Annotated in this window: 55 protein-coding genes (2 of these 55 cut by a window edge); 30 read left to right on the top strand and 25 right to left on the bottom strand. The window is 74.1% G+C overall.

Going from position 1 to position 54,108, the window contains the following annotated elements; all coding sequences use genetic code 11:
• The 4 genes from MET2598_RS0112130 to MET2598_RS0112115 form a co-directional block, all read left to right on the top strand.
• On the top strand, positions 1-970 hold the 3' portion of the coding sequence (locus MET2598_RS0112130; RefSeq protein ID WP_236728712.1) for a GNAT family N-acetyltransferase. Its footprint begins 89 nt before the window's first position; the window shows 970 of its 1,059 coding nt (coding positions 90-1,059); its start codon lies off the left edge, out of view; the stop codon is at positions 968-970.
• 8 nt (positions 971-978) lie between these two features.
• A complete protein-coding gene (locus MET2598_RS0112125; RefSeq protein WP_236728711.1) occupies positions 979-2,802 on the top strand; it encodes an IucA/IucC family protein in 1,824 nt (607 codons plus the stop codon).
• The gene (locus tag MET2598_RS0112120) at positions 2,799-4,127 is read left to right on the top strand and encodes a lysine N(6)-hydroxylase/L-ornithine N(5)-oxygenase family protein (protein ID WP_018261004.1); all 1,329 of its coding nucleotides are present in this window, start codon (positions 2,799-2,801) and stop codon (positions 4,125-4,127) included. Before MET2598_RS0112125 ends, MET2598_RS0112120 begins: the two co-directional genes overlap by 4 nt.
• A gap of 97 nt (positions 4,128-4,224) precedes the next feature.
• Positions 4,225-4,848 (top strand): glutathione S-transferase family protein, encoded by a 624-nt coding sequence (locus MET2598_RS0112115; protein ID WP_018261003.1) that lies wholly within the window; start codon positions 4,225-4,227, stop codon positions 4,846-4,848.
• Between the two features lie 144 nt (positions 4,849-4,992).
• Here MET2598_RS0112115 and MET2598_RS0112110 read toward each other — a convergent pair whose 3' ends face one another.
• Both MET2598_RS0112110 and ilvD read right to left on the bottom strand, forming a co-directional pair.
• Positions 4,993-5,859 carry a tetratricopeptide repeat protein gene (locus tag MET2598_RS0112110; RefSeq protein WP_050777585.1) on the bottom strand — a complete coding sequence of 289 codons (867 nt, stop codon included), beginning with the start codon at positions 5,857-5,859 and terminating at the stop codon, positions 4,993-4,995.
• Positions 5,852-7,585 (bottom strand): dihydroxy-acid dehydratase, encoded by a 1,734-nt coding sequence (gene ilvD, locus MET2598_RS0112105; RefSeq protein WP_012334770.1) that lies wholly within the window; start codon positions 7,583-7,585, stop codon positions 5,852-5,854. Before ilvD ends, MET2598_RS0112110 begins: the two co-directional genes overlap by 8 nt.
• A 522-nt stretch (positions 7,586-8,107) precedes the next feature.
• On the opposite strand from ilvD, the gene MET2598_RS0112100 reads away from it, so the two are divergent.
• The 5 genes from MET2598_RS0112100 to MET2598_RS0112080 all read left to right on the top strand — a co-directional run bounded on the left by MET2598_RS0112100 (position 8,108) and on the right by MET2598_RS0112080 (position 12,414).
• The gene (locus MET2598_RS0112100; protein ID WP_018261002.1) at positions 8,108-8,854 is read left to right on the top strand and encodes a DUF1223 domain-containing protein; all 747 of its coding nucleotides are present in this window, start codon (positions 8,108-8,110) and stop codon (positions 8,852-8,854) included.
• Between the two features lie 59 nt (positions 8,855-8,913).
• Positions 8,914-9,612: an NrsF family protein gene (locus tag MET2598_RS0112095; protein ID WP_012334768.1), complete on the top strand. Its 699-nt coding sequence runs from the start codon at positions 8,914-8,916 to the stop codon at positions 9,610-9,612.
• Positions 9,613-9,621: 9 nt separating this feature from the next.
• Positions 9,622-10,191 carry a sigma-70 family RNA polymerase sigma factor gene (locus MET2598_RS0112090; protein ID WP_012334767.1) on the top strand — a complete coding sequence of 190 codons (570 nt, stop codon included), beginning with the start codon at positions 9,622-9,624 and terminating at the stop codon, positions 10,189-10,191.
• Positions 10,184-10,861 (top strand): NrsF family protein, encoded by a 678-nt coding sequence (locus tag MET2598_RS0112085; protein WP_018261001.1) that lies wholly within the window; start codon positions 10,184-10,186, stop codon positions 10,859-10,861. Before MET2598_RS0112090 ends, MET2598_RS0112085 begins: the two co-directional genes overlap by 8 nt.
• Positions 10,862-11,040: 179 nt before the next feature.
• Entirely contained in the window at positions 11,041-12,414 is a 1,374-nt protein-coding gene (locus MET2598_RS0112080; RefSeq protein WP_018261000.1) for a glycosyltransferase, read from the top strand.
• A gap of 72 nt (positions 12,415-12,486) precedes the next feature.
• On the opposite strand, the gene MET2598_RS0112075 is transcribed toward MET2598_RS0112080, so the two are convergent.
• Positions 12,487-14,460 (bottom strand): potassium transporter Kup, encoded by a 1,974-nt coding sequence (locus MET2598_RS0112075; protein WP_012334764.1) that lies wholly within the window; start codon positions 14,458-14,460, stop codon positions 12,487-12,489.
• Between the two features lie 193 nt (positions 14,461-14,653).
• Positions 14,654-15,940 carry a flavodoxin-dependent (E)-4-hydroxy-3-methylbut-2-enyl-diphosphate synthase gene (ispG, locus tag MET2598_RS0112070; protein WP_026190681.1) on the bottom strand — a complete coding sequence of 429 codons (1,287 nt, stop codon included), beginning with the start codon at positions 15,938-15,940 and terminating at the stop codon, positions 14,654-14,656.
• 261 nt (positions 15,941-16,201) lie between these two features.
• On the opposite strand from ispG, the gene MET2598_RS0112065 reads away from it, so the two are divergent.
• On the top strand, positions 16,202-17,344 hold the full coding sequence (locus MET2598_RS0112065; RefSeq protein ID WP_036270760.1) for a patatin-like phospholipase family protein: 1,143 nt from the start codon (positions 16,202-16,204) through the stop codon (positions 17,342-17,344).
• 259 nt (positions 17,345-17,603) lie between these two features.
• Here MET2598_RS0112065 and MET2598_RS0112060 read toward each other — a convergent pair whose 3' ends face one another.
• Entirely contained in the window at positions 17,604-18,263 is a 660-nt protein-coding gene (locus tag MET2598_RS0112060) for a class I SAM-dependent methyltransferase (protein ID WP_018260997.1), read from the bottom strand.
• A 35-nt stretch (positions 18,264-18,298) separates the two neighbouring features.
• A complete protein-coding gene (locus tag MET2598_RS0112055; RefSeq protein ID WP_018260996.1) occupies positions 18,299-19,438 on the bottom strand; it encodes a glycosyltransferase in 1,140 nt (379 codons plus the stop codon).
• 227 nt (positions 19,439-19,665) lie between these two features.
• Between MET2598_RS0112055 and MET2598_RS0112050 the strand changes: the two genes are divergently transcribed.
• Positions 19,666-20,835, top strand: coding sequence for a DNA topoisomerase IB (locus tag MET2598_RS0112050; RefSeq protein WP_012334759.1), 1,170 nt, complete (start codon positions 19,666-19,668; stop codon positions 20,833-20,835).
• 34 nt (positions 20,836-20,869) lie between these two features.
• On the opposite strand, the gene MET2598_RS0112045 is transcribed toward MET2598_RS0112050, so the two are convergent.
• The 7 genes from MET2598_RS0112045 to MET2598_RS0112015 all read right to left on the bottom strand — a co-directional run bounded on the left by MET2598_RS0112045 (position 20,870) and on the right by MET2598_RS0112015 (position 28,294).
• A complete protein-coding gene (locus MET2598_RS0112045; RefSeq protein ID WP_018260995.1) occupies positions 20,870-21,562 on the bottom strand; it encodes a response regulator transcription factor in 693 nt (230 codons plus the stop codon).
• Between the two features lie 303 nt (positions 21,563-21,865).
• Positions 21,866-22,768 carry a GGDEF domain-containing protein gene (locus MET2598_RS0112040; RefSeq protein ID WP_012334757.1) on the bottom strand — a complete coding sequence of 301 codons (903 nt, stop codon included), beginning with the start codon at positions 22,766-22,768 and terminating at the stop codon, positions 21,866-21,868.
• A gap of 146 nt (positions 22,769-22,914) precedes the next feature.
• Complete coding sequence (locus MET2598_RS0112035) at positions 22,915-24,024, bottom strand: asparaginase (protein WP_018260994.1); 1,110 nt, start codon at positions 24,022-24,024, stop codon at positions 22,915-22,917.
• 124 nt (positions 24,025-24,148) lie between these two features.
• On the bottom strand, positions 24,149-25,456 hold the full coding sequence (locus MET2598_RS0112030; RefSeq protein WP_018260993.1) for an amidase: 1,308 nt from the start codon (positions 25,454-25,456) through the stop codon (positions 24,149-24,151).
• Positions 25,453-26,265 carry a hypothetical protein gene (locus MET2598_RS0112025; protein ID WP_012334754.1) on the bottom strand — a complete coding sequence of 271 codons (813 nt, stop codon included), beginning with the start codon at positions 26,263-26,265 and terminating at the stop codon, positions 25,453-25,455. The genes MET2598_RS0112030 and MET2598_RS0112025 overlap by 4 nt, the downstream gene beginning before the upstream one ends.
• A 20-nt stretch (positions 26,266-26,285) precedes the next feature.
• Positions 26,286-26,966 carry a DUF2848 domain-containing protein gene (locus MET2598_RS0112020; protein WP_018260992.1) on the bottom strand — a complete coding sequence of 227 codons (681 nt, stop codon included), beginning with the start codon at positions 26,964-26,966 and terminating at the stop codon, positions 26,286-26,288.
• Positions 26,967-26,977: 11 nt separating this feature from the next.
• A complete protein-coding gene (locus MET2598_RS0112015; protein WP_012334752.1) occupies positions 26,978-28,294 on the bottom strand; it encodes an MFS transporter in 1,317 nt (438 codons plus the stop codon).
• A gap of 129 nt (positions 28,295-28,423) precedes the next feature.
• Here MET2598_RS0112015 and MET2598_RS0112010 point away from each other — a divergent pair, with 129 nt between their 5' ends.
• From MET2598_RS0112010 to MET2598_RS0111995, 4 genes are all read left to right on the top strand, one after another.
• Complete coding sequence (locus tag MET2598_RS0112010; protein WP_012334751.1) at positions 28,424-29,074, top strand: GntR family transcriptional regulator; 651 nt, start codon at positions 28,424-28,426, stop codon at positions 29,072-29,074.
• A gap of 232 nt (positions 29,075-29,306) precedes the next feature.
• Positions 29,307-29,795 carry a dUTP diphosphatase gene (gene dut / locus MET2598_RS0112005; protein WP_012334750.1) on the top strand — a complete coding sequence of 163 codons (489 nt, stop codon included), beginning with the start codon at positions 29,307-29,309 and terminating at the stop codon, positions 29,793-29,795.
• A 7-nt stretch (positions 29,796-29,802) separates the two neighbouring features.
• On the top strand, positions 29,803-30,291 hold the full coding sequence (locus MET2598_RS0112000) for an RrF2 family transcriptional regulator (RefSeq protein ID WP_012334749.1): 489 nt from the start codon (positions 29,803-29,805) through the stop codon (positions 30,289-30,291).
• A gap of 97 nt (positions 30,292-30,388) precedes the next feature.
• A complete protein-coding gene (locus MET2598_RS0111995; RefSeq protein WP_018260991.1) occupies positions 30,389-31,435 on the top strand; it encodes an HD-GYP domain-containing protein in 1,047 nt (348 codons plus the stop codon).
• 216 nt (positions 31,436-31,651) lie between these two features.
• Here the strand turns inward: MET2598_RS0111995 and MET2598_RS0111990 are convergent, their stop codons facing one another.
• Both MET2598_RS0111990 and MET2598_RS0111985 read right to left on the bottom strand, forming a co-directional pair.
• Positions 31,652-32,782 (bottom strand): M20 family metallopeptidase, encoded by a 1,131-nt coding sequence (locus MET2598_RS0111990; protein ID WP_012334747.1) that lies wholly within the window; start codon positions 32,780-32,782, stop codon positions 31,652-31,654.
• A 95-nt stretch (positions 32,783-32,877) separates the two neighbouring features.
• On the bottom strand, positions 32,878-34,485 hold the full coding sequence (locus MET2598_RS0111985; RefSeq protein WP_157182136.1) for an SUMF1/EgtB/PvdO family nonheme iron enzyme: 1,608 nt from the start codon (positions 34,483-34,485) through the stop codon (positions 32,878-32,880).
• A 215-nt stretch (positions 34,486-34,700) separates the two neighbouring features.
• Here MET2598_RS0111985 and MET2598_RS0111980 point away from each other — a divergent pair, with 215 nt between their 5' ends.
• The 3 genes from MET2598_RS0111980 (at position 34,701) to MET2598_RS0111965 (ending at position 37,530) form a co-directional block, all read left to right on the top strand.
• A complete protein-coding gene (locus MET2598_RS0111980) occupies positions 34,701-35,585 on the top strand; it encodes a DUF4399 domain-containing protein (RefSeq protein WP_012334745.1) in 885 nt (294 codons plus the stop codon).
• A gap of 78 nt (positions 35,586-35,663) precedes the next feature.
• Entirely contained in the window at positions 35,664-35,789 is a 126-nt protein-coding gene (locus tag MET2598_RS43375; protein WP_018260989.1) for a hypothetical protein, read from the top strand.
• 301 nt (positions 35,790-36,090) lie between these two features.
• A complete protein-coding gene (locus MET2598_RS0111965) occupies positions 36,091-37,530 on the top strand; it encodes a caspase family protein (RefSeq protein WP_026190679.1) in 1,440 nt (479 codons plus the stop codon).
• Positions 37,531-37,776: 246 nt separating this feature from the next.
• Here the strand turns inward: MET2598_RS0111965 and MET2598_RS0111960 are convergent, their stop codons facing one another.
• On the bottom strand, positions 37,777-38,415 hold the full coding sequence (locus tag MET2598_RS0111960; protein ID WP_018260988.1) for a hypothetical protein: 639 nt from the start codon (positions 38,413-38,415) through the stop codon (positions 37,777-37,779).
• A gap of 234 nt (positions 38,416-38,649) precedes the next feature.
• On the opposite strand from MET2598_RS0111960, the gene argC reads away from it, so the two are divergent.
• Together argC and MET2598_RS0111950 are read left to right on the top strand one after the other, a co-directional pair.
• Positions 38,650-39,597, top strand: coding sequence for an N-acetyl-gamma-glutamyl-phosphate reductase (gene argC / locus MET2598_RS0111955; protein ID WP_018260987.1), 948 nt, complete (start codon positions 38,650-38,652; stop codon positions 39,595-39,597).
• An 8-nt stretch (positions 39,598-39,605) separates the two neighbouring features.
• Complete coding sequence (locus tag MET2598_RS0111950) at positions 39,606-40,076, top strand: nuclear transport factor 2 family protein (RefSeq protein ID WP_012334741.1); 471 nt, start codon at positions 39,606-39,608, stop codon at positions 40,074-40,076.
• A 20-nt stretch (positions 40,077-40,096) separates the two neighbouring features.
• Here the strand turns inward: MET2598_RS0111950 and MET2598_RS0111945 are convergent, their stop codons facing one another.
• Positions 40,097-40,369, bottom strand: a complete 273-nt coding sequence (locus MET2598_RS0111945) for a hypothetical protein (protein WP_018260986.1) — start codon at positions 40,367-40,369, stop codon at positions 40,097-40,099.
• Between the two features lie 150 nt (positions 40,370-40,519).
• On the opposite strand from MET2598_RS0111945, the gene MET2598_RS0111940 reads away from it, so the two are divergent.
• The 3 genes from MET2598_RS0111940 to ssuD all read left to right on the top strand — a co-directional run bounded on the left by MET2598_RS0111940 (position 40,520) and on the right by ssuD (position 43,216).
• Positions 40,520-41,023, top strand: coding sequence for a glutathione peroxidase (locus MET2598_RS0111940; RefSeq protein WP_026190678.1), 504 nt, complete (start codon positions 40,520-40,522; stop codon positions 41,021-41,023).
• Between the two features lie 346 nt (positions 41,024-41,369).
• The gene (locus MET2598_RS0111935; protein WP_018260984.1) at positions 41,370-41,642 is read left to right on the top strand and encodes a hypothetical protein; all 273 of its coding nucleotides are present in this window, start codon (positions 41,370-41,372) and stop codon (positions 41,640-41,642) included.
• 356 nt (positions 41,643-41,998) lie between these two features.
• On the top strand, positions 41,999-43,216 hold the full coding sequence (gene ssuD, locus MET2598_RS0111925) for an FMNH2-dependent alkanesulfonate monooxygenase (RefSeq protein ID WP_012334736.1): 1,218 nt from the start codon (positions 41,999-42,001) through the stop codon (positions 43,214-43,216).
• A 15-nt stretch (positions 43,217-43,231) separates the two neighbouring features.
• Here ssuD and MET2598_RS0111920 read toward each other — a convergent pair whose 3' ends face one another.
• From MET2598_RS0111920 to MET2598_RS0111885, 8 genes are all read right to left on the bottom strand, one after another.
• The gene (locus tag MET2598_RS0111920; RefSeq protein ID WP_018260983.1) at positions 43,232-43,489 is read right to left on the bottom strand and encodes a hypothetical protein; all 258 of its coding nucleotides are present in this window, start codon (positions 43,487-43,489) and stop codon (positions 43,232-43,234) included.
• 75 nt (positions 43,490-43,564) lie between these two features.
• A complete protein-coding gene (locus MET2598_RS0111915) occupies positions 43,565-44,500 on the bottom strand; it encodes a YncE family protein (protein ID WP_018260982.1) in 936 nt (311 codons plus the stop codon).
• Positions 44,497-45,036, bottom strand: coding sequence for an SRPBCC family protein (locus MET2598_RS0111910; protein WP_012334733.1), 540 nt, complete (start codon positions 45,034-45,036; stop codon positions 44,497-44,499). The genes MET2598_RS0111915 and MET2598_RS0111910 overlap by 4 nt, the downstream gene beginning before the upstream one ends.
• Before the next feature lie 13 nt (positions 45,037-45,049).
• The gene (locus MET2598_RS0111905) at positions 45,050-45,646 is read right to left on the bottom strand and encodes a DUF447 domain-containing protein (RefSeq protein WP_012334732.1); all 597 of its coding nucleotides are present in this window, start codon (positions 45,644-45,646) and stop codon (positions 45,050-45,052) included.
• 3 nt (positions 45,647-45,649) lie between these two features.
• Positions 45,650-47,065 carry a DUF6513 domain-containing protein gene (locus MET2598_RS0111900; protein WP_018260981.1) on the bottom strand — a complete coding sequence of 472 codons (1,416 nt, stop codon included), beginning with the start codon at positions 47,063-47,065 and terminating at the stop codon, positions 45,650-45,652.
• A 51-nt stretch (positions 47,066-47,116) separates the two neighbouring features.
• Positions 47,117-47,689 carry a uridylate kinase gene (locus MET2598_RS0111895; RefSeq protein ID WP_012334730.1) on the bottom strand — a complete coding sequence of 191 codons (573 nt, stop codon included), beginning with the start codon at positions 47,687-47,689 and terminating at the stop codon, positions 47,117-47,119.
• 10 nt (positions 47,690-47,699) lie between these two features.
• A complete protein-coding gene (locus tag MET2598_RS0111890) occupies positions 47,700-48,404 on the bottom strand; it encodes a (5-formylfuran-3-yl)methyl phosphate synthase (RefSeq protein WP_026190677.1) in 705 nt (234 codons plus the stop codon).
• Between the two features lie 3 nt (positions 48,405-48,407).
• Positions 48,408-48,920: a DUF3280 domain-containing protein gene (locus MET2598_RS0111885; protein WP_012334728.1), complete on the bottom strand. Its 513-nt coding sequence runs from the start codon at positions 48,918-48,920 to the stop codon at positions 48,408-48,410.
• 169 nt (positions 48,921-49,089) lie between these two features.
• Here MET2598_RS0111885 and MET2598_RS0111880 point away from each other — a divergent pair, with 169 nt between their 5' ends.
• From MET2598_RS0111880 to MET2598_RS0111850, 7 genes are all read left to right on the top strand, one after another.
• Positions 49,090-50,361, top strand: coding sequence for an ABC transporter substrate-binding protein (locus MET2598_RS0111880; RefSeq protein WP_018260979.1), 1,272 nt, complete (start codon positions 49,090-49,092; stop codon positions 50,359-50,361).
• A gap of 102 nt (positions 50,362-50,463) precedes the next feature.
• Complete coding sequence (locus MET2598_RS0111875) at positions 50,464-51,450, top strand: YVTN family beta-propeller repeat protein (RefSeq protein ID WP_018260978.1); 987 nt, start codon at positions 50,464-50,466, stop codon at positions 51,448-51,450.
• Positions 51,451-51,570: 120 nt separating this feature from the next.
• On the top strand, positions 51,571-52,050 hold the full coding sequence (locus MET2598_RS0111870) for a hypothetical protein (protein WP_018260977.1): 480 nt from the start codon (positions 51,571-51,573) through the stop codon (positions 52,048-52,050).
• 65 nt (positions 52,051-52,115) lie between these two features.
• Positions 52,116-52,379, top strand: coding sequence for a hypothetical protein (locus MET2598_RS0111865; RefSeq protein ID WP_012334724.1), 264 nt, complete (start codon positions 52,116-52,118; stop codon positions 52,377-52,379).
• Positions 52,376-53,137: an ABC transporter ATP-binding protein gene (locus MET2598_RS0111860; RefSeq protein ID WP_012334723.1), complete on the top strand. Its 762-nt coding sequence runs from the start codon at positions 52,376-52,378 to the stop codon at positions 53,135-53,137. The genes MET2598_RS0111865 and MET2598_RS0111860 overlap by 4 nt, the downstream gene beginning before the upstream one ends.
• Positions 53,134-54,006 (top strand): ABC transporter permease, encoded by an 873-nt coding sequence (locus MET2598_RS0111855; RefSeq protein ID WP_012334722.1) that lies wholly within the window; start codon positions 53,134-53,136, stop codon positions 54,004-54,006. Before MET2598_RS0111860 ends, MET2598_RS0111855 begins: the two co-directional genes overlap by 4 nt.
• Before the next feature lie 23 nt (positions 54,007-54,029).
• Positions 54,030-54,108 carry the start of a hypothetical protein gene (locus MET2598_RS0111850; protein ID WP_018260976.1) on the top strand. The gene runs 530 nt beyond the window's last position, so only the first 79 of its 609 coding nucleotides appear in the window; its start codon is at positions 54,030-54,032; its stop codon lies off the right edge, out of view.

The following is a 54,108-nucleotide window of genomic DNA, read 5'->3' as shown; positions in this document are numbered from 1 at the left end:
GATCGCGGTCCTGTGCGAGCCGAGCGACGCGAATGCCGCGCGGCTCACGGCGCGGCGGGAGGGCGCGCCCCTCGGCGGGGCGGAGCTGCGCCCCGACGGGAGCGACACGGCCCGCCTCGTCCTCGACGCCCCGCTCGGGACCCACCCGGACGACGCGGACCTCGTGGCGGTGCTCGCCGAGGCGGCCTTCCAGCGCTGCCCCGGGGCGGTGCGCCTGCGCGTCGCCGACGGCCCCGCGCTGCTCGGGCTCGCGACCGACCGCCGCGAGGGCGAGGCGCTCGTTGACCGCGCGGCCTTCCACCAGCTGCCGCTCCTCTGGGGCCGGCCCGCCGCGACGGCCTACCCGCTCCTGCGCGCGGCCCCCGGATCGGCGCAGGGGCGCCCGCTGCGGCCCCCGCGGCCGACCGGCACCTTCTACCGGCGCTGGCTGCCGCGCCTCGGGACGACGCTGTCGCTGCGGGCGATCGACCGCCGTCGCGACCTCGCCCTCTTCCACGGCTGGATGAACCAGGAGCGGGTCGCCCATTACTGGGACCTCGCCGGGAGCGAGGCCGCGCTCGATCGCTACCTCGCCGAGCAGGAGGCCGACCCGCACCTCTACGGCGTGATCGGGGCGTTCGACGACGAGCCGGTCGCCTATTTCGAGGTCTACTGGGCGAAGGAGGATCGCCTCGGGCCCCACTACGACGCGGAGGATTTCGACCGCGGCTGGCACGGCCTCGTGGGCGATCCCCGCCACCTCGGCCGGCCGCGCACGCAGGCGTGGTTCACCGCCGTCACCCACTGCCTGTTCCTCGACGAGCCGCGCACGCGCCGGATCATGGGCGAGCCCCGGGCCACCCACCGCAAGATGCTGAGCTACTGCGCCACCACGGCCTACGCGGTGCTGAAGGAGTTCGACTTCCCGCACAAGCGCGCGGCGCTGGTCTGCTGCGAGCGCGAGCGGTTCTTCCGCGAGGTGCCGCTGTGAGCGCGGGCGTGCCGCGCCCGCCGGAGGGGCAGCGCGGGCCCGGCCTCGGCCCGCTGCCGGGCGGCGCCGCGCTGTGGCTGCGCCTCAACCGCGCGGTGATCGCCAAGGCGATCAGCGAACTCGCCTTCGAGGAGGCGCTCGCGCCGGAGCCGACCGACGCGGCGGGCACGCGCTGGGCGCTGCGCCTGCCGGGCGGCGTCGCCTACCGCTTCACCGCCGCGCGCCGGATCTGGGGCAACCTCGCGATCGACCCGGAGAGCCTCCTGCGCGAGGAGGGCGGGCGGCCGGTCCCGGCCGGGGACGCGCCGGGATTCTTGGTCGACGCGCGCGAGCCGCTCGGCATCGCGCCCGACACCCTCTGCACCTACGTGCAGGAACTGTACAGCACGCTCGCGGCCGACGCTCGGATCGCCGCCGCGGGCGAGGGGGCCGACCTCCTCGCCCTGCCCGAGCGGATGGTGCAGCAAGTCCTCGACGGGCACCCGAAGGCCCCGGCGAGCAAGGGCCGGATCGGCTGGGGCTTGGCGGATTTCGAGGCCTACGCGCCGGAATTCCGGGCGGGCGTGCGGCTCGTCTGGGCCGCCGCCGACCGCGCGGCCTGCCGCCTGACGCTGGAGCCGGGCCTCGACGAGGCGGCGCTCGTCGCCGACGCCCTCGACCCCGCCGAGCGGGCGCGCCTCGCGCAGGCCTGCCGGACGCGAGGGCTCGGGCTCGACCGGTTCCTGCTCCTGCCGATCCATCCCTGGCAGTGGGACCGGGTGATCGCGTTCCAGTTCGCGGGCGAGATCGCGGCGGGGCGCCTCGTTCCCCTGGGGGTCTTCGGCAGCCCCTTCCTGCCGCAGCAATCGCTGCGCACCCTGGCCGGCAGCGACCCGGCCGCGCGCCTCGACGTGAAGCTCGCGCTGACGGTGCTCAACACCTCGGCGTGGCGCGGCGTGCCCGGCAAGTACATGGCGATCGGCCCGGCCCTCTCGGGCTGGCTCGCCGAGCGGGCGGCGCGCGACCCGGCGCTCGCCGGCACGATCGTCCTGCGCGAGCGCGCCGGCGCCTTCTACCCGCACCCCGTCCACGAGCGGGTGGCGGACGCGCCCTATCAGCACCGGGAGATGCTCGGCGCGATCTGGCGCGACGCCGTCGCGGCGCGGCTCGGCGCGGGCGAGCAGGCGCTGATGATGGGCGCGCTGACCAAGCGGGGCGCGGACGGACGGCCGCTCGTGAGCGCGCTCGTCGCCAGGTCCGGCCTCGGGGCGGAGGCGTGGCTGGAGCGCCTGTTCGCGCGCGTCGCGGTGCCGCTCTACCACTTCCTGTGCCGCTACGGCGTCGGCTTCGTCGCGCACGGCCAGAACGTGACCCTGGTGCTGCGGGACGCGGTGCCCTGCGGGGTCGCGCTCAAGGATTTCCAGGGCGATTGCGACCTCGTCGACCAGGATTTCCCGGAGGTGGGGGACCTGCCCGAGGGCGTGCGCGAGACGCTGCTGCGCCGGCCCGCCGCGCACCTCCTGCAGCACCTCCAGACGGGGCACTTCGCGAGCGTGCTGCGCTTCGTCTCGGACGCGCTCGCCCAGCACGACGGTCTCCCGGAGATCCGGTTCTACGCGGCGCTCGCCCGGGTGCTGCGCCGCTACCAGGCGGCCCATCCCGACCTCGCCGGACGCTTCGCCCTCTTCGACCTCTTCGCGCCGACGGTGCCGCGCGTGTGCATCAACCGCGTGCGCCTCGCCCTCGGCTACGGCGCGTCGAGCCAGCGTCCCGTCCCGCGGACGGGCAGCCCCCTCCTCAACCCCCTCCACCGGGCCGAGCAGGCCGCAGCCGCAGGAGCGCGCGCACAGTGACCGGATCTCCGCTGGATCTCGCCGGCATCGGCATCGGTCCCTTCAACCTCAGTCTCGCGGCCCAGGCCGACGCGGTCGGCGACCTCGACGCGCGCTTCTTCGAGCGCGAGCCGGCCTTCGACTGGCACCCCGGCATGATGCTGCCGGGGGTGAGCCTGCAGACCTCCTTCTTGAAGGACCTCGTCACGGCGACGAACCCGACGAGCCCGTGGAGCTTCATGGCCTACCTCGTGGCGCAGAAGCGCTTCTACGAGTTCCTGAACGCCGATTTCGCCGAGGTTCCGCGCCGGGAATTCGCCCGGTACCTCGCCTGGGTGGCGGCGCGGCTGCCGTCCCTGCGCTTCGGCACGGCGGTGCGCGAGGTGACCTTCGCGCAGGACAGCTTCGTGCTCGCCTGCGACGGTCCGCGGGCCGGCGGGCCCGTGCGCGCGCGCAACCTCGCGCTCGGCGTCGGCCTGCGTCCGGCGGTTCCGGACTTCGCCGCGAAGCTGCCGGAGCCGCAATGGTTCCACGCCTCGAAGGCCGCCTTCGCCCTCGATCGCACGGCCGGCCGGCGCGTCGCGGTGGTGGGCGGCGGCCAGAGCGGGGCGGAGGTCGTCCTCGACCTTCTCGGGCGGGGCCGCGACGCGCCCGCGCGGGTGGACTGGATCAGCCGGCGCCCGAACTTCCTCCCCCTCGACGCGACCCCCTTCACCAACGAAGTGTTCACCCCGCACTACGTGGAGCGCTTCCGCGACCTGCCGGAGCCGCGGCGGCGGGCCATCGTGGCCCGCCAGAAGCTCGCCGGGGACGGCATCTCGGCCGAGACCCTGCGGGCGCTCTACCGCCGGCTCTACGCCCTGCGGCACCTGGAGCCGGAGGGGCCCGCGGTCGGCCTCCTGCCGCACCGCGACGTGCGCGACGCGGACGCGACCGGGGGCGTCCCGCGGCTCGTGATGCGCAACGGCTTCGACGGGGGGATCGAGGTGCTTCGCACGGAGGTGGTCATCCTCGCGACCGGCTACCGCTACGCCCTGCCCGACTGCCTCGCCCCGATCCGGCACCGGCTCGCCCTCGACGCGGACGGGCGCCCGCAGCCCTCCGCGGATTTCGCGATCCGCTGGGACGGGCCCGACCATTGCCGGATCTTCGCGCTCAATGCCGGGCTGACGAGCCACGGGATCGCCGAGCCGCAGCTGAGCCTGATGGCGTGGCGCAGCGCGGTGATCGTCAACGCGCTCGCGGGGCGCCCCTGCTTCGACCTCGCTCAAGGCCCATCGCCCGTCGCGTGGTCCGGCCCGCCCGAGCGGGCCTGGCGCGTCGACGCGTCCTGCGCGGAGGAGTGAGGCCGGTCGCGGCCGCGACGGCGCGCCATCGGCCTCGTCGCTCGCCTTCGGGCCGGGTCACCTGATAGTCTCCCGGCTCCCCAGAGGGAGGAAGGCCGTGAAGCTCTACGGCAGCAGCGTGTCGCCCTTCGTGCGCAAGGTGCTGGTCGGGCTGTTCGAGAAGGGGCTCGATTTCGAGCACGTCCCGCTCCGCTTCCACGATCCTGACACGGAGTTCCGGGCGTCGAGCCCGCTCGGCAAGATCCCGGCCCTGTGCGACGGGGATTTCCGCATCGCCGATTCCTCCGCGATCCTGCACTACCTCGACGCGGCCTATCCGGGGCCGGCGCTGCTCCCGGCGGAGCCGCGGGCGCGTGGCCGGGCGGTCTGGTTCGACAAGTTCGCCGACACGGAGCTGATGGGGCCGCTGCTGCGCCCCTTCGTGCACCGCGTGCTGCGGCCCAAGGTGCTGAAGCTGCCGGGCGACGAGGCGGTCGCCCGCCGGGCGATCGACGAGGAGCAGCCGCGGCTGTTCGGCTACCTGGAGACGCAGATCTCCGGGCCCTTCCTCGTCGGCGACGCGTTCAGCCTCGCCGACATCGCGGTCGCCACCGGCTTCGTGAACCTGCGCCTCGCCGGTGAGGAGGTGGATGCGGAGCGCTTCCCCCGCCTCGCCGGCTGGCTCGCCGGGATCCTGGAGCGGCGCGCGTTCACGGCCGCGGTCGCGGCGCGCAACGGCTAGAGCATTTTCCGACGACGCGGATGCCGGTTCGTCGAGGACGATGCGGCACGATCACGGACCGAGAGCAGCGTCCGGTTGCACCGTGATCGGGCGCTTCTCTCGTGCGGCGCGACCGGGCGGGAGATGCGGAGCCGGGCGGCCGCCTCAGCGCGCCCGCGCGCTGCGGCGGTAGAACCCGTCCACCTGCGCCTGCGCCTCGGCCCGGTCGCGCTCGCTCGCCGAGGCGAGCGCCTGCTCCTGCAGGGTCACGATCCACTGATCCTTGGGGCCCTCGACGGCGTCGCGGGCGAGCGTCAGCCAGGCGAGCCCGCGCGCCCGCTGCACCGGCACGCCCTGGCCGTTCATCAGCATCTGGCCGAGGAGGGCTTGCGCGGCCGGGTGGCCCTTCTCGGCCGCGAGGTTGAACCAGCGCGCCGCCTGCCGCGTGTCCTGCGCCACGCCCGTTCCGTCGAGGTAGAGCCGGGCGAGATTGTACTGCGCGTTCGGGTCCCCGTAATACGAGGCCGCGTAGTTGAACATCTCGTAGGCGCGCTCGACGTTCGGCTGGACGTAGGAGCCCTTGATCCCGTCCAGGAAGTAGCGGCCGAGCGCCGTGAAGGCGCTCGCCACCACGGTGGCGTTGGCGGAATCGGGCCCGTCATCGGCGTTCTCGTCGGCGATCTTCGAGAAGAACTCGAAGGCCTTGAGATCGTCGTGGGGGACGCCGTCGCCCTCCGCGTACATGCGGCCGAGCTTCCACAGGGCGAGGGCGTGGCCCTGGCCCGCCGCGTATTCGAGGGCGCGCGCCGCGCCCTCCTTGTCGCCGGCATTGTAGTCGCGCACGCCCGAGCGCACGGCCTCGCGCACGTTGCGGTAGCCGCCCGCCGGCACGGGGGTGCGCGCGGCGGCGTCGAGCGCCGCCGCGGAATCTCCGGCCCCGACGCTGGCCCCGATCAGCGCGGCTGCGATCAGCACGGCGCCCAGGGTCCGGCGGCCGGGTCCCGATCCGGACCGAGCGCCGCCCTCACACATCCGCATAGGCGAGCGTCTCCTGGGCACCGCCCGGATGCGTCACCGCGCCGTTCACCGCCGGGCCGACGGTCTGCGCGTATTTCCAGAGATAGCCAGAGGTCGCCTCGTTGCCGCGCGGGGCCCAGGCCTTGCGCCGCTCGGCCAGTTCCTCGTCCGAGAGGTCGACCGTGAGCGTGCCCTGGATCGCGTCGAGGCGGATGATGTCGCCGTCCTTGAGCAGCCCGATCGGGCCGCCCACCGCCGCCTCCGGGCCGACATGGCCGACGCAGAAGCCGCGGGTCGCGCCGGAGAAGCGACCGTCGGTGATGAGCGCGACCTTGTCGCCCATGCCCTGGCCGTAGAGGGCGGCCGTGGTCGCCAGCATCTCGCGCATGCCGGGGCCGCCCTTCGGACCCTCGTAGCGGATGACGAGAACGTCGCCCTCCTTGTACTGGCGGTTCTGCACCGCCTCGAAGCAGGCCTCCTCGGTGTCGAAGACCCTGGCGGGACCGGCGAAGACCTGGCGGTCCGGCGCCATGCCGGCCACCTTCACGATCGCGCCCTCGGGGGCGAGGTTGCCCTTCAGGCCGACCACGCCGCCGGTCGGGGTGATCGGGGTGTTGGCCGGGCGCACCACGTCCTGCTGGTCGTTCCAGGCGACCTTGGCGAGGTTCTCGGCGATGGTGCGGCCCGTCACGGTCATGCAGTCGCCGTGCAGGAAGCCGTGGTCGAGGAGGGTCTTCATCAGCAGCGGGATGCCGCCGACCTCGAACAGGTCCTTGGCGACGTAGCGCCCGCCCGGCTTCAGGTCCGCGACGTAGGGGGTGCGCTTGAAGATCTCGGCGACGTCGAACAGGTCGAAGGAGATGCCCGCCTCGTGCGCGATCGCCGGCAGGTGCAGCGCCGCGTTGGTCGAGCCGCCGGAGGCCGCCACCACGGTGGCGGCGTTCTCCAGCGCCCGGCGGGTGACGATGTCGCGCGGGCGGATGTTCCTGGCGAGCAGGTCCATCACCATCTCGCCGGCCGCGGCGCAGAACTTGTCGCGGATCTCGTAGGGCGCCGGCGCGCCGGCCGAGTAGGGCAGCGCGAGGCCGATCGCCTCGGAGACGGTCGCCATGGTGTTGGCGGTGAACTGCGCCCCGCAGGCCCCGGCCGAGGGGCAGGCGACCTGCTCCAGCTCGTCGAGATCCTCGTCGCTCATCGCGCCGACCGAGTGCTTGCCCACCGCCTCGAACAGGTCCTGGACGGTGACGGGCCGGCCCCGGAAGGTGCCGGGCAGGATCGAGCCGCCATAGATGAAGATCGACGGCACGTTGAGGCGCACCATCGCCATCATCATGCCGGGCAGGGACTTGTCGCAGCCGGCGAGGCCCACGAGGGCGTCGTAGGCGTGGCCGCGCATGGTCAGCTCGACCGAATCCGCGATGACCTCGCGGGAGGGCAGGGAGGCGCGCATGCCCCGGTGGCCCATGGCGATGCCGTCCGTCACCGTGATGGTGCAGAATTCGCGCGGCGTGCCGGCGGCGGCGGCCACGCCCTTCTTCACCGCCTGCGCTTGGCGCATCAGGGCGATGTTGCAGGGCGCGGCCTCGTTCCAGCACGAGGCGACGCCGACCAGGGGCTGGTGGATCTGCTCGCGCGTGAGCCCCATCGCGTAGAGGTAGGAGCGGTGCGGCGCCCGCGCCGGTCCCTCGGTGACGTGGCGGCTGGGGAGCCTCGACTTGTCGATGGTGTGACGCGCGTCCATGGCCTGTCCCGTACTCACTGATTGCCGGATCGGTCGGTTTGCCCCGAGCCCTGATCCTCCCGCCATGCGTCCTTTTGGAGGCCGCATGACGGCGCTGAACGACACCCCTGACGGTAACTCCGCCAGCGTCGCCTGCGATCCCCCGGGGCACCCGGTTCGCCGCAGTAAATCGTTGTGGGGACAGCCGTTTAACGTGGCCGTTGAGGTGCCGTCGGTTTATGGCGGGATCGGGGCGGCAGGGGGGGCGGTTGAGGGCAATCCTGGGATGCTTTCGCGGTGTTGCGACCCCGCCACAGCGAAGCTTGCGGAGCCGGCGCAGCGGACTGGTCGAGGGGGTGGGACATGCTCAACGGGGACGCTGAAGACCTGCCCGTCGCCGGGCTGCCCATCGTCCCGCGAGATCCGCGGACGGATCCTTCTCGCCGTCGCCCCGGCGGCGCACCCCGGTCCCGGGCGCGGGACCGTAACCGGGACGGGCGCGCGGGCGAATCCGGCGCGTCACCCAAGCGCAGGCCCGCCCCGATGCGTCGATTCCTCGCCCTCCTGGCTCTCCTCGCCGTCGTGCCCGCCCGCGCCGCCGAGCGGCCGGTCGTGCTCGAACTCTTCACCTCGCAGGGCTGCTCCTCCTGCCCGCCGGCCGACGCCTTCGTGACCGACCTCGCCCGCGAGCGTCCCGACCTGCTCCCGCTCACTTTCCACGTCACCTCCTGGAACGGCCTCGGCTGGCACGATCCGCTCTCGCTGCCGGAGGCGACCGCGCGGCAGGCCGGCGACGCGGCGCGGTTCGACGGCGTCTCCTTCACCCCGCAACTCGTGATCGACGGGCGGGAGAGCGTCGTCGGATCGGACAGGGAGGCCGCCGGGCGCGCGATCGCCCGGGCGCGAGCCGCGCGGGAAAAGGCCGCCCCGGCAGGGGCCGCCCCGGCAGAGGCAGATCCAGAAGGGGCCGACCGGCAGGCCGGCCCGGCCCTGACCCTGAGGCGCGGCCCGGACGGGATCGCCGTCGCGGTCGGGGCGGGGCCGGGCGAGGGCCGGCTCATCCTCGTCGGCTTCGATCGCGCGCACAGGACCCCGGTCCGGCGCGGCGAGAATGCCGGCCGCACCCTGACCGAGTCGAACGTCGCCCGGGCGATCCGGGATCTCGGGTCCTGGCGCGGCGCCCCGCTGCGCTTGGTCCATCCGGCGCCCGCGGGCGAGGACGCGGCCATCCTCCTGCAGGCGCCGGACGGGCGGATCCTCGCCGCCGCGCGGCTCGCGCCCATCTCATGACGCGGCGGGGCGCCCCGCTCGCGCGGGCCGTCCCGCCCGCCAAAAGGGAGAGTTCGGCGATGGCACAGGACCGGCGCCACCGCGCCACGATCGAGGGCTTGGCGCGGCGCCTCGAGCCGATGCGCCGCCTCGCCCCGCCCGGGCGGCGCATCGCGGCCTGGGGCGCGGTCGTGCTCGCGATGGCGGCGGGCCTCGCGGCGGTCTCCGACCTCGGCGACCTCGCCGCGCGGGTCGCCGCCATGCCGGAGATCGGCGTGATGCTCGCCTGCTCGGCCGCGACCGCCGCGGGGGCGGCCGCGGCGGCGGTGCTGACCGGGTTGCCGGACCGCGGCCGGGGCTGGACCGCGCTGGCGCTGGCGCCGGCCGCGATCTGGCTCGGGGCGGGGCTCGCCGCGTCCCTGAGCGGCCGCGAGATGGAGCACCACCCGGCGACCCCGGCCGAGACGGCCGCGAGCCTCCTGTTCATCGTCGGCGTCGCGGTCCCGGTCGCGCTGCTCCTCGGCGAGGTCGTGCGGCGCGGCCACCCCTTGCGCCCGCGCCTCACGGGCGCCCTGATCGGCCTCGCGGCGGCGGCCACCGCCGCGACCCTGGTCGCCCTGTTCCATCCCTACCGGCCGTCCGGGCGCGACGTCGCCGCGCAGGTGGCCGCCATCGCCGCCATGGTCGGGGCGGGGTCGGGCCTCGGGCGGGCGCTGCTCGTCGATCCTCGCCCCGGCGAGCCGATGCCGCCCGCCCCTGGCCGGTCCGGGATCGGGTGAGGCGCGGCCATGGACCTCGAGACCAGGCTCTCGGCCGCGATGGCGGCGGCGCAGGGGGGCGACGCCGCCGCCTACCGGGTGCTCCTGCGCGACTGCGTGCCGGTCATCGCCGCGGCCGCGCGGGGCCAGGGCGTGCGCGGGGACGCGGTGGACGACGTGGTCCAGGACGCGCTCCTCACGGTGCACCGGGCCCGCGCCACCTACGATCCGGCCCGGCCCTTCCTGCCCTGGCTGCGCGCCATCGCCCAGCGCCGCGCCATCGACCTCGTGCGTCGGACGGGCCGCCGCCCGCAGGAGGTGCACGACCCGCTCGCCTACGAGGCCGAGAGCGACGGGGGACCGCTCCCCGGCGAGGCCATCGAGCGCCGCCAGCGCGAGGCGCGCCTCGCCCGCGCGGTCGCGGCGCTGCCGGAGGGCCAGCGACAGGCCGTCGAGCAGCTCTCCCTGCGCGAACGCTCCCTCGCCGAGGCCGCGGCCGCGACCGGCCGCAGCAAGGGGGCGCTCAAGGTGAACCTCCACCGGGCGCTGAAATCCTTGCGCGCCGCGCTCGCGCCCGACAGGGAGGACGGCCATGTCTGACGCCCCTGCCCACGAGATCCTGGTCGAGGCGCTCGCCCGCGACCTCAGGCCCGTCCGCCCGCTGCCCAGCCCGCTCCGCCGGGGTCTCGCCTGGTGCGCCGCCGCGCTCGGCCTCGCCCTGCTGACGCTGCCCTTCGTCGACGTGCAGGCCCTGCGGCTGCGCATGGGCGTGCCGGACCTCGCCCTCGCCGCCCTCGGCGCCGTGCTCACCGCCGCGGCCGCGGCGTTCGCCGCCTTCTGCACCAGCGTGCCCGGCCGCTCGCCGCGCTGGGCGCTGCTGCCCCTGCCGCCCGCCGCGCTCTGGCTCGCGGCGAGCGGCCTCGGCTGCCTGCGGGCCTGGATCGCCCCCGGGACGGACCTGCCGGATGCCGGGGAGATGCGCGGCTGCGCGGTCTTCCTAGTCGCGGTCTCGCTGCCGCTCTCCCTCCTCCTCGCGGCGATGCTGCGCCGGGCCTGCCCGCTGCGGCCGGTCCTCACTGCTGCCCTGGCGGGGCTCGCGGCGGCGGCGGCGGCGGCCGCGATCCTGGTCCTGTTCCACCCGCACGACGCGACCGGGACGGACCTCGCCGTGCACGCCGCCACGGTCGCGGTGGTGATCGGCGCGAACGCACTGGCGGGCGGGCGCCTGCTCGGCGGCGGGCGGGCGCCGCCGCCGCACGGCGGGGGCTAGAGCAGCACCCGATCACGTTGCAATCGGGTACTGCTCTAGGTCTTTGATCTTGCCGCATTTTCTGCGACGAACCGGCATCCACTTCGTCGGAAAATGCCCTAGGCGGAACGGAGACCTGCGCACCCGGCGCGGGCCCCGCGATGGGGTGCCCCAGCGATCCGGGAGATCGGGAGACGGCGATGAAACTCATCCTGGCGGCGACGCCCCTGACCGGACACGTCAACCCCCTGCTCGCGGTGGCGCGGATCGCGGCCGCCCGCGGGGACGAGGTGGTGGTGCTCACCTCCGCGGCGATGCGGGGGAGGGTGGAGGCGGCGGGTTTCCGCTGCGTGTCCTACGCGGACGACCACGCGCCCGAGTACCGCGAGACCTCGCTGCCGCCCGGGCCGGAGCGCGGCCGGCGGGAATTCGAGCGGCGCTTCATCGACAGCATGCCGGGCCAGGCCGAGGCCCTGCGCGCGCTGATCGCGGCCGAGCGGCCGGACGCGGTGGTGGCCGGGAGCCTGTTCCTCGGCGTGCTGCCGCTCCTCCTCGACCGCCGGGAGCGGCCGCCGGTGGTGACCTGCAACATCAGCTTCCTGTTCCTCGACCGACCGGACGGCGCGCCGCTCGGCCCCGGCCTGCCCCCGGCGCGGGACGAGGCCGAGCGGGCGCGCTACGCGGCGATCCGGGCGCAGGTCGACCGCGCCTTCACGGGCCCGGTCCGCGCCGCGGCGGACGCGGCGCTCGCCCGGATGGGACTGCCGGGGCTGCCGGCCTCGCTGACCCACTCGATCCTCACCCTGCCGGACGCGGTCATCCAGCTGACGATCCCGGATTTCGAGTACGATTTCGCGCCGCTGCCGCCCTCGATCCGCTTCGTCGGCGCGCTGCCCCCGCCGCCGGTCTCCGGGCCTCGTCCGGCCTGGTGGTCCGACCTCGACGGCGCCTCGCGCGTCGTCCTGGTGACGCAGGGCACCCTCGCCAACGAGGATTTCGGCGAGCTGGTCGAGCCGACGCTGCGCGCCCTCGCCGACCGGGACGACGTGCTCGTGGTGGCGACGACCGGCGGGCGGCCCCTGGACGCGATCCGGGTCCCGCTGCCGGCCAATGCGCGGGCGGCGACCTTCCTGCCCTTCGCCGAGCTGATGCCGCGGGTCGATGCCCTCGTCACCAATGGCGGCTACGGCACGGTGCTGGCGGCCCTGCAGGCGGGGGTGCCGATCGTCTCGGCCGGGCTCACCGAGGACAAGGCCGAGGTCGGGGCGCGCGTCGGCTGGTCGGGGGCCGGGATCTTCCTGCGCGAGGAGGGCCCAAGTCCCGCTTCGGGCCCAAGTCCCGCTTCGAGCCCAAGTCCCGCTTCGAGCCCAAGTCCCGCTTCGGGCCCAAGTCCCGCTTCGAGCCAAAGTCCCGCTTCGGGCCAGGAGCCCGCTGCCCTGCGCCGGGCCGTCGACGCGGTGCTCGACGCGCCCGCCTACCGGGCGCGGGCGCGCGCCCTGGCGGCCTGCTTCGCCCGGTACGACACCGGGCGCGAGATCCTGGCGGTGCTCGACGGCGTCGCGGCGGGTGGGTGAGCCCGCCCCGGGCCTGCGCCGACCGGTGCCCGCAACGCCCCCGAGGACGGGCGGGGGGCGGCGCGCCTCGCCCTACACCGTGACCTGCGTGCCGACTTCGACCACGCGCCCGGTCGGGATCTGGAAGAAGTCGGTCGCGTCGTTGGCGTTGCGGGCGAGGGCGATGAAGATGCGGTCCTGCCAGAGCGGCATGCCGGATTGCGCGGCCGGCCGGATCGAGCGGCGGGACAGGAAGAACGACGTCGCCATGATGTCGAACTTGAAGCCCTGCTTGCGCAGCAGCGCCAGCCCTTTCGGGATGTTCGGCGATTCCATGTAGCCGAACTTCATCACCACCCGCCAGAAATGCGGGCCCATCGGCTCGATGCGGATCCGGTCGGCATCGGCGAGGCGCGGCAGGTCGATCGTCTTCACGGTGAGCACGACGTTCTTCTCGTGCAGCACCTTGTTGTGCTTGAGGTTGTGCAGCAAAGCCGCCGGGGCGGTCTCGGGGTCGCTGGTCAGGAACACCGCCGTGCCCTTGACGTGGTGGGGCGGGCTCTTCTCCAGCATGCTGACCAGCTCGACCAATGGCACATCGGTCTTGCGGGTCTTGTTGAACAGGATCGTGACCCCGCGCACCCAGGTCCACATCAGCAGCAGCAGCACGCCGGCCAGCATCAGGGGCACGTAGCCGCCCTCGAAGACCTTGAGCAGGTTCGAGACCAGGAACATGATCTCGATGGCGATGAACGGCACCATGACGGCGCCGGCCGCCAGCGGCGACCAGTTCCAGAAGCGCCACAGGACCAGGAAGGCGAGGCTCGCCGTGATCAGCATCGTGCCGGTCACCGCGATGCCGTAGGCCGAGGCCAGGGCGCTCGACGAGCGGAACAGGAAGACCAGCACCACGACGCCGACCATCAGCAGCAGGTTGATCTGCGGCAGGAAGATCTGGCCGGAATGCGCCTCGGAGGTGTGGCGGATCTCCAGCCGCGGCAGCAGGCCGAGCTGCACCGCCTGGCGCGACAGCGAGAAGGCGCCGGTGATGACCGCCTGGCTGGCGATCACCGTGGCGGCGGTGGCGAGGATCACCATCGGCAGCAGCGCCCATTCCGGCACGAGCTGGAAGAAGGGGTCCGACGCGTCCGGGTAGGTCAGGACCAGGGCCGCCTGGCCCAGATAGTTGATGGCCAGGGACGGCCCCACCACCGCGCTCCAGGCGGCCTGGATCGGCCGGCGGCCGAAATGGCCGAGATCGGCGAAGAGCGCCTCGGCCCCCGTCACCGCCAGGAAGACTGCGCCGAGCACCACCAGGGCGCCGGCGCCGTGGCTGACCAGGTAGGTCGCCGCGTGCAGCGGGTTGAGGGCGAGCAGCACGTCCGGCCGGCGCAGGATGTGCGGCACCGCCGCCACCGCCATGGCGAGGAACCAGACCAGCGTGATCGGCCCGAAGAAGCTCGCCATCCGCCCGGTGCCGCGGCTCTGCACCAGGAAGAGCGGCACGATGATGGCGATCGTGATCGGCAGCACGTAGTGGTCGAAGGCCGGCGTGACGAGCTTCAGGCCCTCCACCGCCGAGAGCACCGAGATCGCCGGGGTGATGATGGCGTCGCCGTAGAACAGGGCGGCCCCGAGCAGCCCCAGCAGGAAGACGGTCCGCGAGCCGCCCAGCGCCTTGCGGGCGAGCGCCATCAGCGAAAGGATCCCGCCCTCGCCCTTGTTGTCCATGTGCAGAAGCAGCAGGACGTACTTGATGGTGACGATCAGGATCAGCGCCCAGAGCAGCAGCGAGACGGTGCCCAGCACCTCCTCCTGGCTCAGCACCCCGTCGGCGCGGCCGGGGGCCAGGGCCTCCCGGAAGGCGTAGAGCGGGCTCGTGCCGATGTCGCCGTAGACGACGCCGATCGAGCCGATGAACAGCGTCCAGAACTTCGCGTGGGTCGCGACGTGGCCCTCGGGCTCATCGACGCTGCCGGCGGGGGTGGGCGGACCGCCGCTCGGCGGGGTCAGGGATTCGGGCGGGGCGCCGGGGCGCCCACCCGCGGGTGCGGCTGACTGCGTCATAGCTGATCGAGGGTCCGCCCGCGAGCGGCAGGGGCCGCCGGGCATGGGTCAGGGCCATTCGGCGGCACGAGGCCTTTGGGGGCCGGGCGCGTGGCGAACCCGGCCTCGAAATCGCCCGGATCATAGCACGCGGCTGTGCACATGCCTAGCTTTCCGCCCCGTCCGCGCGTTGCGCCGCCGGGGCGGCGCAAGGTTACTCCGCCGCGCTCCGCCGGCCCTGGCCGAATCGGCGCTCAATGTAATCGATGACGATGGTTTCGAAATCCTTGGCAAGGGTGGCCCCGCGCAAGGTCATCGCCTTCTTGCCGTCGATGAAGACGGGGGCGGAGGGGCTCTCGCCGGTTCCCGGCAACGAGATGCCGATGTCGGCGTGCTTCGATTCGCCCGGGCCGTTCACGATGCAGCCCATCACCGCCACGTTCAGGGTCTCGACGCCCGGATAGGTCTTGCGCCATTCCGGCATCGAGGTCGCGATCCAGTTCTGGATGTCGCGGGCGAGTTCCTGGAACACCGTCGAGGTGGTGCGCCCGCAGCCCGGGCAGGCGGCGACGAGGGGCACGAAGGTGCGGAAGCCCATCGTCTGGAGCAGTTCCTGGGCGGCCTTCACCTCCACGGTGCGGTCGCCGCCGGGCTCCGGGGTGAGCGAGTAGCGGATCGTGTCGCCGATGCCCTCCTGCAGGAGCACGCCCATGGCGGCCGAGGCCGCGACGATGCCCTTGGTGCCCATGCCGGCCTCGGTCAGGCCGAGGTGGATCGCGTAGTCCGAGCGGCGGGCGACCTCGCGGTAGACCGCGATCAGGTCCTGCACCGCCGAGACCTTGGCGGAGAGCACGATGCGGTCCTTCGGCAGGCCGATCTCGACCGCCCGGTCGGCGGAGAGGAGGGCGGACTGCACCATGGCCTCGCGCATCACCGCGCGGGCATCGACCGGTCGCTCGCTGCGGGCGTTCTCGTCCATCAGGCGGGTGAGGAGCGCCTCGTCGAGGGAGCCCCAGTTCGCGCCGATGCGCACGGCCTTGCCGTACCGGGCCGCCATCTCGACGATGGTCGAGAACTGGAGGTCCTTCTTCTCCTTGAAGCCGACGTTGCCCGGATTGATCCGGTACTTGGCGAGCGCCTCGGCGCAGGCCGGGTGGTCGGAGAGGAGCTTGTGGCCGATGTAGTGGAAGTCGCCGACGAGGGGCACGTGGACGCCGATGCGGTCCAGGCGCTCGCGGATCTTCGGCACCGCGGCGGCGGCCTCGTCGCGGTCGACGGTGATGCGCACGATCTCGGAGCCGGCGCGGGCGAGCGCGGCGACCTGCGCCACGGTGGCGTCGACGTCCGCCGTGTCGGTGTTCGTCATCGACTGGACGACGATGGGCGCGCCGCCGCCGATCGTGACGGCGCCCTCGCCCTCGCCGATCCGCACGCCGACGGTGCCGTGCCGGGGCGCCGGGCCTGCGATCTCGGGCGCGGCGGAAGCTTCCATGGGTTGCATCGGATCCCTCGTGCCGGGCGGTTCCCGCTCCGGCGTCAAGCGGTTTAGCTGATCCTGCGCGCGGCCGGCGTCAAGTCTGTGACGGCGCGCACGCCTCATCCTCCCGGCCGCGCGAGGCCCGCCCGGGCAGATGGCCCCGAGAGGCCCGCCCGCTTCATGACCTATCGCCCCTCTCCTGTCGAGGCGCCGACCGGGCGGGAGGCTTGCGCCGCCTGTGCATCGCACCATCTTGTATTGCATCGCAACAATCGGTGGCAGGCCATGACCGACACGCTCGACAGAACCCGCCTCTCCGTCGCCGTCGCCTCCGCCGGCCCCGTCGGGGCCGATCCGGTCGGCGTCGAGGCCGCCCGCGATCCCGGGAGCCGCCCGGACGCGTCGCCCGGCCGGCGCCTCGCGGGGCCGCGGGCCGAGAAGGGCATCGCCCTCGCCCTGCAGGGCGGCGGCGCCCACGGCGCCTTCACGTGGGGCGTGCTCGACGCCCTGATCGAGGACGGCCGCCTCGCCTTCGAGGCGATCACCGGGGCGAGCGCCGGGGCGATGAACGCCGTGGTGATGACGCATGGCTGGCTGAAGGACGGGCCCGAGGGCGCGCGGGCGCAGCTCGAAGCCTTCTGGCGGGAGGTGAGCCTCGACGGCGACCTGCCGCGCAGCCAGCAGCGCGCCTTCGACGGCATGCTGCGCCTGTGGCGGCGCACCCCGCTCGCCGAGGTCTGGGCGAGCCTCGCCAGCCCCTACGCGGCCAATCCGCTCAACATCAACCCGCTCAAGCGGGCGCTGACCGACACGGTGGATTTCGAGGCGCTGCGCCGCGAGAACGCGCCGCCGCTCTTCATCTCGGCCACCAATGTCTGGACGGGCAAGATCGCGGTCTTCGAGGGCCGCGACCTGACGGCCGACCACGTCATGGCCTCGGCCTGCCTGCCGACCGTGTTCCAGGCGGTGGAGATCGACGGCGTGCCCTACTGGGACGGGGGCTATCTCGGCAACCCGCCCCTCTACCCCCTCTATCACGGGGCCGAGACCCGCGACATCCTGCTGATCCAGATCAACCCGGTCGAGCGGCGCGAGACGCCGCGCACGCCCCAGGAGATACGCGACCGCCTGAACGAGATCACCTTCAACGGCAATCTCCTGCGGGAATTGCGGGCGATCGACTTCGTGCAGGGATTGGTCGACGAGGGGGCGCTGGCGACCGAGGGCTACCGGCCGCTGCGGCTGCACCGGATCGACGGCAGCGGCGAACTCGACGACTACACCGCGGCGACGAAGCTCAAGGCGCAGTGGCCGTTCCTCTTGCGCCTGCGCGACGCCGGGCGCGCGGCCGCGCGGGCGTGGCTCGACCAGCATTTCGACGCGGTCGGGCGCGAGAGCAGCCTCGACCTGCGCGCCATGTACGGGTGATCCGCTTGATCGCAGCGGATCCCGGATCACGAGCCCGCGCGGCGCCCGAGCGCGGCGCCTGAGCGAAGCCGACATCCGCATGGCGACGCAATCCGTCGGATGTCGAATGACTCGCCTCGTTCCGGCGGCCCCGGATGTCGACGCACCGGGCCGTCGGCCCTCTCGCATGCGCGACACGAGCCATCGGCTCGGCGAGACACGTTCACCTTGGCGGCGATTCGAGACCGGAGCCGACGGCCGACGGACACGGCCGTCGGCGTCAGGCGCCGTCCGGCGCGAAGCGCCACACCCCGGTGCGCTTGATCTCGGCATCCTCCAGGGCGCGGCTCACCGGCACCGCGTAGGTGGCGAGCCTGTCGAGCCGCGCCGTCGGCAGGTAGGCCCGGCCCGGATCCCCCAGGAGGACGCGGGCCCCCCTCGCCTGCAGGGCGGCGAGCCAGTCGCCGACCCGGGCCGCGAGGTCGCGCTCGTAGAAGATGTCGGCGGCGAGCACGCAGTCCCAGCCCTCGTCGCGGCCGATGAGGTCGCCGGCGACGGCCCGGACCCGGTCGGCGACGCCGTTCTCGGCGGCGTTGAGGCCGATCGCCGCCAGCGCGAAGGGATCGAGGTCGCTCGCCTCGACGGCGGCGGCGCCCGCGCGCGCGGCCGCGATGGCGACGAGGCCGGAGCCGGAGGCGAAGTCGAGCACCCGGGCGCCCCGCACCGTCTCGGGGTGATCGAGGACGTAGCGGGCGAGCCCCTGGCCGCCCGCCCAGGCGAAGGCCCAGAAGGGCGGGGGCAGGCCGATCTCGCCCAGCTCCTCCTCGGTGCGGCTCCACAGCTCCGTGGCCTCGTCGGCGACGTGGAGGCGGATCTCCGGCGCGTGCGGGACCGGCCGCAGGGCGGTGTTGGCCCGGATGAAGCGCAGCGGCTCGCGCATGGCGGACGCCTCCGGATCCGGGACGGGGCGCGGCGTCACGCGAGCATCGCGGCGTGGAGGCGGGCGACCGCCGAGGCCACCGCCTCCTCGGTGAAGCCGCCCTCGAGGATGCGCCGGCGCGCGGCCTCGCCCATGGCGGCGACCCGCGCCGGGTCGGCGGCGAGGCGCGCCAGGGCGGCCGCGAGGGCGGCGGGGTCGTCCGGCGGGACGAGCCGGCCCTCGATCCCGTCGCGCACGAGGGTGCGGCAGCCCGGCACGTCCGTGGTGACGATGGCCCGGCCGCAGGAGGCGGCTTCGAGCAGGGTACGGGGCAGGCCTTCGCCGCCGCGGGAGGGCAGGCAGCCGACCTGCGCGGCCGCGTAGGCGCCGGCCGCGTCCGCGGTCGGCCCGTGCCACGCCACGCCGTCGCCGGCCCAGCCCCGCAGGGTCGCCTCCGGGATCGCCCGGCGGTTCGAGGGGTCGGGCGCCCCGTAGAGGGCGAGTTCGACCGGCGCGCCGCCGGCGCGGGCGAGGCGCACGGCCTCCACGGCGGTGTCGACGCCCTTCGACCACAGCATGCGGGCGACGAGGGCGACCCGCAGGGGCGGCAGGGGCGGCAGCGGCGTCGGCGCGAAGGCCCGCGGATCGACCCCGGCGCCGCCCACCAGGGTGACGCGGCTCCCGGCCGGGTCGAGGCCGAGGAGCGCCGCGTCGTCGGGATTCTCCACGAGGTAGCGGGTCGCCCGGGTCTCCAGCGGCCCGCGGATCAGGTGGCGCAGCGCCCCCCGGGCGAGGCGCGCGGCGCGGTCCTGCCGGGCGCCCAGGAGGCCGAGCCCGGTGAGCGCGTAGACGCGCCGGGGGATGCCGGCGAGGGCGGCGGCGGCGCCGCCCACCAGGATGCCGCGCAGCGCGACGCAGTGCACGAGGTCGGCCCGCAGGGCCTTCAGCAGCGCGGCGAGCTGGCCTGCGGCGTAGCCCGCGCTCATCGGGTTCAGGCTCGACCGCTCGGCCTCCAGGGCCACCACCTGGGCGCCCGCGGCCTCGATCGCGCCGCGATGGTCGCGCACCCGCGTCACCACCGCGACCCGGTGCCCGGCCGCGACGGCGGCCCGGGCCATGGGCAGGAAGTGCGAGGCGAAGAACCAATCCTCCGTGACGACGAACGCGATGGTCTTCTGGCCTTCGGCTGCGGTCACGCGGCTCTCCTGCTCTCGCCCGCCTCCCTAACCCGGAGGACCGCCGGGGGAAACCGCCGGCGGGCCGGAAGGTCGGACGGGACGCCTCGCCCGCGCGCCGGCGCGCGGCGGGTCGCCGCGAGGCTGCGGCGGCATCCTGCCCGCCCCGACCATCCCGCCGCAGGAACCCGCCGCGGCACGCCACGGTTGAGCATCCACCCGTTGCGTCCTGCCGAGCGAGGCCCCGCATGCCGTCGGATCCCGAGACCGCGCCGTCCGCGCCGGAGGGTCGCGCCGACCCGCGCGAGGCCGCCCGCGAGATCGGGCTGCGCTACGTCAGCGACGAGGAGCCCGGCTATCGCCGCAAGCGCAACGGGCGCGGCTTCCGCTACATCGACCCGGACGGCCGGCCGGTCCGCGACGAGGCGGTGCTCAAGCGCATCAGGGCCCTGGCGATCCCGCCGGCCTACACGGATGTCTGGATCTGCCGGCATCCCAACGGGCACATCCAGGCGACGGGGCGGGACGATCGCGGCCGCAAGCAGTACCGCTACCATCCGCAGTTCCGGGAGGCGCGGGACTCGACCAAGTTCGCCCACATGATGGACTTCGCGCGGGCGCTGCCGGCCCTGCGGGCGCGGGTGCAGGAGGATATGGGCCGGCGGGGCCTGCCGCGGGAGAAGGTGCTCGCCACGGTGGTCCACCTGCTGGAGACCACGCTGATCCGGGTCGGGAACGACGATTACGCCCGCGCCAACCGCTCCTTCGGGCTCACGACCCTGCGCGACCCGCACGTGAACGTCGAGGGCGCGGAGCTGAAATTCCGCTTCAAGGGCAAGAGCGGCAAGGTCTGGCAGCTGGCCCTGCGCGACCGGCGCGTGGCCAAGATCGTGAAGGCTTGCCAGGACCTGCCGGGCCAGGAGCTGTTCCAGTACCTCGACGAGGACGGGGTGCAGCGCGACGTGACCTCGGCCGACGTCAACGCCTACCTGCGGGAGATCACCGGCCGGGACATCACTGCCAAGGATTTCCGCACCTGGTCGGGCACGGTGCTGGCGGCCTTGGCGCTGCGGGAATTCGAGACCTTCGACAGCCAGGCGGCGGCCAAGCGCAACGTGCGCAGCGCCATCGAGCGTGTGGCCGAGCGGCTCGGCAACACGCCGACGATCTGCCGCAAGTGCTACATCCACCCGGAGATCCTCGGCTCCTACCTCGAAGGGAGCTTCCTGCTGCGGGCGCGCGACGAGATCGAGGCGGAGCTGCGGGAGGACATCCACCGGCTGCGGCCGGAGGAGACCGCCGTGCTGGCTCTGCTCCAGGGGCGGCTGGCGGCGGACGCGCCCGCCGAGGGGCCCGCGGCGCAGAGGAGTCGCAAGGGAGCGGGCAGGACCCGCGCGGCTGCCCGCCGGGCGGCCTGACGGGCCGCTCCGGCCATTCCGCGGCGGCCCCGCCTCAATGGGGGGCCGCCGCGTGGGACGAGCTGCCGTGGCGCGCGCTGCGGCCCGCCACGGCCGGCCGATGGCTCGACGGCTCGGTGTCGATCACCGGCGCGAGGCCCATCTGCCGGGCGAGCTGGACGAGGTCCTTGAGCCGCCCGGTCTTGGTCTTGCGGCGCAGGTTGAGGCGATGCGTCTCGACGGTGCGCACGCTCACGGTGAGGCGGCGCGCCACCTCCTTGTTGCTGAACCCGGCGCTGAGGAAGCGCAGCACCTCGGCCTCCCGGGGGGTGAGGCCGAGGCTCGCGGCCACCTCCTCGGTCCCGACCGCCTCCGGGACCGCGCCGCCGAGCGGCATGCCGCGGGCGAGGGCCAGGATCGCGGCGCAGATCTCCCGCGGCGAGGCCGAGCGCGCCACGAAGGCGTCGGCGCCCGACGCGGCGAGCTGGGTCAGGGTCGCCGCGTCGGCGGCCAGGAAGGCGACCAGCACCTTCAGGCGCGGGTGGCGCTCCCGCAGCGCCGCGACGGCGCTCGCGCTCCGCGCGGAGAAGACGAGGGCGACGCCGTCGAGCAGCAGGCCCCCGGAGCCCGCGCGCAGGCCGGATTCATCCAGCGTCCGAAGCTCGGGATGATGTTCCAGCGTTGCGCGGAAGGCCGCCCCGAGATCCGGCGGCTCGTCGATAATCAGCACATTCACGGCGTCACTCATGCCGTTCTGCCTCCGTCTCGGCGCGGCACACGCGCCTGGTTGACGGAGTGTGATGATCAAGCGGCGTTCCAACCGCGGCGCGGCGGACCGCGCCGCAAGGAGACTCAAGGGAAATTGTCGGTTGCTATGGTTTACGCGCGACCCGCGAGGCCGGTTCTGTCCGGCGAAGTCGGGCTCGCATGCGGGAACGTTCCGGGATGGGCGCCCGGCACCTGTGCCAGTTCGGAACGGACGGGCGATGACCGCGCCCTCGATAGGCGCTCACCGGGGGGCGGCGCTATCGTGGGCGTTTACCGAGGGGCCTCAGCCCGCGCGGGCGAGGACGAGGTCCGTGAAGGCGGAGACCACGCGGTTGCGCCCGGTCGCCTTCGCCTCGTAGAGGGCGATGTCGGCCCGCTTGTGCAGGCCCTCGATCGTCTCGCCCTCCGACCACGCGCTCACCCCGAAGCTGCAGCTGAGCTGGACCGGGCCGTGCCGGCCCTTGAAGCGCAGCTGCGTGCAGCGCAGCCGCAGGCGGTTGGCGATGGCCTCGGCCTCCTCCAGGCTCCGGCCCGGGAGGGCGACGCCGAATTCCTCGCCGCCGAGGCGCCCGACCAGCGAATCCGGCACCTCCGAGAGGGCGGTCGCCACGCCCTGGATGGCGACGTCGCCGAGGGCGTGGCCGTGCTCGTCGTTGATGCGCTTGAAATTGTCGATGTCCGCGACGACGAGGGCGAGCTTGCCATGGTTGCCCGCGCGCCCGGCGATCTCGGCCACCCGCTGCACGAAGGCGCGGCGGTTCAGGAGTTCCGTGAGCGAGTCGGTCTCGGCGAGGCGGATCAGCTCGCGCTGCATCCGGGTCACGCGCTCGGCGGCCCGCAGCCGGGCGTAGAGCTCCTCGCCGCCCGGGGGCTTGTCGATGAAGTCGTCGGCGCCGCTGTCGAGCACCTCGGCGAGGTTGCGGGCGTTGCGGGCCGAGGACATCGCGATGATGTAGAGGGGGCGGTGCGCCTCCGCCAGCAGGCGGGCCGACCAGCACAGTTCGAGCCCGGTCAGCGGCCGCACCTCCAGGCTGGTGATCAGCGCCGTGACGGCTTCGTTGGCGGTCACGTAGTCGAGCGCCTCGCGCGAATCCGTGAAGGTGTTCACGGTGTGGCCGCGCGGGTCGAGCAGCCCGCCGATCACCTTCAGCACGACCCGGCTCGGATCGACGACGACGATGTGCATGACGTCCCCTGCGCGATGGCCCGTCCGGGGCGCGGGCGGGTAGTTCTCAGTCCGCCGCACCATCGCGCAGGTTGATTAACGCCGTCTCAAGACGAGCGGGCCGGGGCGACCCAAGGGGGGATGGCCTCCGGCCCCGATTTCACCGGTCAGTACTGCCAGAAGATGCGCTGCAGCTCCTTGCTGTCACTGGTGCGCGTGAGGGCGACGGCGGTCAGGATCTTTGCCTTTTGCGGATTGAGGTCGTGGGCGACGACCCAGTCGTAGCGGTCGTCGGGCTGCTCGGCGTTGCGCAGGACGAACCCGTCGCCGACCCGCGACGAGCGGATGATCACCGTGCCGCGCTGGCGCAGGTCCCTGAGGGTGTCGACGAGGTAGCCGGCCACCGAGCCGTTGCCGGTGCCCGCGTGGATGATCGCCTTGGCGCCCGCCTGCACGGCCGCCGCGTAGGGGGAGGGGTTCATGTTGCCCGCGCCGTACACGATCGCCACCTCGGGCAGCGCGTCGATCGCCGCGATGTCGAATTCCGAGCTGGTGCCGTGCCGCTTCACCGGGGCGCGGAAATAGTAGGTCCTGCCCTCGACCACCATGCCGAGCGGCCCCCACTGGCTGGAGAAGGCGCTCGGCTTGATGTTGACGCGCTTCGTCACGTCGCGGCCGGCCTGGATCTCGTCGTTCATGGTGACGAGGACGCCCTTGCCGCGGGAATCCGGCGAGGCCGCCGTGGCGACCGCGTCCATGAGGTTGAGGGCGCCGTCGGCCGAGAGGGCGGTCGAGGGCCGCATCGAGCCCACCACCACGATCGGCTTGTCGGTCGGCACGACGAGGTCGAGGAAGTAGGCGGTCTCCTCCAGGGTGTCGGTGCCGTGAGTAACGACGACGCCGTCGACGTCGTCCCGCTTCACGAGGTCGGCCACGCGCTTGGCGAGGGTGACGAGCTGCGCGTTGGTGAAGCTCTCGGAGGCGATCTGGAAGACCTGCTCGCCCCGCACGGCGGCGACTTCGCCGAGCGCCGGCACGGCGGCGATGAGCTTATCCACCGGCACCTTGGCGGCCTGGTAGGTGGCGCTGTTGCTGGCATCGGCGCCCGCCCCGGCGATGGTGCCGCCGGTGGCCAGGATCACGATGCTCGCCTTGCGGGCGGCGGAAGGGGCGGCCGCCTCGGGCTGCGGCGCTTCGAGGGCCAGCGCGGGGGCGGCGAGGGGCAGGGCGCCGAGCAGGAGCGCGGCGAGGCACCGGCGGAGGGGGGCGTGGGGCATCGGGGCGATCTTCCGTTTGGGACCGGGAGCGGCCTTGCGGCGCGCCGGCCACCATAGCGGCCCCCGGCCCCAACGGAAGCGGGGGAATCCCGGCGCGGGCCGGGGCGGCCGCGCGGGCTGCCCGTCAGCCGAGGCAGGCCTCGATCGCGGCCCCGATCTCGAGCAGGCGCCGGTCGTGGCCGTGGCGGGCGAGCAGCATCAGCCCCGCCGGCAGGGCGCGGCCCGGCAGCGGCAGCGACAGCGCGGTGAGGTCGAACAGGTTGCCCACCATGGTGTTGCGCAGCATCAGGACGTTGGTGCGCGAGAAGGCCTCGTCGTCCTCGGCCACCGAGGCGATGGTCGGCGCCGGGATCGCGGTGGTGGGCAGGGCGACGGCGTCGAAGGGCAGCAGGCGCGCGTCGCAGGCCCGGATCAGCTCGGCCCGGGCGCGCATCATGCGCAGGTAGGCCGCCGCGCCGACCGGGCGCCCGCGCTCGATGCGCACCCGCACCCGCGGATCCATCCCGGCCCCCTCGCGATCGAGCCAGTCGGCATGGACCTCGTAGGCCTCGACCGAGGCGATGGGCGCCGCCGCGGTGGCGAGGGCGAAGCGCTCCAGCAGGTCGTCGATCGTCATGTCGGCGATGCGGGCGCCCGCCGCCGCGAGGCGGCCGAGCGCGGCCTCGACGTCGGCCGCCACGCCCGGATCCGTGTCGGTGAAGAGGAGGCCGCGGGGCACGCCGATGCGCAGGTCGGCGAGGGCGGGCGGGCGCAGCGGCGCCGGCTCCTCCCCGGCCATCACGGCGTCGGCCGCCGCGCAGGCCGCGACGCTGCGGGCGAGCGGCCCGATCGAGTCGAGGGAGGGGCTCAGCGGGAAGGCGCCCGCCAGGGGCACGCGCCGGGCGGTGGGCTTGAACCCGACGACCCCGTTGAGGGAGGCCGGGATCCGCACCGACCCGCCCGTGTCGGTGCCGATGGCGACGTCGCTGGTGCCGAGGGCCGCCGAGACCCCCGCGCCCGAGGAGGAGCCGCCCGGCAGCCGGGCCGGATCGGCGGCGTTGCCCGGGGTCCCGTAATGCGGGTTGAGGCCGAGCCCCGAGAAGGCGAATTCCGTCATGTTGGTCTTGCCGACGATCACGGCGCCCGCCCGGCGCAGCCGCGCCACGACCGGCGCGTCCGCGGCGGCGGGCGGGCTGGCGCACCGGATGGCGGAGCCCGCCGTGGTCGGCTCGCCCGCGACATCGAACAGGTCCTTGATCGACACGATGGCGCCGTCGAGCGGCCCGAGGGAGAGCCCGGCCCGGCGCCGCGCATCGGCGGCGTCGGCCTCGGCGCGGGCCTGCCGGGCGGCGACGCGGGTGAAGACGTGGCGCCCCGCCTCCTCGCCGATGGCGGCGAGGCGGCGCTCGAGGTCGTCGCGCACGGGGGTCGGGCTCGCGGGGGTCGGGTTCACGGGACGGTCTCCGAGGGGCGAGAGGGCCAGAGGCGGTTCAGGAGCAGGATGCCCCCGTTCCAGGCGAGGGTCACGAGGAGCGCCAGCGTCAGGCCGAAGGCCGCCCCCAGGCGCTCCACCGTCAGGGCGAGGATCGTGAGGGCCGCCACGAAGCCGAGGAGTCCGGGCAGGCCGAGGACCAGCACGCCGGCGCTCGCCTCCCCGCCGAGGCGCGGATGCAGGATCAGCGCGAGGCTCACCATCACGACCGGGGCCAGCGCCAGCAGACCGGCGAGGCCCGGACCCGCCACCCGGCCGGCCAGCAGCACGAGGCCGACGAGGCCCATGACGATCCCGGCCCGGATCGCCACGTCGCGGGGCCGTCCGGGCCGCCGCGGCACCGGCCGGGCGGGGCGGATCGCCCGCCCCGCCGCCATGCAGGCGAGGAGCGCCAGGGCGGCGAGGCCGGCCGCCGGGGCGAGGCCGGGCGCGAGCTGGCGCAGGGCCGTGGCGGCCGCGCCCCAGGCCAGGAGCCCCGCCCCGAGACTGAGGGCGAGCCCGCCGCGGCGGGCCAGGGCGGCGTAGACCACGATCAGGATCCCGGTCGCCGCGATGGCCGGCAGGCTGGCGACGGCGCTCGCGCGCAGGAAATCCGGCCCGTGCTCCAGGGCGAGGAACAGGTAGGCGGGCCCGGCCGAGAGCGGCAGCGTCGCGATCATCGCCGCCACGAGGGGCCCGGCGCGCTCGACCGCCCGGGCGGCGACCACCACCACGGCCGCGCTCGCCGCCATCTTGGCGGCGGTGGCGACGATCTCCGCCCCGGCTAGCATCCCCTGCCGCTCCCGCCGCCTCAGGACACGACCGGCAGCACCTTGACGTCGTAGGCGTGGCCGAGGCGCATTCCGCGCACCGGATCCTCCAGTTCGATCTCGAAGCGCGAGGCCGGCCGGATGCCCCCGATGGCCGCGAGGGTGCCGCCGAACATCACGCTGCCGGGCGGCAGGTCCGGGCCGCCGGGCCGGCGTGCCAGGAGGTCGCTCGGGCGGCGCAGGCCGGCGAGCGCGCCTTCCTGGTAGAGCACCCGCGCGCCGTCGATCGTCGCGTAGGCCCGCAGCACCAGGGCGTCCCAGTGCGGCTCGACCTCGTCGAGGCGCCACAGGCCGGTGCCGATCGGCTTGCCGCAGAGCTGCTTCGAGAGGGCGATGCCGAGCGTCTCGGCCTTGCGGTCGGTGTGGTCGGAGCCGAGCCCGAGCCAGAGCCCGTCCGCCAGCGAGACCACCACCGGCTCGGCCTCGCCGGAGGTGTCGGGACCGAGCACGACGAGGCGCGCCGCCTGCGTGAGGGTCTGGGCCGCGACCCGGTAATAGACCGGCACCGCCGAGGGGCGCGGCACGCCGATCGCCGCCAGTTCCTCGATGTGGTGGCGGATCGCCGCCTCGTCGCTCCCGGCCCAGCCGGCGATCACCACGGATTCGGGCTCGATGGCGATCCGGTCCTCGCGCCCGCGGGCGCTGCGGTGGAAGGTCAGCATCGCGGGGTTCCTCATGGAATGGCCGGTTCGGGCGCGGATTCCTCCTGCCAGCGCGCGAAGCCGAAGACCAGGATGGCGGCCAGGAGTTCGAGGCCGGCCACGACGGTGAGCCCGCCGCTGGACGAGCCGGTGAGGGAGGTCGACAGGCCGATCATGGAGGGCGCGGCGAAGCCCGCGAGGTTGCCGATCGCGTTGATCGCCGCGATGGCGCCCGCCGCGGCGGTGCCGGAGAGGAAGGTCTGCGGCAGCGCCCAGAAGACCGGGAAGGCCGCCAGGATGCCGATCGCCGCGACCGTGAGGGCCGCCAGCGCGGGGACGGCCTGGCCGATCAGGGCGCCCGTCGCCGCGAGGCCCGCGGCGGCGACCAGGCTCGCGCCGGCGCAATGCAGGCGCCGCTCCCGGCGGCGGTCGGAATGCGCGCCGTTCCAGACCATCGCGGCCGTGCCGGCGACGAAGGGGATTGCCGAGAGGAGGCCGATGGCGATCGGGTCGCGCACGCCGATCTCCTTGATGATCGAGGGCGTCCAGAACGCGATGGTGGCGTTGCCGCTGACGATGCAGAAGTAGATCAGCGCGCAGAGCCAGACCCGGCCGTCGCGCAGGGCCGCCCCGAGATGCGCCTCCTTGCCGGCCGCGCGGCCCTCCGCCGCCACCGCCGCGCTCATGGCGGCGGCGACCGGCGCGGGAAGCCAGCGCGCGCTCTCGGGCCGGTCCGGCAGCCAGGCGAGCACCGCGAGCCCGGCGACGAGCGAGGGGATCCCCTCCAGGATGAACAGCCACTGCCAGTTGGCGAGGCCGCCGACGCCCCCCATCGTGCCCATGATCAGCCCGGCCACCGGCCCGCCGACGATCCCGGCCACCGCGAAGGAGGTCATGAACAGGCCGTTGATGCGCGAGCGCCGGGCGCTCGGGAACCAGTAGGTCAGGTAGAGGACCACGCCCGGGAAGAAGCCCGCCTCGAACACGCCGAGCAGGAAGCGCACGGCGTAGAACGTCCACTCGTCGCGCACGAAGGCGAGGCCCATCGAGGCGAGCCCCCACAGGATGGTGATCCGCGCCAGCGTCCGGCGCGCGCCGATGCGCTCCAGGAGCAGGTTGCTCGGCACCTCGAACAGGAAGTAGCCGACGAAGAAGATCCCCGCCCCGAAGCCGTAGACCGCCTCGCTGAACCGCAGGTCGGTCAGCATCTGCAGCTTGGCGAAGCCCACATTCACCCGGTCGATCCAGGCCAGGATGAACAGGATCACCAGGAAGGGGATCAGCCGCAGGGTCGCCCCGCGGTAACCCTCCTCCAGCTCGGCCGCGCTCACCTCGTCTCCCCGCATCATCGCACTTCTCCCGCGCTCTTCTCCCCCCGCCCGGACGGGGCCGATCGGCGCTTGGCCTCGCAATTAGCATGCCTGTGAAATTTCACAAACCGTGCTATGGCGCGGCCGCGCTGCGGGAGCGGTGAGCGGATGAGAGCGGGCGATCCCCCCATTATCTCGGAGAACGAGCGGGCCTACCGGCGCCTGAAGGGCGACATCCTGGCCCTCCGGCTGAAGCCCGGCGAGGCGCTCAACGAGGCGGCCCTCTGCGCGGAATTCGGCATCGGACGCACGCCGGTGAACAAGGCGCTGCACCGGCTGATGCACGAGGGGCTGGTGCGGATCCTGCCCCGCAAGGGCGTCCTGGTGCAGCCGCTCTCGATGGACGAGTTCGCGCAGCTCGTCGAGGTGCGCCGGCTGACCGAGCCGGCCTGCGCGGCGCGGGCGGCCGAGCGGATCGGCGCGGCGGATCTGGCCCGGCTCGACGCGGTGCTGGCCGAGGCCCCGGCCGCGCCCTCGCCCGACCTCGACCCGATCATCGAGGCCGACCGGCGCTTCCACGCGGCGATCGCCGCGGCGAGCGGCAACCGCGTCCTGGCCGAGGTGCTGGACGGGCTGCACGGCCGATCGGTGCGCTTCTGGGCCCTGTCCCTCGGCACCGGCCAGCACCTCGCGGAGGTGGCGGTGGAGCACGCGGCGATCCGCGACGCCCTCGCCCGGCGCTCCCCGTCGGACGCCGCGGCGGCCATGACGGCGCATATCGAGTCCTTCGCCCGCACCCTCGCCGCGCGGCTCGGCTGAGGCCGGCTCCCCCTCCCGGGGGTGTAGCCGCGGGCGCGCGGCCGGGGCATAAGGGCGCCGCGGGGCGGCCCGGCCGGGCCGCGCCCATCACCGGATACCTGACCGCATCGTCCGCGCCGGATCCGGCGCGCCGCCGGGCGATGCCAGCGCGAGGCTCGCCCATGCCCGACCTGCCCTCCGGCCGATGCGCCCGACCGCGGCACCGGGGCGGAATGCGGTGGCGGGGCGGCGCATGACCGGGCCCGACGACCTCGCGGTCGAGATCCGCCTCCTCGATCCGCGTCTCTCCGGGTGGGGGTTCCCGCGCTGGGGCTCGGCGCAGGCGGCGGGGCTCGACCTGCACGCCTGCCTGGACGCGCCCCTGACGCTCGCCCCGCAGGCCGCCCCGGTCCTGGTGCCGGCCGGATTCGCGGTGGCGATCCGCGATCCCGGCTGGTGCGGCCTGGTCTGTCCCCGCTCGGGGCTCGGCCACCGGGAGGGGCTCGTCCTCGGCAACACGGTCGGGGTGATCGACGCCGATTACGAGGGGCCCCTGATGCTCTCGCTCTGGAACCGCAACCCGCCGGGCGCGTCCCGGCCGCTCACCATCGCGCCGGGGGAGCGCGTGGCGCAGCTCGTCTTCACCCGGGTGACCCGGCCGGCCCTGCGCCTCGTCGAGACCTTCTCGGGCGAGGCGGCGGCGCGGGGGGAGAGCGGGTTCGGCTCGACGGGGCGGCACTGAGGGCGCGATGGGGGAGGCCTCGACCAGCCCGCAGGAGCCCGCCGGCGCGGCCCCGCCGGCGCTGGCGCCCCCGCGCCTCGCGCTCGCGGTGGCGGCGGTGATCGACATCGCGCTCCACGCCCGGCCGCAGGCGGTCAGCGCCCGGGCGCTCGCGGCCCGCCACGGCCTGCCCCCGCGCCACCTCGAGACGGTGCTGCAGGCCCTGGTCCGGCACGGGCTGCTCAAGGGCCTGCGCGGCCCGCATGGCGGCTACGAACTCGCCCGCGAGCGCCGCCGCATCCGCGTCGGCGACATCGCCAGGGCGGTGCTGGCCCTCGGCGACGGCGAGGCGGGCAGGCCGGCGCCGGCGGCGGGGCTGATCGACCCGCTCCTCGCGGCGGCCGGGCAGGCCTTCCTCGCGACCCTCGACGCGGTGACGGTGGAGGAGCTCTGCCGACGGGCCGAGGCGGCCAGGATCTTCCCGGACCTGCCCAGCGGCAGCGATTTCGCCATCTGACCGCCAAAACATGCTTTAAAGATCGCTTCAGCAAACTCGGCGACATTTCGCTGATGCCGCCGCACCCGACGGCCCGGCATGGGATCCCAGACACGCCATGACTTCCGCCGCGGACCCCTCCGTCGTCATCGTCACGGCACGGCCGGATCCGGCGCAGCTCTCGCGCCTCTTCGCCCCCGCCTACGCCACCCTGGTCCTCGGCGAGGCCGAGGCCGCCCGCAGCGCCCTGGCGGATCAGGGCACCGACCTCGTGCTGATCGAGGACGGGCCCCGCCTCGACGCGATCGGCCTCGTGCGCGACCTGCGCCGCCTGCCGCACCTCGTGCGCACCTCCCTGATGGTGCTGGGCAGCGGCGAGCCGGCCGCGGCGCGGCGGCGCGCCCTCGAAGCGGGCGCCACCGACGTGGTGCTGCCGCCCCTCGACGGGTTCGACCTGCAGATCCGCGCCCGCAACCTCGTCGCCCTGTCCCGGGCCCAGGCGGGCGCCGCGGAGGCGGAGGACCTCGCCCGCGAGATGCGGCGGGTGCACGCGCAGAGCGCCCAGCGGGAGCGGGAGATCATCCACCGCCTGATGCTGGCGGCGGAGTACCGGGACGATCAGGCGGGCGGCCACCTCACCCGGGTGGCCGGCTGCGTCATCGCCATCGCGGACGGGCTCGGCCTCCCGGAGGAGGAGGCGAACGACATCGCGCTGGCCTCGACCATGCACGACATCGGCAAGATCGGGGTGGCGGACGCGATCCTGCGCAAGCCCGGGCCCCTGAGCGAGGCCGAGCGGGTCGAGATGATGGAGCACGCCCTGCGCGGCTACCGGATGCTGAGCGACAGCCCGTCCCGGCTCCTGCGCCTCGCCGCCGAGATCGCGCTGACCCACCACGAGCGCTGGGACGGGACCGGCTACCCGCGCGGCCTGAAAGGCGAGGCGATCCCGCTGCCGGGCCGCATCACCGCGGTGGCGGACGTGTTCGACGCGCTGATCTCGGACCGGGTCTACAAGCCGGGCTGGCCGCTCGACCGGGCCCGGTCCTTCCTGGAGGAGGAGGCGGGCCGGCATTTCGACCCGGCCTGCGTGTGGGCCTTCCTGTCGCGCTGGGACGAGGTGGTCGCCCTCGTGGAGGACCGGCCGGCGACGCGGGCGGCGTGACGGCCCGGCCCTTCGTTCCCGGACCCCGAGGGGGCCCGGACGGGGCGCGGGCTGCGCCAAATCCGCATTGCGACGCAATCCGTCGGATCACGAGCCGGCGCGGCGCTTGAGCGAAGCCGACATCCGCATTGCGACGCAATCCGTCGGATCACGAGCCGGCGCGGCGCTTGAGCGAAGCCGACATCCGCATTGCGACGCAATCCGTCGGATTTCGGATCACAGCGTCTCCAGCATCCGCTGCATCAGCCGCCGCCGCGGCGCGATGGAGGAGATCAGGCCGTACTCCCACAGCGTGTGGGCGCCGTCCCCGTCGATGCCGAGGCCGTCGAGGGTCGGCACGCCGAGCGCCGCCGTGAAGTTCCCGTCCGAGCCGCCGCCCGTCAGCGGCACCTCGCCGAGGGCGAGGCCGAGCTCCTGCTCGGCGATGGCGCGCGCCTGCGCGAAGAGCCGGCCGGTCAGGTCCGAGCGCGGATAGGGCGGGCGGTTCATGCCGCCGGTCACCGTCACGGTGAAGTCGGGCGCGGCCTGCAGGCCGCGGAGGCGCGCCACGCAGGCCCGCCCGTCCTCCTCCGTCACCACCCGCAGGTCCGCGGTGAAGCGGCAATGCTGCGGCACCACGTTCTCGGCGGTGCCGCCCTGGACCAGCCCGACCGTGGTGGTGATGCCGCGCGCGTAGTCGGTCAGGGCCTCGATCTCCAGGATCAGCCGGGCGGCCTCGCGGATCGCGTTGCGCCCCTCCGCGTGGCGGCTGCCGGCATGGGCGGGGCGCCCCTCCACGTGGATGTCGAAGCGCCCGACGCCCTTGCGGCCCGTGACCACCCGGCCGCCGTCCCGGCCGGGCTCGGTCACCAGCACCGCCTCGGCCCGCCGCCCCAGATCCTCGATCAGCCCGCGGGTCGTCGGCGAGCCGATCTCCTCGTCGCTCGTGAACAGGAAGACGAGGGGCCGCCGGGCCTGCCCGCCCTTCGCCGCGGCGATGAAGCCCTGCAGGCAGAGCCACGCCCCGCCCTTCATGTCGTACACGCCCGGCCCGTAGAGCCGGTCGCCCTCGACCCGCACCGGCAGCTCCGCCAGGGTGCCGACCGGATGGACCGTGTCGAGGTGCGACAGGACCAGGAGGGCGGGCTCCCCGGTCCGCGGCCCGGCCCGCAGGATCAGGCTGTCGCCGAGGCCCTGCGTGCCGCCGATCCGCTCCCACGGGATGCCGGTCGCCTCGGCCTCGTCGGCGACGAGGTCCATCATCCGGTTGACCCCGGCCGCGTGGTGGGTCGGGCTCTCGACCGAGAGCCAGCGGCTGATCGCGGCGACGGCCTCCTCGGGCGACGGGGCGGCGGATTCGGGGGACATCGGGGGCTCCTCGGGGACGAAAGCCTGCCCATCCCCCGCCGCCCGGCCCGCCGCAAGGGGCGATGTGGCGCAGGCCGGCCCCGGCCCGGTGCGGATCAGGGGAGCTCCCGCACCACCCGGAACCCGTTGGCGTAGTAGCGGATGTCGTGGTCGTAGCGGAAGCGCGAGCCCGAGCGCAGGAGCGCCGAGCGGGCCGTGAAGGAGCCGCCGCGCAGGACGCGCAGGTCGCACTGGCCCGTGCGCCACGCCGCGCCGTCGGTCGGCGCCCCCCGGTAGCTCATGTTCCAGCAATCCTCGACCCACTCGGCGGCGTTTCCGGCGGTGTCGAACAGCCCGAAGGCGTTGGGGCGGTACGAGCCCACCGCGACGGTGCGGTGGGACGGAGCCTGGCTGCAATCCTCGCAATTCGCCCGCCCGCTGCCCACCGCCGGCCCCCACCAGAACGGCGAGGTCGCGCCCGCGCGGGCCGCGTATTCCCACTCCGCCTCGCTCGGCAGGCGGTAGGTCCGGCGCGTCTGCGCGGACAGCCAGCGCAGGTAGCCCTGCACGTCGTCGTAGCTCACGTCGATGACCGGTCGGTCGCCGCGCCCGAAGCCGTGGTCGTCGATGTCGCCCTTGCAGCCGCCCGCGGCCACGCAGGCATCCCACTGCGCGAAGGTCACCTCGTGCCGGCCGATCGCGAAGGGGCGCCGGATCGTCACCCGGTGGGCGGGCTTCTCGTACTCCGCGTCCCCGCCCATCACGAAGTCGCCCGCCGGCACCACGACGAGTTCCGGGCAGGTCGGGCAGTCGCGGAAGGTCTCGCCCGGCCTCGGCCCCTCGCCCGCCGCGCGCTCGGAGGCCGGGGGCGGGGAGGGCGCCTCGGCCACCGGCGGCGGGCCGGCGGGCGGCGGGCGAGGCGCCGCGCCCGGCGTCGCGAAGAAGACGTCGTCGAGGAGGGAGGAGGAGACCCAGGGCACGCGCCGCGCCCCGGTCGCCCGCGCCACCGCCATCCGGGTGCGCGCGAAGCCCTGCTCGGCGCTGACGCCCGGGGCCGCGATCTGGCGCAGGAGCTCGCGCACGAACAGGCCGCCGTCGTCGGCCTCCTCCGGCGGCTTGTCGAGGGCGGCGCTGAAGATCGCCAGCGTGCCGTCGCGCATGTCGAGGGCCGCCAAGCCCTCGGGCGGGCGCCGGAACGTCTCCTCGAACGGGTTGCGCCGGGCCGCGTCCACGATGACGATCCGGGTCGCCGCCCCGCGGCGGGTGAACTCGGCGAGGATCGAGTCGAGGTCGAGCCCCTCCTGGCGCACCTGAACCTCGGAGCGCACGCTGGCCCCGACCGGGATCAGGAAATTCTGCTGGCCCGAGCGGATCGCGTAGCCGTTGTAGAAGAACACCACCACGGAGCTGCGCCCGATCCGGGCCGCGACCTCGGCGACGCGCTGCTGCATCTGCGCCTTGGTGAGATTCTCCCCGGCCTCCACCACGAAGCCGAGCCGGTCCAGCTCCTCCGCGACGAGGCGGGCGGAGCGGTTGGTCCCGAGGGGATCACCCCCGCCCGAATAGGCCGAGTTGCTGATGACGAGAGCGATGCGCGGGCTCGCTTCGAGGACCACCGCGCGGCCCTGCGCCGCCGCCGGTCCCGGCCCGAGGACGAGGCACAGGAGGAGGACGACGCTCCTCGCCGCCGCAAGCGCCGCACCGGCCGGTCCGGTCCGTCCCATGCTCGACTCGCACACCCAGGTCATCGCGCGACCCGCAGCACAGCCAACAACGAATCGCTCCGGCGTGGTAGGGAAAAACTGTGATTGCGGCATTTTGCCGCTTATCAAAGCACATCTCGACTGAACGAGGAGCAGTAAAAAGAGGCACTGTGCTTTGCGTGGGACCGATTATTGGGTGACATTTCGGCGTCGTGGCTGACCCGGAGGAGAGGGCGATGCGACTCACCAGGCTGTTGCCGGCACTGCTGTTGTTCCTGCCGCACCCCGGCATCGCCCAGGAGGCGCCGCGGGGCGGACCGTCCCCGGCGCCGGCCGGCGCGAGCGTCTACTTCGTCGACGTCAAGGACGGGAGCGTGCTGCCGACCCGGACCACGATCCATTTCGGCCTGCACGGCATGGGCGTGGCGCCGGCGGGCGTGCCGCGGGAGAATGCCGGCCACCACCACCTGCTGGTCGATACCGACCTGCCGAACCTCTCCGAGCCGATCCCCAACGACTTCAACCACCTGCATTTCGGCGCGGGTCAGACCGAGGCCGAGCTGAACCTGCCTCCGGGCGAGCACACGCTGCAGCTCCTGCTCGGCGACCACAAGCACATCGCGCATTCGCCCCCGATCATGTCGGAGAAGATCCGGGTGGTGGTGCGGGAGGGCGGCGCCGGCGGCGTCGCGGCCGGGCCGAGACCGCCGGGGCAGCGCCGGGCCTCGGCCAAGGGCGCCAAGGTCTACATCGCGAGCCCGGTGAACGGCGCCACGGTGCCGCGCACCGTCCTGGTCCGGTTCGGTCTCATCAACATGGGCGTGGCGCCGGCCGGGATCGTCAAGGCCAATACGGGCCACCACCACCTGCTCATCGACACGCCGCTGCCGCCCTTCGACCGGCCGATTCCCAACGATTTCAACCACCTGCATTTCGGCGCGGGCCAGACCGAGGCGCGCGTGACGCTGCCGCTCGGCCGCCACACCCTGCAGTTGCTGCTCGCCGACGAGGACCACGTCCCGCACGATCCGCCGATCTATTCCAAGCCGATCCGCGTCCTCGTCACCGCCTCGGGCCGGCCGCCCCGGGCGCGGGCGCCGCGGCGGGGCCGCTACGGCTGAGGCGCCCCGGGTGCGGTCCATCACATCCGCCCGGGCCGGGGGATGGAATGGTCCGCATCAGCGACAGAGGAGGCGTCCATGACCCTCACCATCCTGGACCCCCGCACGGGGACGACGGTGAAGATGTGGTTTCCCGACAAGCCGGTCGAGCCGCAGCCGGCCCCGGCGCGGATCATCCCGCATCCCGGCCGGCGGCGGGCTTGAGCGCCCGCCGCCCGGGGCGGGCTTGAGCGCCCGCCGCCCGGGGCGGGCTTGAGCGCCCGCCGCCCGGAGCGGGCTTGAGCGCCCGCCGCCCGGGGCGGGCTTGAGCGCCCGCCGCCCGGAGCGGGCTTGAGCGCCCGCCGCCGGCCGGAGCGGGCTTGAGCACGTCACAGTTGATTGCGTTCATGGCCGCAACCGGCGCATGCTGGGTCGCGGTATCGGGGCGGGGAACCGTCCATCGGGCCGGGCCCGTCCCGGAGAAGCGGGGGAGCGCGTCGCGCGGGAGCGCCGCGAGGAGGCGAGGATGTTGCGGTGGAGACTGGGACCGCTCCTGATCCTGGCGGCATGCCTCCTGACCGGGACGGGGGCCTCGGCGGCCGACCGGCGCGTCGCCCTGGTGATCGGGAACTCCGCCTACCGCTCCGTGCCGGTGCTCGCCAATCCGGGCCGCGACGCCTCGGCCATGGCGGAGATGCTGCGCCGGGCGGGCTTCGAGTCGGTCGACCTGAGGCAGGATCTCGGCACGGTCGAGCTGAAGCGCACCGTGCGGGAATTCATGCAGACCAGCCGCGACGCGGACGTCGCGGTGGTGTTCTTCGCCGGCCACGGCATCGAGGTCGCGGGGATCAACTACCTGATCCCGACCGATGCCCGCCTGCGGACCGATTTCGACGTCGAGGACGAGGGTTTGTCGCTGGAGCGGGTGATCCGCGCGATCGAGCCGGCGCGGCGCCTGCGCCTCGTCATCCTGGATGCCTGCCGCAACAACCCGTTCAACGTCGGCATGCAGCGGATGGTGAGCATCCGGGGCGTGGCGAACGGCCTCGCCAAGGTGGACCCGCTGATCAGCGACACCCTCGTGGCCTTCGCGGCCAAGGCCGGGTCGGTCGCCGACGACGGCGGCGGCGACCACAGCCCCTTCACGACGGCGATGCTCAAGCACCTCGCAGCGCCGGGCCTCGACGTGCGGGTCGCCTTCGGGCGGGTCCGCGACGAGGTTCTGCGCCTCACCGGCGGCAAGCAGGAGCCCTTCGTCTACGGCTCCCTCGGGGGCGCCACCATGGCGCTGGTGCCGGACCTCAGGGCCGCCGACCCGGAGGGCGACCCCAAGGAGATGCGGCGCGACTATGAATTCGCCGAGCGCGTCGGCACGCGGGAGGCGTGGTCCTCCTTCCTGGCCGCGCATCCGGCCGGCTTCTACGCGGATCTGGCCCGCGCCCAGGTCGCCAAGCTCACGGGCAGCCCGGCCGCGCCGCCCGCCGGCGAGCCGGCCCGCCGGCCGCTCCCGCAGACGCGGCCGGTCGGCACCGACCCGGCGACCGCCGCCGTCGCGCCCGGCCCCGCCGCTTCCCCGCCCGGCGCCGAGCACAACGGGGCCTGCCAGCGCGAGGCCCAGACCCTCGCCCGCCTGCGCGCGACCCGCGCGCCGGAGGCAGTGCTGCGCTTCGAGCGCGAATTCACCTGCGAGGCGCTGCGCCCGCAGCTCGCCCGGCTGATCGAGGCGGTGCGTCCGCCCGCACCGCCTTCCGTTCTGCCCGACCCGATCCCGCCGATCCCCGGCGAGCCGCTGACGACGAGCACGGCGCGGGCGACCCCGGGCGCCTGCGAGCGCGAGGCCCAGATCCTCGCCCAGCTGCGCAACAGCCGCGACGTGCCGGCGATCGACCGCTTCGCGCGCGACCTCAGCTGCCAGGAGCTGCGCCCGCAGCTGCAGCGCCTGCGCGAGAGCGTGGGCGAGGAGTGATCCGGGATCCGCTTGATCGACGCGGATCCCGGATCACGAGCCTGCGCGGCGCCTGAGCGCGGCGCCTGAGCGAAGCCGACATCCGCATGGCCGACATCGGAGATGGCGAAGCCATCAACCGGATCACGAGTCCGCGCGGCGCCTGAGCGACGCCGACATCCGCATGGCCGAAATGGGAGATGGCGAAGCCATCAACCGGATGTCGGATGACGCCCGGGCCGCGGCCGCCGCGCGGCGGGCGTCGCCTCACCCCCGCGCACCGAGGGCCCGCTCCAATTCGTCCTTCGACATCCGCGACCGGCCCGGGATGTTGCGGGCGCGGGCGGCCCGCAGCAGGGCGGCCTTGGTCGTGCCCTTGCCCGAATCGCGCTTCGCCGACGCGGTCTCGCGGGCCGAGGCCGTCTCGCGGGCCGAGGCCGTCTTGCGGGCCGAGGCCGTCTTGCGCGCCGCGGCTGCCTTGCGCGCCGCGGCTGTCTTGCGCCCCGAGGCTGTCTTGCGCCCCGAGGCTGTCTTGGCGGCGATGTCGGCGGGCTGGCGCGAATGCTGCTTGCCCTTGGCGGTGTCGGCCCGCTTCTTGGCGGAGGTGCGGGCGTACTCGCCCCGGCTGAGGCGCGCCCGGGCCGCCTTCGGCAGGTACCGCTCCCCGGTCTCGCCGCTCTTGGCGCCCGAGCGCGTGCCCCACTCCTCCTCGGTCCACTGGGTCAGGTGGTTGTCGGGAGATTTCGCGCCCACGTAGCCGCCGCCCGCCTCCTTGTAGTCGTGGACGGCGGCCTGCGCCTTGCGCGCCGACCATTGCCCGGGCTTGCCGCCCTTGCTCGAGCGCGTGACCTTCGCCTTCACCCGCTCCCACAGCTTGGGATCCGTTCGCTTCGCCGTGCCGGCCATGATCTGCCTCGCGTGCAATCGTCTTGGACACGGCAACCGGGCCTCGGCCCGCCCGGTTCCTCCCCGGCGGGGGAGGGGGCGGAACGGCGCGGCGTCGCGCCCCGTCGACGGGTCGACGTCACGCCCCCCGTTGACGCGCGCCCCGTTGATACGCGCCCCGTTGACTTGGCGGGCTCCTGACCCCATCCCACATCGCGTCCCGGCGTCCGATCGCGACGCCGCGCGGAGCCTGCCATGAGCCGCACAGCCACGAACCGCCCCAGCGTCTTCATTGACGGCGAGGCCGGCACGACCGGCCTGGGCATCCGCGAGCGCCTGGAGCCCTCGCACGAGATCACTCTGCGCTCGCTCCCGCCCGCGCAGCGCAAGGACCCGGACGCCAAGCGCGCCCTCCTCGCCGAGGTCGACCTCGTGGTCCTGTGCCTGCCCGACGACGCCGCCAAGGAGACGGTGGCGATGGCGGACGCGTTGCCGGGGGGCGGTCCGCGCATCCTGGACGCCAGCACCGCGCACCGGGTCGCCCCCGGCTGGACCTACGGCTTCGCCGAACTCGCGCCCGAGCAGCGCGCGGCCCTGCGGGCCTCCCGGCGCGTCGCCAATCCGGGCTGCTACCCGACCGGGGCGATCGCGCTCCTGCGCCCCCTCGTCGATGCGGGGCTGATCCCGGCCGATCACCCGATCAGCATCAACGCGGTGAGCGGCTACAGCGGCGGCGGCCGCAAGATGATCGAGGCCTACGAGGACGGCACCGCCCCGGCCTTCGAATTGTACGGCCTCGGCTTCGCCCACAAGCACCTGCCCGAGACGCAGGCCTACAGCCGCCTGACCCGGCGCCCGATCTTCGTGCCCTCGGTCGGCAATTTCCGGCAGGGCATGCTGGTGTCGATCCCGCTCCACCTCGACGCGCTGCCGGGCCGGCCGCGCCCGGGCGACCTCGAACAGGCCCTGGCGGCGCGCTACGCGGGCGAGGAGCTGGTGCGGGTGGTCACCGGCGCGGAGGAGGGGGCGCATCGCGAGCGGCTGGAGCCGGAGGCGCTCAACGGCACCGACGGTCTGGAGCTGCGCGTGTTCGGCTCGGACGCGCACGGCCAGGCGGTGCTGGTCGCGCGGCTCGACAATCTCGGCAAGGGCGCGTCCGGCGCCGCGGTGCAGAACCTGCGCCTGATGCTGGATCTCGCCTGAGGCGGGCGATGTCGGAGAGCCGCCCGCCCCTGCCGCCCTTCACGGCGGAGACCGCTTCCCGCAAGGCCCGCGCCGCGGAGGATGCCTGGAACCACCGGGACCCGGTGCGGGTCTCGCTCGCCTACACGCCCGACAGCCGCTGGCGCAACCGCGCGGAGTTCTTCTCCGGGCGGGAGGCCATCGTCGAGTTCCTGACCCGGAAATGGGCACGCGAGCTCGATTACCGGCTGATCAAGGAGGTCTGGGCCTTCCACGAGAACCGCATCGCCGTGCGCTTCGCCTACGAGTGGCACGACGATTCGGGCCACTGGTTCCGCTCCCACGGCAACGAGCAGTGGGAGTTCGACGCGAACGGCCTGATGCGGCGGCGCGAGGCCTCGATCAACGACGTGCCGCTGCGCGAGCAGGACCGCAAGTTCCACTGGCCGCTCGGACCCCGGCCGGAGGATCATCCCGGTCTCGGCGATCTCGGCCTCTGAGGCCCGCGCCGTCCGGCCGATCAGCCGGAGGTGACGGGCGCCGGGGATTCGGGCAGTTCGGCGATCAGCGAGGCGGGCCACTCGGCCCGGGACGAGGCGGCGCGCCGCCGCCGGCTCTGCGCGAGCGCCGGCGGGACCTCGCGCAGAGCCTGCTCCGACCGCCCGAGCGCCTGGGCCGAGCGCAGCAGGCAGACGATGTCCAGGTTCCAGGTCGCCACCGTGCGCGCCAGCCGCGCCTGGGTGGCGGCGCGGCTCGCGTCGAGGGCGCTCAGGGATTCGAGGATCGCTGACATGAAACGTGGTCTCGGAACGGGGTCCCGGCGGACTCGGCCGAGGCGAAGCTAGGGCGCCGCCGCGCCGCCGTCCAAGCTCTCCCCCGCGCGAGCCTCCGCCCGGGCGGGCCCCGCCTTGCGTCGGCCGCGCTCCCTGCCATGTTCGGGCGCATGACGACCATTCACGACTTCGCGCCGCGCGCCGCCGACGGGACCCCGCATCCCCTCGCCCAGCACCGCGGCAAGGTGCTCCTCATCGTCAACACGGCGTCGAAATGCGGCTTCACCCCGCAATACGAGGGGCTGGAGGCGCTCTGGCGCCGGTACGGGCCCGAGGGGCTGGTGGTGCTCGGCGTGCCCTGCAACCAGTTCGGCGCGCAGGAGCCCGGCGACGCCGACGAGATCGCGCGCTTCTGCCGCCTCACCTACGACGTGACCTTCCCGGTCCTCGCGAAGGTCGAGGTGAACGGGCCCGGGGTCGACCCCCTCTTCGACTTCCTCAAGCGGGCGCGGCCGGGCCTCCTCGGGACCCGGGCGATCAAGTGGAACTTCACCAAGTTCCTGGTCGGCCGCGACGGCCGGGTCATCGGCCGCTACCCGCCCCTCGCCCGCCCCGCCGCCCTGGAGGCCGCCATCGCGGCGGCCCTGGCCGAGCCGGAGCCGGTCCCGGCCTGACGCGACCGTCCCCCGGTCGCGCTCGACCCCGACCTGGCGGCGCGGGGCGACGCGGCGCGCTGTCCTGAAGCGCTGTCCTGTATCGGTGGCCGCATCGGTCGCGCTTGCTCCCTGCCTTGCGGACGCTCTGACGCTGGGGATCAATCCGCCGTGCGGCGAAACATCCCTATCAATACATTCCATGTCTCAGATCAGGACGCACTTTCCTGGTGACTTCGACTTTTAATCCCTGCCTCCATGTGCGCGATCGCACGCCGCGTTGCGCTGCAACATCCTATATCGGGAGTGTCGAACGAGGCGAGATCTACGGAAGATCTCGCCGAGGAACAAGGAGAGTGAGACTGAGATGAAGACCCGTATCGCCGCCGCCGTGTCCGCCCTCGTTCTCGGCCTCGCGCCGGTCTCGTCCGCCATGGCCTTCGGCCCGGGGGCGCCGTTCCAGCCCTCCCACCCGCGCGACGTCGGCACGACGGGCTCGATCGGCGGCTGGGCGCCCCTCGGCGCGCATGACGGGCCGCTCTTCGACCGCTGCGACAATCCCGCGGCCGAGGGCAACGCGCGGCAGCAGAACCGGCCGGTGAAGCAGTACGGCCAGGTCTCCGGCGGGCCGCGGTGCTGATCCGGGCCCCGCGATGCTTCTGAGAGCCTTCTCTTACGGCATGATCGGCGTGCTCGTCGCCGCGCTCGCCATGACGGCGCGCGGCTCCCTGGACGCCCTGGCCGGCCTGTGACGACCTGACCGGCACGGCCGCCCCGCGCGGGGCGGCCGTGCCTCGTTCTTGCCTGTCGACTCACCCGCAACAAGAATCTTCCCCGCCTCACCGCTGACGAGGAAGATATCTTCCGAAATCTCGAAAAATCCGAAATTGACCGAGGCAATTCGGGCTGTAATCTCTCGTTCCTGAACTCCACCCGACCGCGAGTCTGCCGCCCGGGATCTGCGGCAGGCGGCGCGCGTCGTCAGGAAGGACAGCGATGAGCGCACAGACCGACGTCCTCTGGTTCCTCCCGACCCACGGCGACGGCCGCTACCTCGGCGCGAGCGAGGGCGCCCGGCACGTCTCCCTCGCCTATCTGCGCCAGATCGCGCAGGCGGCGGACGACCTCGGCTATTTCGGGGTCCTGCTGCCGACCGGGCGGTCCTGCGAGGATTCCTGGATCGTCGCCTCGGCGCTGGCCCCGCTGACGCGCCGGCTGCGCTTCCTCGTGGCGGTGCGGCCGGGCCTGCAGGAGCCGTCGGCGGCGGCGCGCATGGCCGCGACCCTCGACCGGATCTCCGAGGGCCGCCTGCTCATCAACGTGGTGACGGGCGGCGACCCGGTGGAGCTGCGCGGCGACGGCGTCTTCCTCGACCACGACGCGCGCTACGCGGTCACGGACGAGTTCCTGCACATCTGGCGCCGCCTGATGGCGGGCGAGACCGTCACCTACGCGGGCCGGCACCTGCGCACCGAGGAGGGGCGGCTGATCTTCGGGCCGGTGCAGCAGCCCTCGCCGCCGCTCTATTTCGGCGGCTCGTCGGAGGCCGGCATCGCGGTCGCGGCCGAGCATTGCGAGGTCTACCTGACCTGGGGCGAGCCCCCCGCCCAGGTGGCCGAGAAGATCGCCCGGGCGCGCGCCGCCGCCGCCGCCAAGGGGAAGACCTTCTCGTTCGGGATCCGGCTGCACGTGATCGTGCGCGAGACCGAGGGCGCGGCCTGGGAGGCCGCCGAATCCCTGATCTCGCGCCTCGACGACGCCACCATCGCGCGGGCGCAGGAGACCCTGAAGCGCCAGGATTCCGTCGGGCAGAGCCGCATGATGGCGCTGCACCGGGGCGACCGCCGAAACCTCGTCGTCGCGCCGAACCTGTGGGCCGGGGTGGGGCTGGTGCGCGGGGGCGCCGGCACCGCCCTGGTCGGCTCGGCCGACCAGGTCGCCGACCGCATGAAGGAGTACATCGACCTCGGCATCGACCGCTTCATCCTCTCGGGCTACCCGCACCTGGAGGAGGCCTACCGCTTCGCCGAACTCGTCTTCCCGAAACTCCCCCTGCGCGACACGACCGGGACCGCGCCGCGGCGGGCCCGCAACGACGGGCCCTTCGGCGAGGTGATCGCCAACGACATCGTGCCGACGCCGGGCGCCGGGGCGGCGCCGGGCATCGGGGCGACGCGGAGCGTCGCCGAGGCGCGGCGCGTCGGGGCGCGTTGAGGGCCGCGTCGCGGCTCAGCCCTCGGGCGCCGCATCCAGGGGCCGCCAGCAGACCGGCGGGTCGTCCTCCGGCAGGGGCCCGCCGTCGCGGCGCCGCCACGCCATGGCGCGGAGGGAGAAGGCCTCGTCCTCCGTCACCACGACCTCCGGCTCGGCGAGCCGTCCCTCGACCACCGCGCCGCTGCGCAGCTGCAGGCCCACCGGCTCCCCGTCGAAGGGCGGCTCCATGAAGACCGGCCGGCCGATCCTCCGCCACGCGTAATCGTCGCTCATGCCCTGCCTCCCTGCCCTGCCTCCCTGCCCTGCCTCCCGCCCGGGACGCCGCCGCAGGATCGGCCCGGGACGGGGTCAGCGCAAGAAGTCCCCGAAGGCCCGCGGCCCGTCCGAGGTCCTCACCTGCCCGGTCACCCGCAGGCTGCCGGTGTCGATCACGCTGACGGTGTTCGATTCCCAGTTCGCGACGTAGACCCGCCGCCCGTCGCGGCTCGCCGCGATGCCCTCGGGATACTCGCCGACCTCGATCCGCGGGCCGGGCGTGAGCCCGGCGAGGTCGAAGGTGCTGACCGTCCCGCCGTACTGGTCGGTCACGAAGGCGCGGCCGCCGGTCAGCGCGACCGCGTAGGGCCGCTCGCCGACCGGGACCCGGGCGATCTCCCGCCGCGCCGCCAGGTCGATCACCGAGACGTCGTTCGAGCCGACATTGGCCGTGTAGGCCCGCTGCCCGTCCGGGTCGAGGGTCACGCCGAAGGGCCGCGTGCCCACCTTCACCACCGCGACCCGCCGGCGGGTCGCGGCGTCCACCACCGAGACCGCGTCGTCGTCCCGGTCGGTGACCAGGATCAGGCGCCCGTCCCGGGTCGCCGCGATGCCGGACGGCGAGGTGCCCACCGCGATCTCGCCGGTGACCGCGAGCGTGCCGGGATCGACCGCCCAGAGCCGCTTGGCGTACCAGTCGGCCACGTAGACCTCCCCGCTCGCCGGGTTGACCCCGACGCCGAGGGGCCCGCCCCCGAGGGCGACCGTGCCGGCGACGCGCCGGGCCGCGAGGTCGATCACCACCAGCGCCTTGCCCTCCGGCGCGGTCACGTAGGCCCGCGCCCGGTCCGGCGAGAGCGCCACGCCGGCCGGCGCGCCCGGCACCGGCAGCGTCGCCGCGACCCGGCCGGCCGCGAGGTCGACGATGTCGACCGCGTTCGCGTTCTGGGCCGTGACCACCGCCTCCTCAGCGCCCGCCGGGGCGAGCAGGCCGGCGCCGAGGAGGAGCCCCGCGAGCAGGGCCCTCACGAACCGCTCTTCTCGACCTTCGCCTTCAGGCCCTGAAGCCCGGCCTTGTAGAGGTCGCTCACCGCCTTCACGGCCGCCTCGTCGCTCAGCTCGGGCGGCGGGTCGTTGTTCATGAAGCCGCGGTAGAACGCGCCGTCCCAGCTCACGCTCGACTTGCCGCCCTCGGCGGGCTCGACCTTGATCGTCGAGGAGTAGTTGTTGACCGGCAGAACCTTCACGTCGACCTTGTTGATCCGGTACGACAGGCTCATCTGCTCGGCGTTGTACTTGTAGAGCTCTTCCTCGACGGTGGCGCCGCCCTTGAGCGTGAGGGTGCGGGTGGCCTTGACCTCGTTGCCGCCCTTGCCCTCGGTCTTCTCGACCGGGGGCAGCCAGCTCATGTCCTGGAAGTTGCCGACCACGGCCCAGACCTTGGCGGGCGGCGCGTCGATGGTGATCTTCTCCTCGACCTTCTTGCGGGTCGGGCCGTGCGCCTCGGCGGCGAGGGGCGACAGCGCGACGAGCGCCGCGACGGCGCTCCCGATCAACAGCTTCATGGGTGAACTCCTCTCACGGATCGGTGTCGTCGGCGAGGAGCCGGTCCGCCGCCCCGAGGCCGAGCGCGGCGGCGACCTTCTCCTCGATCCAGGTCCAGGCCTCGCGCTCGGCGGGGCCGGCCGTCTTGGAGACCGCGATGAAGAGGTATCGCATCTCCGAGAGCACTTTCTCGGGCGGCAGGCGGTCGAGGCGCGTCGAGAGGATCGCCGCCTCCAGCACCGCCGCCTGGGCCCGGTTGTAGCCGGTGAAGGGGCGGTGGGCCTCCTCGTGCACGATGCGGGCGCGGAAGCGCGGGCGCACCGGATCGTCCTCGACCGCGACCACCTCGAATTCCCGGTGGCCGTAGGCCTCGGCGAGGCGGCGGCCCGGGATGCGCGCGCAGGGCAGGGTGGCCCAGTCGCGCCGCCCGGTGACGCAGCCGGCGATCACCCGCATGTCGGCGGGGGCGGCGGCCGCGAAGGTCGGGTTCGCCTCCAGGTTCGTGATCGTCGGCGAGGGCCGGAACGGGGCGAGCACGAAACCGTCGCCCTCCTGGATCAGCCCGAACGGCACGAGGTGCAGGCGGTCCGCCGCCTGGGTCGTGACGATGGTCTCCAGGATCAGCGGCACCGCTCACTCCGTCCCGTCGGGCGCGCGGGCCGGCCGGCGCCCGTGCAGGGTGTGGCCGACCTCCTTGAACGCGGTGGTGTCCTCCGCCGCCGCATCCGCCGCGCAGCCCCAGTCCAGGGGCTCGTCCTGCACGTAGCGCTTGCCGAGCCGCCAGGCGAGTTCGGCTTTGGTCAATTCCCCGCCGAGATAGAAGGCGTGGCCGCCGTCGGTCGCCACGTCGAGGTCGGGGAAGAACGCCATGGCGTCGGTGCCGACCTTGTGGATCGCCCGGTTGTAGACATGGACCCCGTCCTGCGCGACCGCGACGCGGTAGTTCGGGTCGCGCACCTCGGCGGCCAGCGCCGCGATCTCCTCGGGCGTCTGCGTGTAGGGGCGCTTGTCGTGGAGTCCGAGGAGCTGGCGGCCGTAGCCCTTCGGCAGCGCCCCGTCGGCGCGGGCCGCGTACATCACCCGCCGGGCGGCGTCGTGCTCCTCGACCGTGCGTCGGGTGTGGTTCGAGACCTGCACGATCAGCACGTTGCGGATCGCCAGTTCCGAGCACAGGCCGACCAGGAGCGCCGTCACCCCGACGCTGTCCGCCTCGGTCAGTTCGGTCAGGTTGCCGGTCCCCATCATCATCTCGATGTCGGGATGGCGGCGGCGGGTCTCGTGGTAGCGCACGATCGAGGCGGCGAAGCCGAAATGGATCGGCTCCAGGATCGGGTCGGCCAGGAAGGGCTTTCCCGCCGCCCGCATCCGCGCGATCGCGCGGTCGAGGGACTCGAGGTCGTCGGGCCGCACCGGCACCAGCACCGGCACGGCGTCGGTCTCGAAGGCGAGGTCGAGGCTGTCCTCGTTGAGGCTCAGCAGGAAATCGGCGCCCGCCCGCGCGCCCCGGGCGAGTTCCTCGCGGTCGAAGGAATCGACGCTGACCCGCAGGCCCGCCCCCTTCAGCAGCCGCACCGCCTCCTCCAGGTGCGGGAAGGGCGTGTCCGGCAGGCCGCCGAGGTCGATCACGTCGGCGCCCCGGCGGGCGAGGTCCCGGGCGCGGGCGAGGATCTCGTCCGGCGTCATGCGGGAGGCGTCGACGATCTCCGAGAAGATGGTGAGGTCGTGCCGCGACAGGTCGACCTTGCGGCCGGCGAGGCCGAGATGGGCCGGCAGGTCGACGATCTCGTCGGGCCCGCGCTCGACCGGCACCCCGAAATGGGCGGAGAGCGCGGCGAGGTCGGCCCGGCAGCGCCCCGGCAGGATGACGCGGTCGGCCCCCTCCGGCAGCGTGACGCGGCGGCGGATGATCTCCTCGGTCATCAGCGCGGCGACCTTCACGCCCGCATCCGCGATGGTGCCGGTGAAGCGCTCGCGCGGGAGCGCCGCGACGACCGATTCGAGCCGCGGCTTGGCGAGGCGCCCGGTGACGAAGACGAGGTGCTCGGTCATGGCCGGCCCGGACCTGGGCGGCGGCACCTGCGCGGGAGGGCGCGCGCCATCTCAGGCCTCCGCCGGCGCGGGCGCGCGCCAGACCCGCTCGCCGCCCGGGCCGCGCAGCCGGATCTCGCCCCGGAAGCGCCGGGCGAAGCGGGGGAAGGCCGCGTCGACGAGCCCCGCCGCGACCGGATCCTCGGCCCGCGCCGATTTCACCAGGATGCAGCGCGCCGCCCCGAGTTCGGCCGCCAGGAAGAGCGCGAGGCTGTCGGAGGTCACGTCCCAGCTCTCCGGGATGGCCGGGTGCCCGGCCTTGAGCGCGGCCGGGTCCCAGACCGGCACGAGGCCCCGCGCGAGCGCGGCCGCGGGGTCGCGCGACACCGCGAGGCGCGGTTCGAGGGCCTGGAGGATCCGCGCCATGCCGCCCATCGCGTCGAGGGCGAGGCGGTGGGCGAGGCCGTCGTCGAAGCCGAGGGCCGCCTGGGCCTCGCGCACCGCCTCGGCGAGGCCGCCGCCGCCCGGCACGATCACGGCCGCGCCCTCGGCGCCCTCGGCGAGGCCGCGCAGCAGCCCGCGCAGGCGCGGGCCATCGGCCACGAGGCTGCCGCCGAGCTTCACCACGCTGAGGGGGCGCGTCATGGCGCCGTCCTTACGCCGCCGCGGGGCGGGCCGCAGCCGCGGCGAGGCGTCGCGCGGCCTCCGCGATGCGGGCGGGGTCGAGGGCGCCGCGCCGGTCGCCGCCGCCGCAGAGCCCGCCGCGGAAGCCGAGGTAATCCGGCCCGAGGGAGGCGAGCGCCGGAACGTCGTCGAGGGCGAGCGAGCCGGCGAGCCCCGAGAGCAGCCCGTGCCGCCGGCATTCCGCCAGGAAGGCGGCGAGGCGGGGCAGGGGGGGGTGGTCGGTCAGGCGCCGCCCGTCCTTGCCGCGCGTGTCGATCATGGCGCCGCGGAACCCCGCTCGCGCGAGCGCCGCCGGATCGCCGGCCCCGATCGGGTCCTCGGCGAAGAGCACCGCGATCACCGGCGCGCCCCGCGGCAGCGCGAGGCCGCGGCACGCGGCCGGCCGCGCGATCTTGAGGTAATCCACCCCGGTTCCGCGCAGCTCCGCCAGCATCCGGGCGGCCTCGGCCGCGTCGCGGGGCTCGCCCGCCACGGCGCTGGTCAATCCGCCGGGGGAAGCGGCGACGATCGCCCGCACGGTCGCGGCGGGCAGGCCGCCGAGGGCGCCGCGGTCGGGGTCCTTGGCATCGACGAGGTCGGCGCCCCGCGCGCGGGCGAGGGCCGCCTCGGCCGCGTCGCGCACGCTGACCAGGAGCCGCACCCGCGGGCGGGCCGGGAGGGAGGGGGAATCGGGCAAGGGTCAGGACCGGTCGGGCAGGGGGTCGGCGAAGAGGCGGTTCTTCACCAGCCAGCGCAGGCCGTGAAGCCAGGTCTCGTCCGTGTCCCCGCGGATCACCACCTGGCCGCCGCGCAGCACCTTGCCGCTCTCGCTGTCCGAGATGGTGACGCTGAGGTTCATGATCTGGTTGGTGTTGCGCTGGACGTAGCCGTAGATGGCGAGGCCGGCGCCGGCCTCCCTGGCGATGCGCTCGGCGCAGCCCTCGCACTTGTAGAGCGGCGCGTCCTTGCGGATCTCCTCGGCCTTCGGCGCGAGGTCGACCGCCTGCACCGTCTCCTGCTCCGCCACCGCCCGGCGCAGCGCGTCGGTGATCAGCGCGAGGCGGCGGGCCTCCTCGGGGCGCGGCGGGCGCCCGCCCACCACGCCCGGGTCGAGGAGTTCGATGCCGAACACCGCCGCACTCCGCGGCGCGGCGAGCGCGGCGCCCGGCAGCAGCAGGGCGGCGAGGAATGGGAGGAGGCGGGCCGCACGCATCGCCGGACGATGCCACGGCGGGGGCGGCCGGCGCAACGCGGCGGGGGGCGGCCCCGTGCCGGCGGCGGCTTGGACTTTCGGGTGCGACCGCGCGCCATCCCCGTCTTAGATTTCCCTTATCGATAAAGCGTTGAGCGCACGGGAGAATTCTGGTTAGCGTGCCGCCCGCATGGCGTGCTTCCCCGGCCTCCCCCTGATCCGGACCGGCCTCCTCGCCGCGGCGCTCGCCGCGGCCGCGGGGCCGCTGCCGGCCCTCGCCCAGAAGGCTCCCCCGGCGGCGGCGCCCGAGGTGGCGCCCCCGGGCGCGGCCGAGATCCGCATCGGCCTGATCTACCGGCCGCCGGCGGCGCCCTCCTCCTACGACGCGCAGGCCGCCCCCGAGGACGAGGGCGTGGCGGGCGCCCGCATGGCGGTGCGCGACAACAACGCCACCGGCCGCTTCGTCAAGCGGTTCTACGCCCTGGAGGAGGAGGCGCTCGCCGCCCCGGCGCCCGGCGGTCCGCCCCCGCGGGATCCGGTCGCGGCCGCCCGCGACCTCGCCGGCCGGGGCATCCGCTTCATCGTGCTCGCCCTCGCCGGGCCGGAGGTGCTGGCGGTGGCGGACGCGCTGAAGGACACGGGCGTGACGCTCTTCAACGCCGCCGCGCCCGACGACCGCCTGCGCGGGGCCGATTGCCGGGCCAACGTGTTCCACGTCGCGCCGAGCCGGGCGATGCAGACGGACGCGCTGGTGCAGTTCCTGGCCTTCATGCGCTGGCGCAAGCTCTTCCTGATCGTCGGGCCGCAGGAGGGGGACCGGCTCTGGGCCGAGGCGATGCGGCGCTCGGCGAAGAAGTTCGGGCTCCAGATCACCGCCGAGAAGCCCTGGACCTTCGGGCCCCTCGCCAAGGCGCGGGGCGACACGCCGACCCGGGCGGAGGCCCTCGTCTTCACCCGCGGCCTCGACTACGACGTGGCCGTGGTGGCGGACGAGGCGGGGGATTTCGGCGATTACGTGCCCTTCCACACCGTCGACCCGCGCCCCGTGGTGGGCACGCAGGGGCTCTTCCCGACGACCTGGCACCCGACGCTCGAGGTCTGGGGGGCGGCCCAGGCCCAGAACCGCTTCCGCCGCCTGACCGGGCGCCTGATGCGGCCCCTCGACTACCAGTTCTGGACCGCGATCCGCGCGGTCGGCGAGGCGGCCCTGCAGACCAAGAGCGCGGATCCGGCCGCGATCGCCGGGCTCCTCGCCGATCCCGCCTTCGCGCTGCCGGCCTACAAGGGCGTGTCGCTGAGCTTCCGGCCCTGGGACAGGCAGCTGCGCCAGCCGATCCTGCTGGTCCAGCCGAGCTTCCTGGTGGCGGTGGCGCCCGAGCAGGGCTACCTGCACCAGCGCACGCCCCTCGACACGCTCGGCTTCGACCTGCCCGAGACGCCGTGCAAGCTGGCGAAATCGTGAGGCGCGGCCCGCGCCTTCCCGCGGCATAGCGGGGCCGACGGCCCGCAGGGGCAAGACGAAGCCCATAGGGGCAAGACGACGGACACCCGGAGAGGAACCGACATGCGCCGCCACCGGATCAGGGACGCGCTCGCCCTCGCGGCGTTGGGGCTCGGCCTCGCGGCCGCGCCGCCGGCGCGGGCCTACACGGTCTACGTGACGAACGAGAAGGGCAACTCGGTCAGCGTCATCGACTCGGCGACCCTGCAGGTGACGGCGACCTGGCCGGTGGGGCGGCGCCCGCGCGGCGTCACGATCAGCCGCGACGGCAAGGAGCTCTACGTCTGCGCCAGCGACGACGACCGCATCGACGTGGTCGACACCGCCACCGGCAAGATCACCAAGTCCCTGCGCTCGGGGCCGGACCCGGAACTGTTCATCCTGGCGCCGGACGGGAACCCCCTCTACGTCGCCAACGAGGATGACAGCCAGGTCACGGTGCTCGACGTCGAGAAGAACCGGATCGTCGCCGAGATCCCGGTGGGCGTGGAGCCGGAGGGGATGGGCCTGAGCCCGGACGGCACCATCCTGGTGAACACCTCCGAGACCACCAACATGGCCCACTTCATCGACACCCGGACGCACCAGGTGATCGACAACGTGCTGGTCGACGCCCGGCCCCGCTTCGCCGAGTTCTCGGCCGACGGGAAGTGGCTCTGGGTCTCGGCCGAGGTCGGCGGCACCGTCGCGGTGATCGACGCGGCGGCGCGCAAGGTGGTCAGGAAGATCTCGTTCAAGATCCCGGGCGTCACCGACGAGCAGATCCAGCCGGTCGGCGTGCGGCTGACCCGGGACGGCAGCCGCGCCTTCGTGGCCCTGGGCCCGGCGAACCGCGTCGCCGTGATCGACGCCAGGACCTTCGAGGTCGAGAAGTACCTGCCGGTGGGCCAGCGCGTCTGGCAGCTCGCCTTCACGCCGGACCAGAAGCAGCTCTTCACCACCAACGGCACCTCGAACGACGTCTCGGTGATCGACGTCGAGAGCCTGAAGGTGGTGAAGAGCATCCCGGTCGGGCTGCTGCCCTGGGGGGTGGCGGTCTCGCCCCGCTGAGCATCACCCGCCGGAGCGGTCGCCGGTTCGGCGGCGACGATGATGCAGGAACAAGAGGTCGGCAGAGTTGCCCCGCGCCGCTCTGCTGAGGCCGCCCCGCTTCCCCACCAGGACAGGCTCATGCACGCGCTCCTCCGCAAGGCCGCCCTCTTCGCCGCACTGTCGGCCACTCTCGCGGCCGCGCTGTCGGCCACTCTCGCGGCCACTCTCGCGGCCGCCCTCCCGGCCACCGCCCGCGACCTCGCCAAGGGCCGCACCGACTTGCCCGACCTCGTGCTCGGCGACGACCAGGGCAACGACTACGCGGTCTCCGCCAAGGACATCGAGATGGAGGCCGGCAAGTCCTACCGGCTCCGCATCACCGCCAAGGGTCAGAAGGAATACAAGTTCTTCGCGCCCGACTTCTTCCGCGGCGTCTGGATGAATCAGATCATCGTGAATCATCTCGAGGTCCACATGGCCGGCCCGCCGCACCACCTCGAATTCGACGACCAGGGCACGATGGAGGTCGAGTTCGTGGCGGTGCGGGCCGGCGAGTTCCCGTGGTTCGTGCAGGGGCTGGAGAGCCGCGGCATGACCGGGCGCTTCATCGTGAAGTGAGGGCGTTCCGCCCCGCGCCGCGGCGACCTACATCATCCCCCGACCGAGGAGGAAACCGGACCCCCATGCGCGCCACCCTGTGTCTGATCGCCGGCCTCGCGGGCGGCCTCGCGGGCGGCCTCGCGGCCGCGCCGGCGAGGGCCGACGACGCGGCCTCCTGCCGCGACGGCATCGCGATGATCAAGGCCGAACTGGCCAAGTCGCCGGCCGAGCCGCTCCAGCGCAGCCTCAGGAAGGCCCTGCGCACGGCCGAGCGCGAGCTGGGCGAGGGCGAGTTCGACGAGTGCATGGACGCGGTTCGGGACGCCGGCAAGGCCCTCGGCCGATGAGCGCCGCCTCGCCCGAGCCGGCGCCGGCGCTCGCCGTCGAGCGCGTCAGTCACCGCTTCGGCAGCCGCGCGGCCCTCGACGACGTCTCCCTGCAGGTGCCGAGGGGGCAGTTCGTCGCCCTGCTCGGCCCCAACGGCGCCGGCAAGACCACCCTGTTCTCGGTGGTCACCCGGCTCTACACCAACCAGGAGGGGGCGGTGGCGATCTTCGGGCACGACCTGCGCCGGGAGCCCTCGCGGGCCCTGGCGCGGCTCGGCGTCGTGTTCCAGGCCCGCACCCTCGACACCGACCTCACCGTCCGCCAGAACCTGCTCTACCACGCGGCGCTCCACGGCATCGCCCGCCGGGCCGCCGAGGCGCGCATCGCCGCCCTGCTCGCCCGCGTCGGCCTGATCGACCGGCGCGACGACAAGATCCGCACCCTCTCGGGCGGCCAGTCGCGGCGCATCGAGATCGCCCGCGCCCTGATCCACGCCCCCGACCTCCTGCTCCTCGACGAGCCCACCGTCGGCCTCGACCTGGAGGCCCGCTCCGACATCGTCGCCATCGTGCGGGCGCTGGTGCGGGAGGAGGGGCTCTCGGTGCTCTGGGCCACCCACATCTTCGACGAGGTCGAGCCGCAGGACCGGGTGGTGGTCCTGCACCGGGGCCGGATCGTCGCCCGCGGGCTCGCGGGCGCGCTCAGCGAGCCCTCCGGCTCCCTCGAAACCTCCTTCCGCCAGATCGTGGCGGAGCCCGGCCGGAGGCAGGTCGCATGAGTTCCGCTCCCGCCCTCCCGGCGCCCGACAAGGCGGCGTCCCGCGGCCGCCTCGACGCAACCGGCTACCTGATCTGCTTCCTGGGCATCACGCGCCGGGAGTTGCTGCGCTTCTTCAACCAGAAGGAGCGGTTCTTCTCGGCCCTGGTGCGCCCGCTGGTCTGGCTCTTCATCTTCGCGGCGGGGTTCCGCAACACGCTCGGCCTGTCGATCACGCCGCCCTACCAGACCTACGTGCTCTACGAGGTCTACGTGGTGCCGGGCCTCGCGGCGATGATCCAGCTCTTCAACGGCATGCAATCCTCGCTGTCGATGGTCTACGACCGCGAGGTCGGCTCGATGCGGGTGCTGCTCACCAGCCCGTATCCGCGCTGGAGCCTGCTCTTCGCCAAGCTCGCGGCGGGCGTGGCGGTCTCGATCATCCAGGCCTACGTCTTCCTCGCCGTCGCGGCCTTCTGGGAGACCGACATCCCCTGGACCGGCTACCTCGCGGCGCTGCCGGCCTTCGTGGCCTCGGGGCTGATGCTCGGCGCGATCGGGCTCTTCCTCTCCTCGCTGGTGCGCCAGCTCGAGAACTTCGCCAGCGTGATGAACTTCGTGATCTTCCCGATGTTCTTCGCCTCCTCGGCCCTCTACCCGCTCTGGCGGGTGAACGAGTCGAGCGCGACGCTGTACTGGATCTGCGAGGCCAACCCCTTCACCCACGCGGTGGAACTGGTGCGCTTCGCCCTCTACGGCGCCTTCGAGCCGGTCGCCTGCGCGGTGGTGCTCGGCACCGGCCTCCTCTTCTTCATCCTCGCGGTGATCGCCTACGACCCCGGCCGCGGCCTCCTCGCCCGGCGCGGCGGCCCGGCGGGCGACGCCGCCTGACACGGACGGGATCCCTCGTGACGATGCTCCGCACCCTCGCCCTCGCCGCCCTCGCCGCCGCCTGGTCCGCCGCCGCCCTCGCGCAGCCGAAGCCCGATCCCG

Origin of the sequence: Methylobacterium sp. WSM2598 (genome assembly GCF_000379105.1) — a bacterium.
Classification (GTDB): Bacteria; Pseudomonadota; Alphaproteobacteria; order Rhizobiales; family Beijerinckiaceae; genus Methylobacterium.
This window is presented reverse-complemented; position numbering and strand designations above follow the sequence as displayed.

What these genes read in the sequence shown, in the direction of transcription:
- MET2598_RS0112110 (WP_050777585.1), bottom strand. Translation starts at nt 5,859, where the DNA reads ATGTGTGAGGGCGGCGCTCGGTCCGGATCGGGACCCGGCCGCCGGACC.
- ilvD (WP_012334770.1), bottom strand. Translation starts at nt 7,585, where the DNA reads ATGGACGCGCGTCACACCATCGACAAGTCGAGGCTCCCCAGCCGCCAC.
- MET2598_RS0112100 (WP_018261002.1), top strand. Translation starts at nt 8,108, where the DNA reads ATGCGTCGATTCCTCGCCCTCCTGGCTCTCCTCGCCGTCGTGCCCGCC.
- MET2598_RS0112095 (WP_012334768.1), top strand. Translation starts at nt 8,914, where the DNA reads ATGGCACAGGACCGGCGCCACCGCGCCACGATCGAGGGCTTGGCGCGG.
- MET2598_RS0112090 (WP_012334767.1), top strand. Translation starts at nt 9,622, where the DNA reads ATGGACCTCGAGACCAGGCTCTCGGCCGCGATGGCGGCGGCGCAGGGG.
- MET2598_RS0112085 (WP_018261001.1), top strand. Translation starts at nt 10,184, where the DNA reads ATGTCTGACGCCCCTGCCCACGAGATCCTGGTCGAGGCGCTCGCCCGC.
- MET2598_RS0112080 (WP_018261000.1), top strand. Translation starts at nt 11,041, where the DNA reads ATGAAACTCATCCTGGCGGCGACGCCCCTGACCGGACACGTCAACCCC.
- MET2598_RS0112075 (WP_012334764.1), bottom strand. Translation starts at nt 14,460, where the DNA reads ATGACGCAGTCAGCCGCACCCGCGGGTGGGCGCCCCGGCGCCCCGCCC.
- ispG (WP_026190681.1), bottom strand. Translation starts at nt 15,940, where the DNA reads ATGCAACCCATGGAAGCTTCCGCCGCGCCCGAGATCGCAGGCCCGGCG.
- MET2598_RS0112065 (WP_036270760.1), top strand. Translation starts at nt 16,202, where the DNA reads ATGACCGACACGCTCGACAGAACCCGCCTCTCCGTCGCCGTCGCCTCC.
- MET2598_RS0112060 (WP_018260997.1), bottom strand. Translation starts at nt 18,263, where the DNA reads ATGCGCGAGCCGCTGCGCTTCATCCGGGCCAACACCGCCCTGCGGCCG.
- MET2598_RS0112050 (WP_012334759.1), top strand. Translation starts at nt 19,666, where the DNA reads ATGCCGTCGGATCCCGAGACCGCGCCGTCCGCGCCGGAGGGTCGCGCC.
- MET2598_RS0112045 (WP_018260995.1), bottom strand. Translation starts at nt 21,562, where the DNA reads ATGAGTGACGCCGTGAATGTGCTGATTATCGACGAGCCGCCGGATCTC.
- MET2598_RS0112040 (WP_012334757.1), bottom strand. Translation starts at nt 22,768, where the DNA reads ATGCACATCGTCGTCGTCGATCCGAGCCGGGTCGTGCTGAAGGTGATC.
- MET2598_RS0112035 (WP_018260994.1), bottom strand. Translation starts at nt 24,024, where the DNA reads ATGCCCCACGCCCCCCTCCGCCGGTGCCTCGCCGCGCTCCTGCTCGGC.
- MET2598_RS0112025 (WP_012334754.1), bottom strand. Translation starts at nt 26,265, where the DNA reads ATGCTAGCCGGGGCGGAGATCGTCGCCACCGCCGCCAAGATGGCGGCG.
- MET2598_RS0112020 (WP_018260992.1), bottom strand. Translation starts at nt 26,966, where the DNA reads ATGCTGACCTTCCACCGCAGCGCCCGCGGGCGCGAGGACCGGATCGCC.
- MET2598_RS0112015 (WP_012334752.1), bottom strand. Translation starts at nt 28,294, where the DNA reads ATGATGCGGGGAGACGAGGTGAGCGCGGCCGAGCTGGAGGAGGGTTAC.
- MET2598_RS0112010 (WP_012334751.1), top strand. Translation starts at nt 28,424, where the DNA reads ATGAGAGCGGGCGATCCCCCCATTATCTCGGAGAACGAGCGGGCCTAC.
- dut (WP_012334750.1), top strand. Translation starts at nt 29,307, where the DNA reads ATGACCGGGCCCGACGACCTCGCGGTCGAGATCCGCCTCCTCGATCCG.
- MET2598_RS0112000 (WP_012334749.1), top strand. Translation starts at nt 29,803, where the DNA reads ATGGGGGAGGCCTCGACCAGCCCGCAGGAGCCCGCCGGCGCGGCCCCG.
- MET2598_RS0111995 (WP_018260991.1), top strand. Translation starts at nt 30,389, where the DNA reads ATGACTTCCGCCGCGGACCCCTCCGTCGTCATCGTCACGGCACGGCCG.
- MET2598_RS0111990 (WP_012334747.1), bottom strand. Translation starts at nt 32,782, where the DNA reads ATGTCCCCCGAATCCGCCGCCCCGTCGCCCGAGGAGGCCGTCGCCGCG.
- MET2598_RS0111985 (WP_157182136.1), bottom strand. Translation starts at nt 34,485, where the DNA reads ATGGGACGGACCGGACCGGCCGGTGCGGCGCTTGCGGCGGCGAGGAGC.
- MET2598_RS0111980 (WP_012334745.1), top strand. Translation starts at nt 34,701, where the DNA reads ATGCGACTCACCAGGCTGTTGCCGGCACTGCTGTTGTTCCTGCCGCAC.
- MET2598_RS43375 (WP_018260989.1), top strand. Translation starts at nt 35,664, where the DNA reads ATGACCCTCACCATCCTGGACCCCCGCACGGGGACGACGGTGAAGATG.
- MET2598_RS0111965 (WP_026190679.1), top strand. Translation starts at nt 36,091, where the DNA reads ATGTTGCGGTGGAGACTGGGACCGCTCCTGATCCTGGCGGCATGCCTC.
- MET2598_RS0111960 (WP_018260988.1), bottom strand. Translation starts at nt 38,415, where the DNA reads ATGGCCGGCACGGCGAAGCGAACGGATCCCAAGCTGTGGGAGCGGGTG.
- argC (WP_018260987.1), top strand. Translation starts at nt 38,650, where the DNA reads ATGAGCCGCACAGCCACGAACCGCCCCAGCGTCTTCATTGACGGCGAG.
- MET2598_RS0111950 (WP_012334741.1), top strand. Translation starts at nt 39,606, where the DNA reads ATGTCGGAGAGCCGCCCGCCCCTGCCGCCCTTCACGGCGGAGACCGCT.
- MET2598_RS0111945 (WP_018260986.1), bottom strand. Translation starts at nt 40,369, where the DNA reads ATGTCAGCGATCCTCGAATCCCTGAGCGCCCTCGACGCGAGCCGCGCC.
- MET2598_RS0111940 (WP_026190678.1), top strand. Translation starts at nt 40,520, where the DNA reads ATGACGACCATTCACGACTTCGCGCCGCGCGCCGCCGACGGGACCCCG.
- MET2598_RS0111935 (WP_018260984.1), top strand. Translation starts at nt 41,370, where the DNA reads ATGAAGACCCGTATCGCCGCCGCCGTGTCCGCCCTCGTTCTCGGCCTC.
- ssuD (WP_012334736.1), top strand. Translation starts at nt 41,999, where the DNA reads ATGAGCGCACAGACCGACGTCCTCTGGTTCCTCCCGACCCACGGCGAC.
- MET2598_RS0111920 (WP_018260983.1), bottom strand. Translation starts at nt 43,489, where the DNA reads ATGAGCGACGATTACGCGTGGCGGAGGATCGGCCGGCCGGTCTTCATG.
- MET2598_RS0111910 (WP_012334733.1), bottom strand. Translation starts at nt 45,036, where the DNA reads ATGAAGCTGTTGATCGGGAGCGCCGTCGCGGCGCTCGTCGCGCTGTCG.
- MET2598_RS0111900 (WP_018260981.1), bottom strand. Translation starts at nt 47,065, where the DNA reads ATGACCGAGCACCTCGTCTTCGTCACCGGGCGCCTCGCCAAGCCGCGG.
- MET2598_RS0111895 (WP_012334730.1), bottom strand. Translation starts at nt 47,689, where the DNA reads ATGACGCGCCCCCTCAGCGTGGTGAAGCTCGGCGGCAGCCTCGTGGCC.
- MET2598_RS0111885 (WP_012334728.1), bottom strand. Translation starts at nt 48,920, where the DNA reads ATGCGTGCGGCCCGCCTCCTCCCATTCCTCGCCGCCCTGCTGCTGCCG.
- MET2598_RS0111880 (WP_018260979.1), top strand. Translation starts at nt 49,090, where the DNA reads ATGGCGTGCTTCCCCGGCCTCCCCCTGATCCGGACCGGCCTCCTCGCC.
- MET2598_RS0111875 (WP_018260978.1), top strand. Translation starts at nt 50,464, where the DNA reads ATGCGCCGCCACCGGATCAGGGACGCGCTCGCCCTCGCGGCGTTGGGG.
- MET2598_RS0111870 (WP_018260977.1), top strand. Translation starts at nt 51,571, where the DNA reads ATGCACGCGCTCCTCCGCAAGGCCGCCCTCTTCGCCGCACTGTCGGCC.
- MET2598_RS0111865 (WP_012334724.1), top strand. Translation starts at nt 52,116, where the DNA reads ATGCGCGCCACCCTGTGTCTGATCGCCGGCCTCGCGGGCGGCCTCGCG.
- MET2598_RS0111860 (WP_012334723.1), top strand. Translation starts at nt 52,376, where the DNA reads ATGAGCGCCGCCTCGCCCGAGCCGGCGCCGGCGCTCGCCGTCGAGCGC.
- MET2598_RS0111855 (WP_012334722.1), top strand. Translation starts at nt 53,134, where the DNA reads ATGAGTTCCGCTCCCGCCCTCCCGGCGCCCGACAAGGCGGCGTCCCGC.